We start from the raw sequence: 43,923 nt of genomic DNA on the forward strand, positions 1-43,923 counted from the left end.
TACAATATATTTATGACCATCCTTTAATACGGGTACTTGATTCTGACCTGTTAAACGAAACAATTCTACTTGTCCAATTCCTGGTGTCACCTCAATTTTGCGATACTCCAACCCTTTATAATCAAGGCATAGACGCACTTTTTCAGAATATTGAGATAATTCCCACTGATATAATTCCAGCATATTGTATACTTGGTCACTCACCTTATTTATTGACTTGACAATTCTATCTTTAGGTACAGTAATTTTTCGAGTTATTAAATTATTATATTGGTAAATTCATGAAAAATAAAGTAAAAATTTGTCCAAATTTTTGTCTTTATTAATAGCTAACAAAAATATTTTTACCAGCACATTAAAAAATAAAATTCCGAAAACAATAATTTAGTTTCATATGGATTAACCTAGTGCAAGAAGGCAAAAGGGGGAGAAAACTGGAGGAAGGAGGAAATAATAGAGTTCGACATAAAATAATATCCCATTGCTTTTAGAGTACGGGAGCGATCTTGCTCTCTGTGAAATTGGATAATTTATTTTTTGGAGTTTTCTAAAGCTGGTTTTTAGTTGTTTTCGCCATGCTACACTAGTAAGCTATCACGCTTTTAAGTTGCACATATTGATTTTTGGGACAAATGTCGCAAAACCTCTCCCCCTCAACCCAAAAGTGCAATTTGTCAGCCTAACATCTGACACTGCGGCCTAAATACAGCGACCATACTCACATGAGGAAGCAAGCTACAAAATTTCTAAACAGCCCTCCTCATCAGCCTTTTAAATTTTAAAATTTAAATTCTGCCAACACGTAGCATCTCCTAGAGAAGCAGTACTAGCTTATCATCACGACCTAGTCTGAATTTGGACTAAAAATCTGATTTACAGTTCTGGTTAGATTTTGGTTTAACAAAATGTTATAAGTTTTTATGTAGCTCGTTAACAAAGAAGACAAACACAATTTATGAATGCAAATTACAGCAAATTATTGACCAAATTGGCGGGTATCGTCGGCATAACTGGCTTTAGTCTCCTGATTACTTTACCATCTGAAGCCAAAGAAGTCCTAAATCCTCAGCCGAATATTTTCAACGAAGCTCCCTATAATCGGAGTCAAAGAATTCCAGAAAATTATCAACCCCTATCCACCGAAAAGGGCAATACTAAGGGCAAAATCCAGGTGAAGCAGAAAGGTGGAAGTGGAGTACTCAATCCTAAACCAAGCATTTTCAATGAGCCGAGGTATAGAGGTCGTAATACATCTGGACAAACTCAACCCGTGAAACCGGAGACAGAAGTTCCCACCACTCCAGGAACTCAAACACCTGAAACTACTACAACTCCAACAACCCAACCACCTGCCAGTACAACACAAACCAAAAACATTGTAGAAATAGCAGAATCAAATGGCTCTTTTACAACCTTAATCAAGGCTTTAAACGCTGCTGGACTGACAGAAGTATTGAAAGGAAATGGTCCTTTCACTGTTTTTGCTCCCACTGATGCAGCTTTTGCAGATTTACCACAAGACGCTGTGAAGGATTTGTTAAAGCCAGAAAACAAAGAAGTATTAGTGAAAGTTTTAACTTATCACGTGGTGCCAGGTAAAGTACTTTCTACCGATTTGAAAAGTGGTGAAGTCAAAAGCTTACAAGGTGATCCAATTAATGTGAAAGTTGATAAGGTTACAGGTGTAACAGTCAATGATGCTCAGGTAACTCAGGCAGATATTCAAGGAAGCAATGGTGTTATTCATGTAATTGATACTGTGATTTTGCCACCTAGTCTGTAGGATTAATCCCTTGCAGATAAATTTTGCAAGGAGTTTGTAAAAGGTTTTTCTGTCAAACGAAGATAGAGACGTTTCCTGAAACGTCTCTACAATGTGAGTTATTTGAATGCAAATCGCTGTAAATTAGCGAGATTTAGTAGTCTTGCCGTTACCAGATTGTGCTGCTTGAAGTAACTGCGGTATCAACTGGTCAATTTTTTGTGCTGTCTGCTCTTCTTGGTGCAAGTTTTGCTGTAGCAACTGCACTACTTCTTGTTGTCCCATCCGTTCAGCAACTGTAATCAAGCCACGATAGCAAGCAATCTCGAAATGCTCAACTTTGGACTGAACTCCTGCTAGACCTAAGTCCAGAATTGTGGGATTATTAGCAGCTAGTAGCATGAATTTTTGACCATCACTAATCACACCAGCCGCAGCTTCACAAGTAACTCGTTGTGGTTGCTGTTTCAAAGTGCTGAAAACCTGCTCTAGATTTCGGATTTGCTGCTCGGTTTCACGAATATGGGTCTCAATTAGAGACTTACACTGGTTGTTTTGACAACATTGCCACATCATCTGCTGTGCTTCTAAGAAGCGATTTTCAGCATCGTACATCGCACCAACTTCGTAGATAAACTTATCTTGCAAGCTTGTGATTTGTTTGACACCTGGACGTTCGCTAAGTTGAACCATTGTGATTCTCCTGAAGGTTTGACGCTGTACTCTACAGTCGTACCTTTAACCCTACGTTTAGCCTTGATTCTTCTCTTCACACCTGAGGCACAGTTAGGGGTGGGATCTGAGAGATAACTGGAATACATTAGACTTACACCTGGGGCATAGGTAGTTAATTAAGTTAAAGTAAAGATAAATTAAGAAAGTGCAGTAAATTAAATGAATACTCCCAGCTTAGAGATAATTTCTACTCAGTTAGAAAGTCCAAATTTACGCGATCGCATGGTAGCTCTTGCCAGCTTACGCCATATCTCCCCAGAGGATGCTGTACCTTTAATTAAAAAGGTCTTAGATGATGAATCTCTGCAACTGCGCTCAATGGCAGTATTTGCTCTAGGTATCAAGCAAACCCCAGAATGTTATCCTATCTTGGTGAGAATTTTAGAAACTGACCCCGATTATGGTATCCGCGCAGATGCTGCTGGGGCTTTAGGCTATTTAGGTGATAACCGAGCCTTAGAAGCTTTATCACGGGCCTTTTATGAAGATACTGATTGGCTAGTTAGATTTAGTGCGGCTGTAGCTCTCGGTAATATTAAAGACCCCCGCGCCCGTGAAATTTTGACTAAAGCACTCGATAGCGAAGAAGTAGTCATCCAACAAGCGGCTATTTCCGCTTTGGGAGAAATTAAATCTATTGAGTCTGTGGCTGAGATTCTCCGTTTTGCTCAAGCAGAGGATTGGTTAGTGCGGCAGCGACTTGCAGAAGCTTTGGGTAATTTGCCCAGTCCCAAGAGTATCTCAGCTTTGAAATATTTAGAAAAAGACAGTCATCCCCACGTTGCGGAAGCTGCCACAATTTCTCTCAAAAGACTGGAAGAAATAGGCAACCAAGTTTAAGTTAAAGGACTCCTGCTAGTTTTTAATAATAAAAGTAGGATTTAGAAAATTTTGATTCATGAATATTGAAGAGTTTTTTGAATTAAGTGCTGGTAAATGGTTTTCTCATCGCACAAGTCACCATTTGGCTTTTAAGCAATCGGAAGACGGTAAATCAGATATCGTGATTGAGATGCTGGAAGCAGATCATCCAGAGGTAATTAAACTATGTCAACAGTATGAAATTGAACCTAGTGCGGCTTCCTGTGGTGCGCGAGTTACCTGGAACGGCACAATGGAATGGGACGAGGAAAAACACCAAGGTTCTACCGTTTTAGCCACAGTACCTAGTGCGGATAATCCAGATGAAGGTAAGTTACTGCGGGAAATGGGTTACGCAGAGAAAGCCCCCGTCGCTGGCAGCTATAAAATGGGCAATGATGGCGCTCTTACTCTCATTACTGAGTATGAAACCATGTGGTCTGAAGAACGGTTGTGGTTTGCTAGTCCCAATTTGCGGATGCGGGTCAGTGTCTTGAAGCGTTTTGGCGGTTTTAGCATGGCTTCCTTCACTTCGGAAATTCGCGTGGGTAGCACTGCTGTATCCACAAAGGCTACTGAAGCGGCTAATGCAGTTACAGCCACCGCAAGCTAAAACTTTATACTACAACAGCAAAGCCCGCACCGTCGGGCTTGCTTTTTATTTTTTATTTAGGACTTACGCAAGATGTGACTGAAAACCTTATTCCTGTGTAGCGGTAATTCATGAATTACCGCTACTTTGGTTCTGTTTTGCGTAAGTCCTATTATTTTTGAATTTTGAATTTTGGATTTTGGATTTCCCTCAAGCCCAGCTTCTAAATTTGCAATACACGAGCCAAGAATTCAGGTAATGGCAGCACAATCAACAATAATAAAGCTATTGCCACTAATCCCAAAACATCACGTTTATTATCAAGTTCTGTGACATCATTCAGTGCAGGTTCATCAATCAACGGCACGAATAATAAAATAATTGCCCACAATAAAAATTCTTCTCGGATAAACGAAAGTAGTAATAACAATAAACGAGCAATTTGACCAATAGCAACTGCGGTGCGTTGTCCAAACATTGCATGGACAATATGTCCACCATCAAGTTGTCCCACGGGCATCAAGTTTAATGCCGTCACAATCAGTCCTAAAAACCCAGCTACTGCAACTGGATGCAAATCAATAGCTGATTTTACTGTTAACTCACTTCCTAATGCTAACTTTGCCAGCAATGCTAATAAAATTGAATATTTGGGATTAAGAGAATCAGGATTCAAAAGTCCGGGTTTTTCGCTGAGAGGAACTATTTCCGAATGAGCTAACCCCCATAGGAGTAGAGGCAAGGTCACAACAAAACCCGCAATCGGCCCAGCTATACTGACATCAAATAAAGCTTTGCGGTTGGGAATCGGACTACGCATCTGAATAAATGCCCCAAAAGTTCCCAGGAAAAATGGTACAGGAATAAAGTAAGGCAGTGTCGAGCGAATTTTGTAGAATCGAGCCGTGAAATAGTGACCAAGTTCGTGAATACCTAAAATAGTCATTAACCCTAATGCATAGGGTAAGCCTTTGAGAAAGATAGTTGGGTCAGATTCTACTTGTGTTAATTCAACACCAGCAATTTTCGCACCCATCAAAGTAGTAGTTATTAAAGTAGCTGCTAAGAGTATGAGTGCTACGACTGGTTGAGTTAAATTTTCTCGCTTGCTGTTGTTACTTTGTTTAGCAGCTTGACTATTGGGAACGAGTACAAAAAAAGGTTTATCGTTTATACCTTCTTGAAATATTACCAAGAAGCGATCGCCAAATACTGATTCAATATTTGTTTTAATCTGCTGATAAGCATTAATTGGTGTAGTTCGCAACTGACCCCGACAAATCACTGCTTGAGGTCGATACTCGATGTTTTGGATATAGTATACAGACCAAGAAAAACAATTTCGCAGTTGAGTTTCTTCTGCTGGCTCAATAGGACGTACTGGTGTTGGCACTGGGTTAGAATGATTAGCTGATGGTAATACCGCGTCAGAAGGTTGAGTCTGTGTATCTCCTGGTACTCGCCGACCCCACTGAAATAACAGCCAGTATAACAGCAGCGATACAACTGAAGGCCAGATAATCAGCGTTGCTGGAGGCGGTTGTTTAGCACCATAGATCAGCGTCCAAGCAGTCAACACAAAAGATGGTGTCATTAACACCAGCCACAACAACCACACAGGGGTTCGGGTGATTTGAGCCACGCTGCGCTGAATTATTAGATAAGTAGCTAGTCCTAGTAACAGGAGAAACCAAAATGCCATGTTATCTTCACCAGTTTTGACAGAATGCCTACCTGTAGTCTTTGTCAAAGATCATGACTACAAAAAAGACTGAAATTCCTAATTTTTCAACTACAGTTAACAGCGTTGGGTAAATACACTGTAACCTGATTGTTCATCACTCCTCAGTTTTGGTTTGTTTATTTATGTCTTTCTTACCTCAACAGCCAAGTCCTAGGACTAAGCCACCAATAACTGTACTTTCTGACGAAGTGCCTAGAGAAGAAAACTTACCGACAAACTTCGCACTCAAAACCATTTTTGCATTTCCACCTAATAGGGATACATTAGGGGGAACTTCTTACTTGATTTTCAGGAATGAAGGTAATATCCTGATAGACTGCCCCGCTTTAGACAAGACAAATCAGGATTTTATGAGCTTATGTGGGGGTGTGCGTTGGTTGTTTATCACTCATCGCGGTGCTATTGGCAAAGCGGCAGAAATTCAGCAAATCTTTAACTGTGAAATTCTTATTCAAGAACAAGAAGCTTATTTATTACCTGGCTCAATTGTCACCACCTTTGGTCAAGAATTCACTCTTGATAACACAGCACAAGCAATTTGGACACCAGGCCATTCTCCCGGCTCATCATGTCTATACTATCGTGAATTTGGGGGCGTGCTATTTTCTGGACGGCATTTACTTCCTAACCAAAAAGGTGAACTGGTTCCACTCCGCACACCAAAGACTTTTCACTGGCCAAGACAACTTAAAAGTCTTCAAGCCTTGCGCGATCGCTTTACACCTGAAACTTTACAGTACATTTGCCCCGGCGCTAATCTAGGCTTTCTCCGAGGCAAACGTTTTCTAGACCAAGCTTATCAACGATTGGTAATGGATAATTGAAGGCAGAAGGCAGAAGGCAGGGGGCAGGGACAAGAGGACACGGAGACACGGAGACACGGGGACGCGGAGATATGGGAAAAGAAGACACGGGGATAGGGGGAAAGAGTTGACTATCAGAAGACAATCTCTCTTTCTCACCGCGTCTCCCCATCACCCCATCACCCCATCACCCCATCACCCCATCACCCCATCACCCCATCACCGCGTCTCCGTGTCAAGCCTTCCCAACTACTACCAAATTTTTAGTCAACACTTCCACAGCAGCTTGATATTGACTATCGGCTTCTGTGCCAATTTGCTGACGGGTAATTGGTTCTTGGGTAATTACTTTGTCTGGTTTAATACCCAACTTATTAATGTCTCGGTGGTTAGGAGTTTCGTATTTAGCAATTGTCACCGCCAAACCCGAACCATCAGACAATTCAAATAAGGACTGAATTAGTCCCTTGCCAAAGGTAGTTTCACCTATTAACTGAGCGCGACCATTATCTTGCAACGCACCTGCTAGAATCTCACTAGCGCTGGCAGTTCCTTGATTGACTAAAATCACCAAAGGATCTTCTGTCAGGGCTGTACCAGCAGCTTCAAAATTCCCCTGAATACCTTGTCGGTTGACAGTGTAAACGATTGTGCCTGAGTTTAACCATTGCCTAGCGACTTCAATTCCAGCTTGTAATAGTCCCCCTGGATTATTTCGCAAATCGAGAATGTAGGCAGCAGCGCCTTTTTTTTCTAAACTAGAAATAGCGTGCGCCAATTCCATAGAGGCATTAGCATTAAATTGAGTTAGGCGTAGGTAGCCAATGGGTTGCCCTTGGGGGGACAAACGCAATTCAGCTACCACAGGATTAAGTTCAATGCGATCGCGCATTAAGATAAATTCCTTTTCTGCCTCTCCCTCTCGTGCAATCAAGAGAGTTACAATACTACCGATTGGTCCACGCATCCGCGCCGCTGCTTCGTCAAGAGTGAGATTCTCTGTAGATAATCCTTCAATTTTCAAAATGCGATCGCGTGGTCTGAGTCCCGCTTTCTGGGCTGGAGAACCTTCAATAGGTGTAATTACTTCCAAGCTACCAGTCTGGGAATTGAGGGCAATTTGTAAACCTACACCTGTTAGTTCTCCAGAAGTATTAACTTGCAAACTGCGGTACTGCTCTGGATCTAGAAACCGAGTAAAAGGATCATCAAGGCTCTTAAGCATATTTTGAATTGCCCCATAAGCTGCTTCAGGGTTATTCAGCGGCTTTTTTAGAGCTTTTTGCCGCACATCAGCCCAGTTTTGATGATTAAACGTCTCATCCAGATAAGAGCGATTGACAATTCGCCAAACCTCAGAAACTAATTTCTGCTCCTGCGTCAAAGCTGATGCTGGTTGGATGAATGAGCCAAAACCCAAGCAAAAAGCCAAAACTAAACAAAATCCCAGCCGCAAAACCTGTTTATTCATGAACCCCATCTTCAATTCCACCTCAACCCAAATTCCCTAGAACTGACTAAATACCCGATTGTTTATGAAATCTATCTCTCGACTATGTTACTTTTTTTATAGAAGACGTGCATTGCTCTCATCAAGTTGTTATGTCAACTGATTTGGGTCAAACCCTCTTCATTAACGATAAAATCTACCTTGTAGCCAACGTTTTTGGCGTTAGCTTGCAAAGGGGAAGCAATATATTCCATATTTACAGAGTGTTAAGTTTCTGAAAAAATTTAATCACTCTGAAGAAAACTCATCTTTGTGAAAATCCCAAAATTGCTATTGGGAGATTTATCAACCGCAACCGATTGTTAGGAATTTGAGATTGTATGGCCAATGTTTATGACTGGTTTGAGGAGCGCTTAGAACTCGAAGCGATCGCAGAAGACGTAACCAGCAAATACGTCCCTCCTCACGTCAATATCTTCTACTGTCTAGGTGGAATTACCCTAGTTTGCTTCCTGATCCAGTTTGCTACTGGATTTGCGATGACATTCTACTATAAGCCGACAGTCACTGAAGCTTACTCCTCAGTAGAGTACATCATGAATGAAGTCAACTTCGGTTGGCTAATTCGCTCCATTCACCGCTGGTCAGCCAGCATGATGGTGCTAATGATGATTCTGCACACCTTCCGGGTTTACCTCACAGGTGGTTTCAAAAAGCCCCGCGAACTAACCTGGATCAGTGGTGTCATCCTAGCTGTAATCACCGTTTCCTTCGGTGTGACAGGCTACTCCCTACCTTGGGATCAAGTTGGTTACTGGGCTGTGAAAATTGTTAGTGGTGTACCAGAAGCAATTCCCGTAGTTGGCGTTCTCATCTCCGACCTACTGCGCGGTGGTTCCAGTGTTGGTCAAGCAACACTAACTCGCTACTACAGCGCTCACACCTTCGTTCTACCTTGGTTAATTGCAGTCTTCATGCTGTTCCACTTCTTGATGATCCGCAAACAAGGTATTTCCGGTCCTTTGTAATTTAAAGTCATTAGCGAAAAGGCATGATTCAGTTTCCAGATCAGTGTTGTTTGTTTTAAACTTAGGAAACAGAAAAAACATAAGTTCTAAACAAACACTACTATCTGAACCTGTAAACGGTGAAAGTTGTAAACACTGGGCTAAAAAATATGCCTTTCCACCAGATGTACTTAGAGCCGATTACCTAAACATCTGATGGCTTTCACCAATGCTCTAACTCAACTTCAGCAGGAGAGTACTTTTAAAAATGTCAACGCAAAAAAAACCCGATCTGAGCGATCCTAAGTTAAGAGCCAAACTTGCCCAAGGCATGGGACACAACTACTATGGTGAACCCGCTTGGCCAAATGATTTGCTGTATGTATTTCCCATCGTAATTATGGGTTCATTTGCTTGTATTGTGGCTCTAGCGGTGCTAGATCCGGCAATGACAGGTGAACCAGCTAATCCTTTTGCTACCCCCTTGGAAATTTTGCCAGAGTGGTATCTATACCCAGTCTTCCAGATTTTGCGCTCACTACCTAACAAGCTGTTAGGAGTATTAGCAATGGCCTCCGTACCCTTGGGGCTAATTCTCGTTCCCTTTATTGAGAACGTTAATAAGTTCCAAAACCCCTTCCGTCGTCCAGTAGCCACAACAGTATTTCTGTTTGGTACTCTCGTCACCGTGTGGTTAGGTATTGGTGCTGCGTTACCATTAGACAAATCTCTGACTTTGGGACTGTTCTAAATTAGTTGCCACAAAGCGCTGTTACGCCTGTGAGTTTCAAGAGCATATTATACTAAAGTTATGAGTGAGTCTAAAAACTGGCTGACCTTTAAGTCATCAACGGCGCTTTAGCTGCTCATAGTTCTAGCTTGGATATGCTTTTGAAAACAAACAGGCGTAAATTTTAATAGTTTAAGCTGGATCTGAGATTTTCAGTTGTGGATGGAAAATAAAAACTATTCCTCAATCCAAAATCGCCCAAAAACAAACAACACCATTTTTCACTTATCTACATTCAAGTCAAGGTCAATGCTTACCACAGTGCAGCAAGACCATCTGACGGTGAAGAGCGATCTTAAGCTCCTAAACCACGTACAACAATGGTTTGAAAAATTTTCTCTCCAATATTTATCTGAATTTGGCTGGTCAGAAAGCCAACTTTATCGCCTCAACTTAGCATTAGCAGAAGGCTTTACCAACGCAGTTCGTCACGCTCATCGAGCATTACCACCAGAAACAGACATAGAAATTCAATTGAGTCTGTGGAATGACCGTTTAGAGATCAGAATTTGGGATCATGGTAAACCTTTTAATCCTGATGCTATAGTCGAGCCAGAGCCAGGTACTCTACAAGTAGGAGGGTATGGATGGTTTCTGCTTCGACGCTTGGCAGATCATGTTGTCTACGAACGTGCTGCTGATAGCAGAAACTGCCTGCTGATTGTCAAATATTGTCTGGAAGGGCAATATTAACAGGAACAAATTGTCAGCGCTGGGATTAATTGCTGTTTAAGCTAAGTCAAAAAGCAAGATTTCCCCTCTGAGATTGGTACTAATTTCTAGTTGCTCTTCTCCAGTAATTTGTACTCCGTCCCCTGCTCTAAGTTCTTTACCATTTAAAATTACTTCACCTGTTGCGATTTGTAACCAGGCATAACGATGAGGCTGGACGCGATAATTAATAATGTCTCCTTGTTCTAAAATAGATGCGTATAAATCAATATCTTGGTGAATAGTCACCGCATCATCACGTCCATCTTTAGCAGCAATTAAACGTAGTTTTCCCCGTTTTTCTTCTACAGAAAAAGTTTTTTGTTCATACCGTGGGGTTAATCCTAGGGTATCTGGTAACATCCAGATTTGCAGTAAGTGCAGTTCTTCAGTTTGTGAGAAATTAAATTCACTGTGCATAATACCAGTCCCAGCACTCATAATTTGTGCGTCACCGGGACGAATTACCGAACCTGTACCCAAACTATCTTTATGTTCAACTGCACCTGACAAAACATAGGTGAGAATTTCCATATCTCGATGTCCGTGAGTAGGAAATCCAGCCCCAGCAGCAATCCTGTCATCATTGATGACTCGCAGAGAACGAAATCCCATGCGGTTTGCATCATAAAAATGACTGAAAGAAAATGTATGATAACTATCTAACCAGTCAATCTGACTATGACCACGTGCATTTCCATCATGAATAATGTAGTTAATTGTATTTTGAGACATGATTTCACCTCACTGTAAAGATGTATTTAATTGCAGAAATAATCAGCTTTTTTGTTAGTTAGTAATCAACCTTGATGTTGATAAACAAACTGGTAAATCGGCTTTAAACTATTACTATAATAAACCATACCCCTTGATAATAAAAAGTACGCACTTGTAAGTGCTGTACTTACCAAAAAGATACTATTAGGTTATCCCCTCTCCATCTCTGTGGCAAAATTGATCAGAGTCCTCAAAAACTGATTATTCCCAGCATGACCGCAACTATTCCCAATTTACCTAGTCTCTACGAACCCTTCTCCACAGAAGCCAAATGGCAAAAATTCTGGGAAGACAACCAAGTTTACAAAGCTGACCTCAACCACAAGGGCAAACCCTACTGTATCGTCATTCCTCCCCCCAACGTGACCGGCAGTTTGCATATGGGTCACGCCTTTGAAAGTGCGTTGATTGATAGCCTGGTGCGCTACCATCGCATGAAAGGACGCAATACCCTCTGGCTACCCGGAACCGACCACGCCAGCATTGCTGTACAAACTATTCTCGAAAAGCAACTCAAGGCTGAAGGTAAAACTCGCTATGATTTGGGACGCGAAAAATTCCTAGAACGGGCTTGGCAATGGAAAGCGGAATCTGGGGGTACAATTGTTAATCAACTGCGCCGTTTGGGTGTTTCGGTAGACTGGACGCGGGAACGCTTCACTTTAGATGCAGGTTTATCGAAAGCTGTTTTAGAAGCATTTATCCGCCTTTATGATGAGGGACTGATTTATCGGGGGAACTATTTGGTTAATTGGTGTCCCGCTTCTCAATCTGCGGTATCTGATTTGGAAGTGGAACCAAAAGAGGTAAATGGTAATCTTTGGCACTTCCGCTATCCGCTGAGTGACGGTTCTGGTTTTGTAGAAGTGGCGACAACTCGACCAGAAACGATGCTAGGTGATACAGCAGTTGCGGTTAACCCCAATGACGAAAGGTATAAACATTTAATTGGTAAAACCCTGATTTTGCCAATTATGAACCGAGAAATCCCCATTATTGGTGATGAATTGGTTGACCCGGCTTTCGGTACTGGTTGCGTGAAAGTAACTCCAGCCCATGACCCCAATGATTTTGAAATGGGTAAACGTCATAATTTGCCGTTTATCAATATTATGAATAAAGACGGCACTCTGAACGAAAATGCTGGGGAGTTTCAAGGACAAGACCGCTTTGTGGCTAGGAAAAATGTGGTTTCTCGCCTTGAAGCAGATGGGGTTTTGGTGAAGATAGAAGATTATAAACATACAGTACCTTATAGCGATCGCGGAAAAGTCCCCGTTGAACCTCTCCTTTCTACCCAGTGGTTTGTCAAAATTCGCCCCCTCGCTGACAAAACTCTCGAATTCCTCGACCAGCAAAATTCCCCAGAAATTGTCCCCCAACGTTGGGCTAAGGTTTATCGTGATTGGTTGTTGAATTTGCGCGACTGGTGTGTTTCTCGTCAACTGTGGTGGGGTCATCAAATCCCTGCTTGGTACGCTGTCAGCGAAACCGACGGACAAATCACAGACTCAACACCCCATTTCGTAGCGCGAACGGAAACAGAAGCTTGGGAAAAAGCCAAATCACAATTTGGGGAAAATGTCAAATTAGAACAAGACCCCGATGTTTTAGATACTTGGTTTTCTTCTGGACTTTGGCCATTTTCAACTTTAGGCTGGCCAGAACAAACCCCTGATTTAGCAACTTACTACCCCAACGCCACCTTAGTTACAGGTTTTGATATCATCTTTTTCTGGGTGGCGAGAATGACAATGATGGCGGGACATTTCACTGGACAAATGCCGTTTAAAACTGTTTACATTCACGGCTTAGTCAGGGATGAAAATAATAAGAAAATGTCGAAATCAGCAAATAATGGTATTGACCCGTTATTGCTAATTGACAAATATGGAACTGATGCCCTTCGTTATACCTTAATTAAAGAAGTAGCAGGTGCTGGTCAAGATATTCGTCTAGAATATGACCGCAAAAAAGATGAATCAACATCTGTAGAAGCATCTCGTAACTTTGCCAATAAGTTATGGAATGCTGCTCGATTTGTAATGATGAATTTGGATGGGCAAACTCCGGCACAATTGGGTAAACCTGAGCCGACAGAACTCAGTGATAAATGGATTATTTCCCGTTATCATCAAGTAGTTAGACAAACCACGAATTACATCGACAATTACGGTTTAGGAGAAGCAGCTAAGGGACTTTATGAGTTTATTTGGGGTGACTTCTGTGATTGGTATATTGAATTAGTAAAATCCCGATTACAGAAAGATGCAGATCCCACATCTCGCAAAGTTGCTCAACAAATTCTCGCTGATGTATTGGCAGGAATTCTAAAACTACTTCATCCCTTTATGCCTCATATTACTGAGGAAATTTGGCAAACTCTCACTCAACAACCAGCAGAAAATCCCCAAATTCTAGCCTTACAGCCCTATCCTGAAGCGGATGAAAAATTAATTGACCAAACATTGGAAGAACAGTTTGAATTGTTAATTAATACTATTCGCACAATTCGCAATTTACGGGCTGAAGCTGATATCAAACCAGGGGTAAAAATCACAGCTAATTTGCAAAGTGAAAGCGAAAAGGAACGTTTTATCCTCAATGCAGGACAGTCTTATATTCAAGATTTAGCCAAGGTAGAAACTTTAACTATTACTGACAAGACTCTGATTGATGAACCCAAAAAACCCTCAATTTCAACTAAATCAGCTTTCAAGGGTTTAAAAGCTATTGGCTTAATTATTGTCGGACTTGTTTTTTTAAGAGTGGGTATTATTGTCGGGAATGCAACTTTGCGTCTTCCTCTTTTTGGGACTTTCTTTGAAACCGTTGGTCTTGGTTATGCTGGTTGGTTTGTTGTTCGCAATATACTGACTGCGGAAGGTAGACAAAAGTTATTTACCAGTTCGTCTGAGCCAACTGATAGCCAAAATATATCACAGTCAGAAGCTACCCAAACCGAGGAATCAGACAATTCTATTGCTGGTGTTGTCGGTACTGTCCAAGTGGTAATTCCCTTAAAAGGTGTTGTCGATATTGAAGCTCTCCGTGCCAAACTAGAGAAGAGTATCAGCAAAGCCGAAGCTGAAGCTGCATCTTTAAGTTATAGACTGAGTAATCCTAAGTTTGTGGATAAAGCTCCCGCAGATGTAGTTCAAGGTGTACGGGATGCTTTAGCAGAGGCTGAGAAACAAGCTGAAATTTTGCGCGTTCGCTTGCGTACTTTATAACAAGTGATTGGTGATAGGAATAAACTTACCAATCACCAATTACGAATTACCAATTACCAATTACCTAATAGCGACAATGCTATACCTAGCCCAAGTACGTAAAAACGAATTTTTAGACCAGTATCAATTACACTTATTAGCAAGTCAGGAAACTGAATATTGTTGGTCAATGATTTCCGAAGAGGCGTTTATTCTCCTGGGAAAAGAAAACACATTGAGTGAAAAAATGCTGGTGTTAGTAGAGCTTTCCCCTACAGGTGAAGTTGAAAGAATTGAAGATGCTACCAGTTGGATACTGAATGTAGTGCAAACCTACCTCACAACTGGTATTACTCCAGAGTTTTTACAACAGGAAGCAGATAAAGCGGAAAATTGGCGACAATCTCTAACATTGCAAAACCAGGATTTAGCACGTCGTTCCTTGGAATTAGAAGCTCGTCGTGAACAAATTCAAGCTTTAGAAGAAAGTATTAACCGGGAAAAAACAGATCAACAAGGTAATTCGTAATATTTCCTTTCCTCTGGCATATGAGTAGACAAAAGTGTGATATTTTGAAATTGAGTTGGTAGCGATCGCTACCAACTCAATTTATCCTTTAGCTTTTTCTAGTAAGTCTTATGTACGCAAATAAATATGGAAAAACAATAAAACTTTTTTTGATGGATTCAGATCCGGATGGAAGGATAGTCTGCGAACTATCTAATTGGACAGGAAAAGCTTACAGAATTCCCAGAGGCAAAGTCAAAGATTGCTCTGACAGAGAAGACCTTAGAAGCACCGCAGTTTACTTATTATTTGGAAAACCTGAGACATCTACTGATAAAGCTAAAGTTTATATTGGTGAGGCTGAAAATGCTTATTCTAGACTTGTTACCCATGTATCAGAAAAAGAATTTTGGAATGAAGCAGTCGTATTCATTAGTAAAGATGAAAACCTTAATAAAGCACATATAAAATACCTAGAGTCAAGATTGTTTGAAATCGCAAATACGGCATCTAGATATGATATAGAAAACAGCAATACTCCAACAAAAAGTTCTATTTCAGAGTCTGATCAAGCAGAAATGGAAGAATTTATTGAGTATATCAAAATTCTCATAAATACGATGGGTTTTAAAGTTTTTGAGTCGATTATAAAGCAAGAGCCATTCAGTGATAATGATGATGAAAAACTATACATAAAGGCAGCTAGAGGTGCTAACGCAGAAGGTAAAAGAACATCAGATGGATTTGTTGTTTTTCGCAACTCTGAGATTGCGGCTGATACTGTTAAACATTATAGTGAAAGAGGACTTGATAAACTGAGGAATGAACTTATCGAGAATAAAATTATCGTTAAATCAGATGACAAACTTGTTTTTCAATCGGATTATTTGTTTAATAGCCCATCAGCAGCAGCAAAGGTAATAATGGGGCGTAGTGCAAACGGACTGTTGGAATGGAAAGACTTTTTCGGTAAAGCGTTAGGCGACATTGAGAAGCAAGAAATATCAACCGCTAATAAACAAATCCAGCCCAAAGGTTAGTGTGATCGCCGCTTTTGTAAGGTGCGTTAGCGATCGCAGCACTAATACAGCTATATTTAGAACTATGACCCCTTCTTTCAAATCCTAACGAATAGCCTCAAGTACTGAATAGATATGCAAATCACTCTTAGTTCACAGCAGAGCCAAATTCTTGAATCCCTCTCGCAGCAGGGTGGGTATGCTTCTCTAGAAGATGCAATTGACACAGCTCTTATTCTACTTGCTGACGAGATCATACAACAAGATTCAGACGAAACTCCAGAATACCTAGCTTGGGTCGAACAAACACGACTAAAGATCGAAGAAGGTGTACAGGCATCAGAGCGAGGTGATGTTTTAGATGCAGATGTGGTACTAGCTCGATTACGCAATAAGGTGGAAGCAGCCAAAGCCGCCTTAGCATGAAGTATTTACGGATTACGGCGACCGCCAGCCGAGACTTGGAAGCAATTTCTGATTATTTTCTGGAGATAAGCGTGGATGCTGGCGATCGCTTCGTACAAACATTCAACCAAAAGTGCCAACACCTTGCACGTTTTCCATATATCGGTAAGTCCTACGCTCGACTAAGACCTGGTTTACGAGGACTTTTGATGATGGATTACATCGTCTTTTATCAAGTTCTTGAGGATAATGTCGAAATTCTGCGTGTTGTCAGTGGATATCGTGATTTGCAGAGTGTTTTTCCTAATAACTGAGTGTTATCATGTCCACTCTAGAGTATGCGTGTAAGAATGAGAAAAAACTAATTTTTTTATTCATAATTTTGAATACTGAATTGGTGTTCTAGGAGATGGGAGAAACTTTGATGAATCCCTAACCCCCAATCTCCATTACCAATTACCTATTTTATTCTGATGCTAATAATTGGCGAATTAACCTTGTGACAGCTTTTTCTGTAAAGCGATTAGCAATTTGTTGACCTAAATGATGCACTCTTGGGTTAACAATTATCTGAGCTACCTGAGGAGCAAGTTGAGCAGGATCAAATCCCTTTGTTTGTCGAAGAATACCAAAAATGCGTCTGATATTATCTAAGGTTTGTTGTTGTTCTAATGTAGCACCGGGCATTTCATTAACTGCTGTCAAACCTACCCTTTCTCTGAGTACATAAGTAAAATTATGCATGGCATTTTTGCTGAGAGCATCAATTCCGTTGACAAACTCATCGACCAACCTGTCACGAATAAATGCACCTCGTTCCGAAGACAGAAACTCGACTCCTTGATTTAATACTAAGTTTAAATCGTATTCTTGATTTTTCCTGGCATTTGTTAACAAGTTTTCTAGGCGATTCCAACGGAATTTTCCATCTTTAAATAGTAACTCTTGCAATGATGTTCTTAATTCATCTGCTGGATCTGTTAACAGGCGTTTAGAAACGTAAGGATAAGCTTCACTGAGAACTTTGAAATCAGGATCGATATAAATAGCAATACCTTCCAAAGTCACTAAAGAACGAATAATTAAAGCATAGTAGGGAGGTACGCGGAAAGGATACTCATACATTAAAGCTGATAAATCATCGGTGATGCTTTTAATGTTGAGTTCGGCTACAGTTGCACCTTGGGCGTTAGCAAATACTCTGGAAAACGCCGGGATAATTGGTGTTAAGTCTGTTTCTGGGGTGAGAAATTCTAATTTAACGTAGTCTTGTGCTAATGAGTCAAAGTCACGGTTAACGACGTGGACTATCGCTTCAATTAAACCATAGCGCTGTGGTGGCTTAATTTCACTCATCATCCCAAAGTCAAGATAAGCCAATTTACCATCAAAGGTGGCTAACAAATTGCCAGGGTGGGGGTCAGCATGGAAAAACCCATGTTCTAATAATTGACGCAGGGAACACTGTACACCTACTTCAATGAGATAACGGGCGTTTATGCCTAGTTCCTGAAGTTCTTGTGCTTGGGTTAATTTAATGCCATTAATCCACTCCATCGTCAACACACGACGATTGGTGTATTCCCAGTAAATTTTCGGTACATATATGTCTTGCATATGACCGTATAATTTAAAAAAGCGTTCAGCATTTTTGCCTTCGTGGATATAATCCATTTCTTCAAAAATGCGATCGCCCAATTCATCCAAAATCCCGACTAAATCACTCCGTACCCGTTTGACTTTTCTCTGCACCAAACCAGCCAAAAAGCGCAAAATATACAAGTCAATAGTGATACTTTCTCGCAAATCTGGACGCTGGACTTTAATCGCCACTTCTTCCCCAGTTTTTAGCTTACCTTTATAAACTTGTCCCAAGGAAGCTGCCGCAATTGGCTCGATGGAAATTTCCGCGTAAATATTCTCTGGGGTTGCTCCTAGCTCTTCTTCGATAAACTGGTAAGCTATTTCGTTAGCAAAAGGTGGTAATTGATCTTGTAGTTTAGTTAATTCTTCCAGATACACCGGAGGAACTAAATCCGGCCTAGTAGACAAAGCCTGTCCAATTTTGATGTAAGCAGGCCCCAATTTTGTCAGCAAAGTTCGTAATTCAATGGCTCGTCGGCTATCATTTTTGACGACAATTCCCCGTTTCTTATCCCACCATATTCCCAAAACAAAGGACAAGATTGGTTGTAAAACTGCCAAAATCCGCCGAAAAACCTGCCAAGGTTTGTCTTTGTAATAGGATCGGATCTCTTCAGGATCATAAAGCAGCATCTCTGGTTCAGCTTTAGCTGTAGCTAGGATTGTCTGTTCTGGCGATGCTGAAAATTGTGGCGAATTGTTAACCAAGGTTTGTGTAACATTTTCTGGTACTACTTCAATCACGGACAATTCGCCTGCGTGACTGTCCTCCGGACTTGATGGGTAACTAGGGGGAAGTGTCTTAACTATCATGAAGAAAGCCACCGAGTTTATGAACGTTGTTAAGTATTGTAACAATATATTGCCATTTCCGCATATCCCCAACAGGTAGAAACCGGAATCGGAAATTGGGATTATTTTTTGATCAGAAGACGTTAAAACTCTTATATTGCAAGTATTATAGCCTTTTTTCTCTTCAGTCTATTTATACTAAATTGAAAAATGATTGTGACAGATGGATAGCCCGAAACCATTACCTGTCTGTGTTTCACAATCTAAAATCGTACAAACGGGAGCGGTTTGCGCTTCTGCAACATAAGAAAGAAACACAACTATTACCTCTTTCCTCCTTTCTGTCACCTGTTAAGAGTCACCTGCTATACCTCCTGTAACTTGCAATCTGCTGTAATATCCCAAATTCAAAATAAGTACTTAAGCAAACAAAAAACAGGACTTACTGTAAGTGTAAATCCTGACAAGTTTCGATATCGATTTCAGAAATGATTTTTGCTCAAATAAATCATTCCGTAAAACAGGCAAGATGCCTGTCACATAACCTTTTTGATTTATAAGTTTATGGCTTCTTCACAGGTGTAACTGTTGCTTCTACCTTAACGGTTTTCACACCTTTGACTTCCTTAACCAAAGTTTCAGCTTTTTTGAGTTCTTCCTTAGAAGTAGCTGCACCTTTGAGGATAATTTCACCTTCTTTATTCTCTACTTCCAACTTATTGCTAGGTAAAGCTGCTTTTAACTTTTTGCTAACTTCGGTTTCCAAGTCGCTGGTAGCGTTGGTAGCCCCAGGAGTAATTTTTGTGCCAGGAGTAATTTTTGTAGTTGTGTTTCCTGGTGTGGTTGTAGCTTCTGGTGTAGGTTGAGCAGTTTTATCTGTGGTTTGTGTAGTTTCAGATGCAGGTTTTGCTGGTACTGAAGGGGATTCATTGGTTGTACCAGGAACTTCTGAACCAGTTTTAGGAGCTTCTTGGCAACCAAAAACGCCCGCTACTAAAATGCCACTAACGAGAAAAGGAATTAGTTTTTTCATGTTTATCTCCCAATTGAGTACTTGAAGCGATTTACTGATTGTGTGATGCCCAGGAGCGAATCTTAAAACAGAAATTAAACACAAGAAAAAATTAGTGCTTAAGCAAGCACAGGATTTGCAGAAAATTGAAACTAGGACAACTTCTGTCGGCTCAAATCCATTAGCCTATACTGACAAGTGCCAATTCAATTTTCTGGATGGTTACAGACTTGTGGGGACTGGTATTTGCCTAAAGACTCTCTATTGACATGAGTTAGAGTCTTAGCCGCTTTTTAAGGGTAGATCATGCTGTCCCACATAGGTCACTTGATGTTATCAGATTTGGAGCAGTTTGAAGCATCTTCCATGACAATTTTATAAATTGTGGGGTGATAGGGGAAGAGGTAATTGGCTGACTTCATGCTCCCCTCTGCTTGATAATTATCAATCCAGGGGAAATTTCGCCTTAATTGTTCGGTTCTACGACTGTCATTAGTACAGAAATCACTATAACCTCGTAAGTATGTAGTGCAATGTCTGCTTTAGCTGCTGTCAGACGCTATTGAATCAACGAAGGGGTGAAAACCTGTGTACGAATGGATCTTGCCAAGTTTGAGGGAAGTTTTAGCCCAGAGCCAATCAAGTATGGCTGATTGTTCATCTGCCAAAGCCGAGCAGCAATGGCGCATCAGTTTGGCAGCTACAGAACATCTACTACACAATTCTTTAGCAACAACTTCGCCTGACATCACTCAAGGTTTAGTTTTAACTGCACCAGCACCCTTATTTAGTCAACCAAAACTGACTCAAAGTTTACAAACAGTAACTTTTACAGCAAAACCTTTTAATCCATTGGCTTTGATGCCCTTTCACATCTCACCAGCAATGGCGGGGAGTGTAGTAGCACCAGAAGTGATGTCTTCTCTCCCAAACGCTACGCGAGTGAGGGGCTGCGGTTACGAACCTGATGAAATCAATCCTGATGAATCTATCTTACCTTTATTACCTGCTGATCCTCTAGGATCAGAGCGATTTTGCTTGGTATTCACAGAAAAATTTAGATTAGTTCTGGTTTTGTCAGAACACAAAAGCGGTAAAAAAGAATTTTTATTTTCCTTTGAACCAGAGGTAGTGCAGCAGGCTTGGCGATCGCTCGGCGCTAGGGTAATCTTGACTAATCCAGAGTTATTCGCTGAGTTAGACGTTTTAGTCGAAAAGTACGCCCCAGTTGCACCAAACTATCAGACTATAATTCAATTTAGCCAGTTGCTGCTTCAGGAATTAGAGGAGCCAGAAGCGGATAAAGTTACACATACTCCTCCTATTTCCCCACCTCAGCATATTCCTGTTTCCCCGTCAGCAAAACCATCTTCTCGCCCAGATGTAGAATTACTACAAGCCTTTGCTCACGAAGTCCGCACCCCACTGACAACAATTCGCACTTTGACTCGGTTGCTACTCAAGCGAAAGGATTTACCTAATACTGTAATTAATCGCTTAGGAGTTATTGATCATGAATGTACTGAGCAAATTGATCGTATGGAGTTGTTGTTTAAAGCAGCTGAATTAGAAACTTGTGCGGCAGCTAAATCTGCGAATACACAACTAACGCCCATGTCTCTAGATCAAGTATTGCAGCAAAGTATCCCTCGTTGGCAACAAGCAGCAACTCGACGAAATTTAACTTTAGATGTGGCTTTACCTCAGCAGTTGCCAACGGTGGTAAGTAATCCTGCTATGCTAGACCGGGTACTGACTGGCTTAATGGAAAATTTTACCCGTAGTTTACCTCCCGGTAGTTCTATTCAAGTTCAGGTTAGTCCCGCAGGTGATCAACTCAAGTTACAATTATCTCCTCAATTGGATTGTCACGATTCAAGCAGAACTGCAACACTACCAATTCGTAAATCTTTAGGTCAGTTATTAATGTTCCAACCGGAAACAGGAACAATTAGTTTAAATATTGCGGCAACTAAGCATCTGTTTCAAGCGATTGGTGGTAAGTTGATTGTGCGTCAGAGTCCTCAATATGGGGAAGTGCTGACGATTTTCTTACCTTTAGAAGTTAGTAAGAACGAAAAAGTAAAAATTAAATAATTTGGCTTTGCCAATAAAATATTCTATAGGAATCATAAATGATATTTGAAAAAATTTAAGTAGTGTAGGGTGAGCAATGCCTACGTATATTTCAAAAATCAAATATTAATTCTATATACATCATCAATTTCTACAAGTTTTTGCCGAGATGATAAACCTGACTTGATTCTGATATAGGATTTAGGTACATCAAACTTTTCTGCTAATAGCTTAATTAACTCTTCATTGGCTTGACCATCAACTGGTGGTGATTTTAAATTAACAATTAAACTACCATCTTCTGCCTCTACAATTTTCTGCTGTTGGGAATTTGGTTTAACTTTCACTTTTTTTTGCATAATACAAATTATAGCGATCCTACTAAATAAGAAGTTCCTAATTTATGCATTGCCAAAAGCGCCGTCCCATAAGCTGCTTCTGTGTTTGTAGAGGCAGTAACAGGAACTTTTAAATATCTACCTCTAATACCCATCCAAGCAGAATTCGCTGCTCCACCACCAGCAGTATAAACGCGAGTTAATTGGTCAGCACCTAGCTGTTGTAATAATTCATAACCTTGCGTTTCTATCCGCGCCATACTTTCTAACAAGCCATGTAAAAACTCTCCAGGATTGTCTGGACGTGGTTCTAGTCTTGGAAGTAGTTGGGGATCATTAATGGGAAAGCGATCGCCTTCCTTCAACAAGGGATAATAATCTAATTTACTCGGTTTTGATACATCAATATTCCGACTTAAGCTGACTAATTCCTCATCAGTGAAAAAATTCTTTAACACTGCACCACCAGTATTAGAAGCACCCCCAGTCAGCCACAAATCACCTAAACGATGGCTATAAATTCCATATCGCGCATCTTCTACACGGGTACGGCTCAAAAGTTTGAGTACCAAAGTGGAACCTAAAGAAGTTACTGCTTCCCCCGGCAATTTTGCCCCACTAGCCAGAAAAGCCGCAATGCTATCAGTTGTCCCTGCACACACCAAACAATCACGCCGTAAACCTAATTTAGAGGCAATTTCTGGACGTAATTCGCCAATGGGAGTACCAGGTGCTAAAACCTGCGGTAACTGAATCGGAATTTGCAATTTTTCCAGCCATTGTGGATATTGCAACTTTTCCACGTCATAACCCAGCTTTAAAGCGTTGTGATAATCGCTGATGCCTAATTGTCCATGCAGTAGAAAAGCCAACCAATCGGCTTGATGTAGTAAATATCTAGCTTGGTGAAAAGAAGGTAATTGCTGCATCCACAAAAGTTTGGCAAGACTGGAAGTTGCACTCAATACGGTATGGTTGGGTGGTGCAATGTTGATCAAATCCTTTAACACCATTGATCCTCGTGCATCGTTGTACAACAATGGCGCATCTACAGGCTCACCAGTGGCATCTGTGAGCAAGATTGTGGAAGAAGTACCGTTGATTGCGATCGCCCCAATTTGTCGCCCCAATTCCCCTGGGATTGCTGCTAACAGCGTCCATAACGCGTTTTCCCAACAAGTTACCCAGTCAGCATCAGTCGCCATTTCCCAGGGATGACGCATCTGGGACAAAATCCTAGCTTCATCATCAATCACAACTCCCCGTGCGCCAGAAGTACCAAAGTCAATACCCAAGTATAAAACCATAAATTTACCTGTTTACCAGTTCATGAAGTAGAAGCAGGGCGCAGTAGATAATTATTTCTCCGCGTCCCCGCGTCTTCCTCTCCCCGCGTCTTCCTCTCCCCGTCTCCCCATCTCCCCATCTCCGTGTCTCCGCGTCTCCCCATCATGGTTTTTGTTGCATCTTGTAACAAGATATTCCCCAATCTTGGCAAAACAGTGAAAAGTAGTAAACGAAGGTTATTCATCTAGTTTGACGTTAGGAGGGTTTCCACCATGCCTATATCTGATACTCAAGTGTACATCGCTCTAGCTGTGGCTCTAATTCCAGGCATTCTCGCTTGGCGTTTAGCTACTGAACTTTACAAATAAAGCCCAGATGTGACACGTTCACAAGACTAATCACCTTGGCAGTAGAGGGTACATTTTCCAAAAGCTTGGGGCTTTAAGCTGTGAGCTAAGTTGGCGAAATGTACCTGTATACGCCAGGTAATTTTTGTTTAATCATGTAACACTGGTAGAAATTTACAAAAAATGGAGTAATATGGCAGCTAAATCAAGCCGCAATTAGCGCCAGTTTGCTTTTGACGGTGCTTCCCTTCAACCAGCGAGGCTACTTTTAGCATCATGAACGCGTTTCAACCATCCAGACCGGAGCTACAGCCAGTAGAACCACGTCGAGCTTTACCTCGACCAAAAAAACATCTTCGCCAACGTTCTTATCAGGTGATGGCGCTGGAAACCACAGCCAAGATAACTGTTAACTTGGTCATTGCTACAGCAGCAGTATCTGCCTTGGTACAACTTTTGCCTTATCATTGGTTACAGCAAGACAAGTTGCGAGAAATTCGCACAGAAGTCAAGCTGGTAGAAGGACGTGTTAATACTTTACGAGCAGAATTTAGCCGTAACTTTGATCCCCAGCAAGCTAAGAGTATTAGGCAAGAACAATCATACCGATTTGATCCCAGTCAGCGACAAATAGTGCTGATTAATCCAGATCGAAAAGATGCTGAACAATCAGATTCCACACCTTAAAGTAATTTGAGGTGGTTTATGATTCTGGCTCAGAATAAAACACACAAAAAATTATTAACATTAACTGTTAATAGTTAATTATTGAAGAGCTATTAGTTATCATCTATTAGGAAATCAGCGCAACAGGTCTGCTATCTACCAATTCAAACTTAAAAAATCATTTTTTAGTAATTTTTAAACCTGTGTTAAAAAGCTACCAATCAGTTGATGTAAGGATTCAGCAACTCGTTTAACCAGCTTTCCAGTTGTAACCGTAGGCGGTAAGCAGAAATATCTTGACTGGTATCGAGTGCGGTTAGATGTGTAAGAGAGCGGTAATAATCAGCGATCGCACAATTCCAGTCACCCCAAAGATGATAAGTTCTACCGCGTTCAGCCCAAATATGACCTTGTAGCTGACCAAACAGCAGTACAGTCTCAAAATTATCAATTGCCTCCGCGTACTGCCCCAAATCACGCAAAGTAATGCCTCGGTTAATCCAAGCGCGAACATGACGAGGATTCAAATCTAGGGCTTGATCGTAGTCAGCTAGTGCCGCTACTAACTCCCCTCCGGCAGCATAGTAATTAGCTCGGTTATTATAAGCACTAGCTAACTTGGGATTCAGTTGCATTGCTGTGTTGTAGTCGTACAGGGCTTTTTGAGAATCACCACTTTGAAAATAAATCAGCCCTCGGTTGTTGTAATTAACTGCATTGTCGGGATGACTATCAATGAGTTGGCTTAACAAAGCGATCGCTTCAATATAATTTCCTTGTTGAGCTAACTTCAAAGCACAAGACCGTAAGTAAGTATCCTCTATATTTAATTTTTTGTTACTTTTGGCTTCAGTAATTTGCGTATATAAAGTTTTTTTACTCAGGGAATTGCAACGTTGATTTTGTTGACTACCAGAAGCTAGAAAGGAGTGATAATCCATATTTTCCCGCTTGAGCTACTTGCTCGGTGAAATAAAATTATAGTTTTTCGCCTATGAGTGGGTTTAGAACTGTGTCACTTTTTCAGTAGTCTTTTTTTTTGTTGAAAGGACTGAATTGAACCTAGTCTGAAAAAGTTCTGAGTGCTTTAGACACCTGGAAGGCAAATTCCCGCAAGTTGTGCTGAGTAAAAAATGCCAGTTCCTCGTCTTTAGCCCTTAATTCCTTTTTCCTCGGTTCTGGTTTACCCAGTTGATAATGGCTACTTAAATCTAGTTAGCCATAAACCCAATAATATATACTTCACCCCCAAGTCCAATTCCCGAAAGAATTACCATCAATCTCTAAGACTAGTCAATTGACACTCACCGCCCTATAAGTGCGGTGATTCTTGCTTCACGGGGATTCCAACGAATTTGCCCGCGCTAAAGCGCCGCTCCGCTAACAGCAAGCATCTTGACCGTATGCCCTACGGCTGCAAGTCCTCTTACAAGAACTACCTGCGCGGCTGCCACATCTCTATCTGTGGTATAGCCGCAATTTGAACAAGCATGAGTACGTTCCGATAACTCTTTTTTACCCGTCTCAACACCACAATTAGGGCAAATCTGGCTAGTTTTGCGACTGTCTACTTTTTGGAAATAGACACCACGCTTAAAACAGGTCTGCTCTAAAATGTTAAAGAATTGACCAAATCCAGCATCTAGACAGTGCTTGCCCAGTATCCCACGGGATAACCCGACTAAATTCAAGTCTTCAGCAAACACCATTCCGGTGTTGTTGCAGATTTGATGAGACAGTTTTCTGTGCCAATCCTTGCGACAGTTAGCAACGTACTCATGCAGTTTTGCTACCCTCTTTTGGGCTTTCTTCCAATTGTTCGAGCCTATACGTTTTCTGGAAACACTTTGTTGCAGCAATTTCAGCTTGCGTATGTCCCAAAGGGACACGCTTCGCGAACAGCATCTACAAAAAACCTCGGACGATTGACAGTTAAACCATTAGAAGTTGCAACAAAATTTGTTAGTCCTACATCAATCCCTATCCCTTCCCCATGAGGCATAGGATGAGGTACAGAATCTACTAATCAGTGTTACGATTTTTAGAACAAAGTCGCCCTCGAAGGGCGTTCGCGTAGCGTCTCGCTCCAGAGGCTCTAACCCCTTAATTTTCGGTAGAATGCCAAGAAGGTAGAAATTGGGTAATTAGTGATTCGTGGTTGGTGTTGGCGGTAGCCTACCGTATGACTCCTACATCGTCACGCAAGCTATAGCCATATGGTGATAGGGAATAGGTGGCAGAAGGCAGAAGGCAGGGGGCTTTTTTGCAGGGGGCAGGAGGAGGTAATTATTTCTCCCCATCTCCGCGTCCCCGCGTCTCCCCATCACCCCATCTTCCCATCCCCGCGTCCCCAACTCCCCAACTCCCCAGTACCTAAATTTAAATTTTGAGTAAATTTGACGATGACAACAGCAATTTCTTATTCCAATGCAAACGACCTCACAACCGATGATTACATTGTGATCGGCTTGGCAACTTGCTTTTATAAAGATGATGGAGAAGTGCATCAAATTGAAGTTATAGAGCCTATTCCCTCAGCCGCATTAGAAGCGATATTAAAAGGCATTCCTACGTCCTACAAGCTTGCCTATGCAACAACTTTAGGATCTATATTGGACGGTGATACACTGGTTATGCCGAATGGAATGCCAGAGTCAGCACAGTTCGGAGATGAATTTGTGCTAAGGGCATTTTCCGCTGCCCGTACCTACAAGCGTCGTCAATCAGCCCAATTATTCATCCCCGTTGGTGCCACCAAAACCGATTTTAATTATTCTACGGAACGGAAACGAGTACTAAATGCTGCCAGAGTTGTCAGCAAAGAAGACAACGTTAAACAACATTCCCACACTCACAAAGTACTTTGATTTTAGGTAATTATGTTGAAACTTTACGGTGGCGCTTTTAGTCGTGCATCAATCATCAAGTGGTATTTAGAGGAACTGGAAATTCCTTATGAATTTGTGATGCTAGATATGAAAGCTGGTGAACATCTACAGCCTGAATACTTAGCAATTAATCCCGTAGGTAAAGTCCCTGCAATTGTTGATGGCGATTTTAAACTGTGGGAATCTGGGGCAATTTTGTTGTATCTTGCTGAAAAATATGGAAAAACTGCATTTTCACTAGAGGAACGCGCCATATTTTCCCAGTGGGTATTATTTGCCAATTCCACCTTGGCTACAGGTATTTTTATCGAAGCCAATCGAGAAAAGGAAATGCCCCGCTTATTGACTCCTCTAAATGAAATTTTCGGGCAGCAACCTTTTGTGCTGGGTAATGAATTCACTGTTGCTGATGTGGCTGTGGGATCTATACTCGGTTATATTCCCATCATGCTGAAGCTAGACTTGAGCGCTTACCCAGCCGTTTTGAACTATATTAAACAAGTTTCTGAACGTCCGGCGTTTCAAAAAAGTATCGGTGCAGGACGCGGTTAGAGGCTGGGGGCAAGTTAGTACAAAGAGATGAGTAACGAGTAGGAACGAGAGTCAACCACTCGGTACTCGGTACTCGGTACTCAGTAATCCCTAACGATAGTTTGTAAATTGCAAAGCCACAGGAAAGTCTTCTTGTTTCAGACGCTGGATCACTGTTTGCAAATCGTCTTTGGCTTTGGCAGTTACTCGCACCGCATCACCTTGAATTGACGCTTGTACCTTTTTGAATTCGTCACGAATCAATTTAGAGATTTGTTTGGCAATTTCTTGGCTGATGCCTTTTTTGAGGGTGATTTCTTGACGGACGCGGTTACCACTGGCAGATTCAACTTTGCCAAAATCAAATATTTTTTGAGAGAGGTTGCGTTTGGCGGCTTTTTCGCGCAGTATGCCATGTACAGCCTCTAAAGTCATATCACTGTCGGTACTAATGGTAATTTTGTCTTCACCTAGCTCAACAGTAGTTTGAGTATCTTTGAGATCGTAACGGCTTTTGATGTCTCGCACCACTTGATCAATAGCATTGACTAATTCTTGGCGGTCAAAGTCGCTCACAATGTCAAAAGAAAAAGTAGAAGCCATAAATGTTAAATGTGAGATGTTGAATTTGGTAATGGGTATTGGGTATTGGGTATTGTATTTTGGATTGAGGATTTTGGATTATGTTTAATTAACTCCAATCTAAAATCTAAAATCTAAAATTTTTCCCAATCACCTATTCCCCAATCACCTCTGTTGCATGATACTCAAGTAGAAGAGGGTCGCAGAGCTAAAAGAGCCAACACCAAACATGAGCGAGCCTCCTTCGGAGGAGCTTCGCTAACGCAAAAGGGGTATATTCACAATATAAAAAGTAGAGTATAGCAACCGAGCGGGGATAAATGCGATCGCTGCCGTTGCTGCCATAGAAGAATTCACCCCTGTGACATAGGCCATTAGTGCAGCAGCAGCAAAAATCATAAACGCCTCAAAGGAGTTTTGGTGCGCCCAAGTGGCTCTTTGGGCATAAGGTGGCAATTTATCAAACATGGCGCGAGGAGCTGAAATATCATACCCAATTCTCGCCCTTGCATAAGCTACTAACAAAAAAGGGACATAGATGAGAACAGCGGCAGCCGTAATAGAGTACAAAAAAATAGCAGGGGTGGGCAGTTGCAATAGAGACATCAACTGAATAAATAGTGTTAGTAGTTTCTGTTTGGTGAGCGTGAAGGGATACTGAGTAATTTAGAAAAATCATTACCCAGTAACCTTTGGTAATTTCCCATCTCTATCATTAGCTATGTGGAGACTACGTTGCACTTTAGTCAAAGTAGAACAGTGTCACCACTTTTCTTTGTTCTTCTGCCTCTCCACAAGTTTGCAGTAGGGTACGACTGTCGTGAAAAGCAAAACAAATCAGTTGCTGACAACGGGAGACAATTTCTTTATTGCATAGGTAACTTGCCTCAGCCAAAGACAGATTGTCATTACTGGGATTTTCTACCAAATGCATTACCTGCTCTAGTTGTTGGCGAGATTCATGGGGCTGGCGTTCCAAACTTTGGGGTAGAATTACCGTCAATAAGTTTGGGTCAGCCCTTGTTGCTCCGCGAATGGCAGCTGAATTACTGCCTGTAGCACCAGAGGTGATGATGCGATTGCCCGATAAAACTAGGGCATATGTCATCATTTCAATGAGATTTTGATGAGTAATTGGCACATGACGAGAACCCAACAAGGCAATTCGCTTAGAACCCGTTTGCTGGATTGTCGCCAGTTCTTGCGCTAACGTATCAAGGTTGATGAGGTTTGTTGACTGGCTCAAAGATAGACATAATCAGATTAAACGACCCAGATATTCTACCAAAGAGCGTGTAGGTGCGAAGCCAACTAGAGTTACAGATTGCTACGTTTTCCAGATTATTTTGCTAGTAACTAACTCTTTTTCGATAGCTGCGTGTCAAATCAGGTAAAAATACGCAGCCGCCTCAGAGATCATACCAATTTGAAACCTGATGGCGAGAGAGGGAATACCCAAAACCTTATTTAGTAAGGCTTTGACGATTCCAAATCGCAAATCCACAATCCCAAATGGTATGAGTTGATTGCTCATGATGAGATGAAAGGTAGGACTTACGCTGTAGATTCACTAGTAATTTTAGTAACTTAATCAGACTATGACAAAGCCGCTGCTGGGTTTAATCCTAGTTGAGACAACAAACGGTCAATGTCAAAATGTTCGGACATTAATTGACGAATGCACTCTACTTTCAGAGGTTCATGAACACGAACTTGACCAAAAGTGCGGTCAACAATTTCCACTGTGGTGAGAGTGTCGAGGTCAACAGACAAAATCGGGATTTCTAATTCTTCAGCGCGATTGAGAATAAAAGCAGGAGGTGGTAATTTTCCGGTGAGGATGAGGCATTGAGTAGAAGTTTCTAAAGCAGCTTGCTGGATTTCCACGCGATCGCCTCCGGTGACTACGGCCTTATTCCGGCGTTTGCGGAAATATTTGACTGCCGAATTCACATTCATCGCCCCAATTGCCAGAGTTTCCACCAATAAATCTAAGCGATCGCTACGACAGAGAACTTCCGCATTTAACTGTTTTACCAGTTCGCCGACGCTGACGCTGCCAAGCAAGTCGCTTTTCGGCAACATTGCTAATACAGGAATCCCCTGCTGTTCCAAAAATGGGCGTAAAACATTATTGCCCACTTCTAATTGTTCGGCAGGAACTTCATTGATGACAATACCAATCAAGCGGTCGCCTATGAGCTGCTTGGCAGACAACAGAGTTTCAACAGAAAGCAGAGATTTATAACGATGTACCAACAGCACATCAGCATCCAAGACTGCCGCTACTTGCAGCAAAGATAAGCCAAACAAATAGCCTTCTGACAAATCACCAGCACCCTCTAACAGCACCAAATCACCACGGGGTATTTGTAAATATTGCTGCACTAGAGACTGCTGATAATTAGTTGTGTCTTCGCCACGTAAGCGTTTTTGGACACTGACTTCATTCAAAGCTAACAAAGTCTGAGCAACACGGTTTTCCGGCAGTTGGAGGCTTTGAGTAATAAACTGAACATCTTCTTCGATTATGGTTCCAGCAGAAGCATTCAAACAAGTACCTAGGGGTTTGCCGTAGGCTATATCTAGTCCTTTTTGCTTTAACTGATGAGACAAACCTAGAACTGTTGCGGATTTACCACTGTAAGTCTCTACTGATCCAATCAGCAAATATTTAGCAGATGTTGGCACGCCATGCACTCCTAATTTTAAACGTCTGTTGAACCCAGCTAGGTGTTTTCTAATTTTAGTTGCTTCTGATGGTAGGCCGGCGTTATGACTAAATTAGTTTGAGATATTTGTTGAGATTTTAGGGCAGGGAGGGGGGAGTCCTCACAAGGGTAGGTATTTTACATTGTCGTGAGGGCTAGACTTGGTGGACAAGGAAGGACAGTGGACAAGGGAGGAAAACCGTACAAAATCATATTCTCTTGGTAACAAGAATAGTCCGTCAAAAGACCATTGTGCGTATAAAATCTTCCTTGTCTACCTTCCCTCCTTGTCTTCCAAGTCCTGCCTTCACAGATAATATTAAAAACCTACCCTTGTGAGAGGGGGGAGTCAGGGAGCAATGCCAAAAATTTTGCTTTTCTTCTGCTTCTTCTCCTGAGATCCATTCACCCTGCCTCCCCTACCTCTTGTCTCCTGCCATTTATTCTTCTACACGCAGCAGCTTGCGGTAAAAAGTTTGGGAAAAATCACTAATGCGGTGGCGCTTATAGTTTTCCATCAGTTCAATTAAAAAATTAATAAACTCAAAACTTGCCATCATGACTTCATAACTTAATTCAGCATTGCCATCAAACTGGATTCGGCAGCGGGTTAAGTCTGAGGGCAGGGTAGCAACATTCCAGGTAGCTACAAAGGGAACATTATCACTCCCTTCTATTTTGCGGTGTCCCTCCAAGACACCTTTTTGATAAAGACTGATGGCATAGGGCAAGAAAGTGCGCTTGCTACCCTGAATATAAGGTAAATAAACACTAGCTTGTTGCTGAGTCACAGGCTGGAGTTGGTCAATAGACGACATTTTTAAATATTCCTCAAATTAGCTGATAACTGGAGATGTATTCCTTTTCATCATTAGTATTCCCACAAAAATGAGTATTCACACACACTCAGGGTAAATACAAGTAGGTAGGCGTGAATATTTGTCGTTGGGATCAGGCAGAAGGAAAGAGAGTGCCAGAAAGAGACGGGGGGACACGGAGAAAGAGGGACACGGGGACACGGGGATAATCTCTCCGCGTCACCGCGTCTCCCCATCTGGAGCGTCTTCTTCGGTCACCAAGAAACGCAGAAGGAGCAGAATGTCTCCCAAGCTTCGCGTCATCTTTTCAAAATTTGGGAAATACATCCCTTGATGTATATTAAGGACAAATACTGGTTTTTGAATCAAGTAACTATGCCAGCGAATTCCTGGCCCGAAGAGGACTCTTACAACTTAAGCTCTGATCCCCTTAATCCTCTGTTGTCTGACCTATCGGCAGAAGAGGAGTCAGTGGTACAGACAGATGCTGTGTATTTACCATCATCTCAGTTTCCTGGACGTAGACCCAAAGCCGCTCTAGTGTTGACTATCGTCTGGAGTGGCACGATCGCTCTGCATTTAGTTTCCTGGGGTTCCATATTTATACTAGGACTGACAACGGTCTTAGGTATTCATGCCTTGGGTATTATCTTTGCTAAACCCCGCCACCACGCTAAAGAAATACAAGGAGATTTACCTTCTGTATCTGTGTTGGTAGCAGCAAAAAATGAGGAAGCTGTTATTGCTAGATTAGTAAAAAATCTATGTAGTCTAGAATACTCCAATGGAGAATATGAAGTCTGGATTATTGATGATAATAGTACTGACAGCACACCGCAGTTACTAGCAGAACTAACGCAGGAATACAAACAACTTAAGGTTCTCAGGCGTTCTCCCCAAGCCGGTGGCGGTAAGTCGGGAGCCTTGAATCAGGTGCTACCGATGACAAGAGGAGACATCATTGCCGTATTTGATGCAGATGCTCAAGTCAATCCAGATTTACTGCTACAAGTAGTTCCTTTATTTCAAAAAGAACAGGTGGGGGCGGTGCAGGTGCGAAAAGCGATCGCCAACGCTAAAGAAAATTTTTGGACTAAAGGACAAATGGCAGAAATGGCAGTTGATATCTGGTTCCAACAACAACGGACTGCCATTGGTGGACTAGGTGAACTGCGGGGTAATGGTCAATTTGTCCGTCGTCAAGCTTTGGCAAGCTGCGGTGGCTGGAATGAAGAAACCATCACCGATGATTTGGATTTGACCATTCGCCTGAATCTAGATAACTGGGATATTGAATGCTTGTTCTATCCCCCAGTGCAAGAAGAGGGTGTGACAACTGCTCACGCTCTTTGGCATCAGCGCAACCGTTGGGCAGAAGGCGGTTATCAGCGCTATTTAGATTACTGGAATCTGATCCTCAAAAACCGCATGGGTACGCGGAAAACCTGGGATTTGCTGATTTTTTTGCTGATCATGTATATCTTGCCCACAGCAGCAGTACCAGATTTATTAATGGCGATCGTTCGTCATCGTCCACCCATGTTCAGTTCTGTTACTGGCTTGTCTGTAACAATGTCTGTAATAGGAATGTTTGCCGGCTTAAAGCAGATACGTCAAGATCAGGAATTGAATATCTCTACTTATTTTCTGTTTCTACTGCAAACCCTGCGCGGCAGTATTTATATGCTGCACTGGCTAGTAGTAATGAGTAGTACTACGGCTCGGATGTCAGTCCGTCCAAAACGCCTAAAATGGGTAAAAACTGTGCATACAGGCGTTGAAAAACAATGATTTGACAATCCAATACACTCCTAATCCCCCTTTGTAAGGGGGATATTTTTTTCTCGTTATATCAAACCCGGATCATCACTTATAGCAGGTGACTCTTAACAGTCTGAAAAGTCTTTTGGTGTCTAGGTTTTATAATCAGTTGGTGTCCTAACCGCCCTGTCTGTTGCTATTTTATTAAAAACTCTCCGTGTCCCCGCGTCCCCGTTTCGTCCCCAAGGATAAGTCTTAAACCGGACTTGATATTACCGACTTGTAACTGAACCTGGGTTATGGATATCTTTTACTACCTGCACCCACAACACCAATTTTATGGCGATAGGAGAGTTCTGCACCAAACCAGCCAGTAATGCTAGTTAATGTCCCCACAATCAGGGAAAGGATTAGTCCTCCTGGTAATATACTCCCCTCTGCATCGCCCCAGCGGAGGATAAAGTTGATGGCTGTGAACACGAGGATAGAAATGTTAAGAATCAAGTGCGCCCAACCTGCGGTGCGTTTGCGAACTCGTTCAATTTGCAGAAAATCGCTCATCCCAATTACTGAAGCGATTATCCCAGTCACTAATCCCAGTCCAATTAACCATAGCGAAGCCCTAGCCCAGAAAAAATCACGAGTTAACCAATAGCCAAAGTCACTGCCTAGGGCGGTGGCTAAGAAGGCAATGGGAAAGATTACACTTAGGGGGTGTAAGGGATGTCCTGCGATCGCTACTGTGCTGGGTACGCCGCTATCTCGATATTCACTATCATCGCTTTCAATAATTGGTGGAACATTAGGGAACGGTGTGGAAGTTGTTTCTGTAGTTTCCATGATTTAGCATCCTCATTATTCAGCAGTAGAAATTTTCTCGACATCGGCTTCAGCCAAAAATCGAACATCGAACATCAAAAATGGGATTAATTTCCTGTTTGACTATCTTTGAGTCAATCTAGAAGATTCAACTAAAAAAATTATCTATCTAGTGATTGAGGCGAGATGATAAATTTATATATCTGGCCTAAGAAGGATAATAAAATTAAGCATCATTTTTGATTTTCCACCCCAGGTTTACAAAGCTATCACTCAATAGAAAGATGAAAGCTTCCTAATATCTATGTCAACCTATTAACGGTAATCAATACTGTTTTTTTTGAGGAGAACCCAAAATGGTAGCTACTTTAGATGATACCAAGCGTAATGCTATTGCGGTAAAATTGGCAGATATGAAGTTACTTCAACAGTTGCTCATTCAAAATGAGGAACTATTTTTGAGAGAATCGGCTGATCGGGAAGTGACCGATAATATCCGCAAAATGCTGGATGATGATCGCAAAAATCAAGGAATTTTAGAAACTGTAGTTATTCAGTACGGCATCCAAAAAGAAGCGGATACAACAGTACAAGAAATGGTGAACACGGTTCGCCAGCTAATGCAGGGTAATGAATTGAGCTTTTTTGAAAAAGTATTTCAGCATGAATTGCTGAAACATCAACAAGTAATGAACGGCTTGACAATTCACAAAGCTGCACAAAGAGTTGGTGCTGATGTGATGGCAGCAATTGGTTCTTTAAATACTATTAACTTTGAGAACCGCGCTCACCAAGAACAACTTAAAGGAATTCTCGAAATTTTGGGTGTGCGGGAACTGACTGGACAAGATGCAGATCAAGGAATTTGGGGGCGTGTACAGGATGCAATTGCTGCAATTAGCGGTGCTGTAGGTAGTGCTGTTACCCAAAATTCTGACAAACAGGATATGAACATCCAAGATGTTCTGCGTATGGATCACAATAAAGTAAATATCTTGTTTGCAGAATTGTTACAAAGCAATGATGCACAAAAAATTCAAGAATACTTTGGGCAACTTTATAAGGATATCAGCGTTCATGCTGCTGCCGAAGAGGAAGTTGTCTATCCCAGAGTCAGGGCTTTTTATGGTGATGCTGATACCCAAGAATTATATGATGAACAAGCAAGCTGGCGAATTATCTTGGATCAACTCAAAGCTATTGGTCCCACTGCACCTGAATTTAAGGACAGAATCAGAGGTTTGATGGACGATGTCATGGATCATGTGCGCCAAGAAGAAAGCACAATGTTTGCAGCAATTCGTAACAATTTAAGTTCTCAACAGAGTGAGGAATTAGCTACACAATTCAAAGCTGCTAAGAGCAGAATTCAACAAGAAATAGGCGGTAATAAGGCTGGTGCAAGAGTTTAAAATAATTCTTCTCAGAAATATACGCACGTTTTTTAACTAGCTAAACATTAGATTGCATTACTTTGATGTAGTGCAATTTTTTTATTGATATGGAGCAATTTTAACAGCAAATTTCAGGTTGCAGGAAGTACAAAATTTAAGAACAAAGCCTTGTGCTAAGAGACTTTTAAAGAGAGTTAAGAGTTCCCTATTCCCTGTTTCCTGATGTATATAAAACACACAGATAAAATGCCAATTATTGTAGAGATTATTTATGAAAAATCTCTACAATGTGTTCCGCTGCTGATTGTTATACCTTTCTTAAAATGAAGTTGCATAGAATAAGAGAGCAGTGGCGGATGAATAACCGGGTTTAAGACCCCCACCAAATCGTAGATTTGGTGGTGCAACAATTCAGTTGTGGGTATCCAATCCCCGACAGATTGATTCTGACTCCTGACTTCTTCTTCAACCAATTCCTAACATCCGACTAACTTGTACTGACTGTAATGGTTTGCGTTCTATATTCTGAAAACATTCAACTTTTTTTAGGTAGATAGAGGCGTTTTTGAAATTACTAAGATTCAGTAAAACCATATCTTCATATACTGATTCTTGGGGAATTCTAATATCTAAAACTAATTCTTCTAGTTTATTTTGCTCGATCATAAATTTCAGATATTTTAAAAAGACTTCTCGCTTTTTAGAACGCACAGTTAACAAGTACCAATTATTACTAATAGGTAGTGGTGATGATGATTCTACAGATTCTATTGGTGGCATGGTATAGCTGAAGTTTATGGTGAAATGAAAAGGTTGAAGTTGTTTTTGAGATTGCTTTGATAAATAGTAGCTAAGAATGACTCTTTTTACATACTATTAATCAAAACAGTATTGCAATAATTTTTTCTGGCTTTACCTCAGAGGGCGTTAGAGTAAAGCAATAATACAACCTCTCAAACATCACATATTTCTAAATAATTTGTCAACGTATAAAATTAATTAATTTTTGTTTAAAAAATTGATGAAATAATGTTACATATGAATTAATATTAATTATTTACTTAAAAAAATTCCATATCAAGTGAGAATTCATGGTATGGAATAGTTTATTGTTAGTTAAACTTGCTCAAGACAGTGAGTGTCCAGATTTTTAGCCAAGATTGTAATACCAACAAGCGTATTACAATCTTGGCTGATTAGTACTCAATATTTGTGAAATTCCGGTTGCATCTCTGACAGGACAAGGCATTTATTTTAGTTGCCAATACTTGTAAGCTGTCTACGTCACTCCTTACCTTGCAGGCTTCTTAGTTCACCACCTCTGCTTTTCTACTCATTTACTACTCAAATCATAATATTTTATCCTCATTTACCAGGGACTGAGATAAAAAATACTACTCAATTTCTCCTCATTCTTTGACGCAGTTATCTTGCAAAGGCTATAGTTATGGTAGAAATCACTATAACTACAATGCCAAAATCCACATTAACGGAAGTATTCGGGGAAAACGCTACGCAAACCGCGACTAGTGTCACGATTCAAAAGGCTGATTTTGCTACGCTAACGGCATCTGCCTCAAATTCTGGTTCGTCACTACTGTCAGCGCTGCTCATTAAAAATAAAGCCACTCTAACTCAAGCCGCATTTGATGCTGATGTGGATAAATCTATTTATTTAAGTGAAGGTTTCACTAGTTTCATACCAAGAGGAACTGACAACACTCAATACCGAGTGGATCAGATAGTAGTCAATCTTGCCAAGATTGACGAGGACGTGACATTAGACCCAGACAACTACTAATATGGCAATTCAAGAAATTGTTTTAAAGTCCAACATAGCGGTGAATTTACTTCCTGTTAACTATGGTAATAAAGTAACTATCTCACCAGATTTAACTCCTTACGTTAAGGAGGGGTATACAATCATCTCCGAAAGGAGAGAATTAAGAAACTTAGCTGCAATAAATTATATTCAATCCTTGGAGCAGGTAGATTACCCTGAAATTCCTGTTACTGCCAGTGAAAGTGAAGCTGCGGTGCAATTATTAAATCTACAATGGCTCTCTCCAAGAATGCATCTTAACACTTGGATTGATAATAATCTTGTGGAAGTTCTATCGTTGCTAACGCCTAAACCTTACCCTTACAGCAACATAGCTTTAAAAGATTTCAATTTTGACTCTCTAACTAATATATCTGTTAGTATTGCCGATGTGGGATACGGTTATCTTGTCGATAATGATTCAGTAGTTATAGTCGGTGAATTTAACAGATACATTTACTTGGAAAAAACGGAAAACTTAACATTTTCTTTCAATAATATAGCCGCTTCTTTACAAGCTATCGCCACCTCTATTAGTGAGCTAGAGATTAATATTACAGCACCTCCTGATGATACTGGTGGAGGAGGTGACGATAACGGCGGGGGCAATGATGTTGATGATGGCGATGACGATAACAACAATGGAGATAACGATTTTATGCCTTTAGCAGTAAAAACGGAAGATTACACAGTAGTAGCTAACGGGGAGAGATTACTTTGTAACCCGTTAACAAGTGACATTACCATAACATTACCTGCTAACCCACAAACAGGGTGGGAAGTAGAGCTTATTCACATGAACTATACAGCTTTTTTGGTACAAATCGACTTTAACGGTCAACCGTTTTCAGGTGCTAACTCTGTAGCTTTAACACCTGATAACAGAGGAGGAAAGCTGCTTTACAACTTTAATTATTGGGAGTTTTATCCTAACCCTCAAGGTATTGGAGGAACTGACTTTAACTCTGCTTTCTACACAACTTAAAGAACAAGAAATAAGGTAGTTGTAGTTAACTACCTTAACTTTTTATAAGTAGAACTTTAAAAACAATGATTTTTGCTAAACCACAAAAGGGGCTAGTCCCTATAGGCAATAACTTTTACGCTACACCTAATAAACCTCAAAAGCCAAATTATTCGGAGCCGTTTCAGCAAATCATCGACCTCGGACTGGATGGAATAGAAGCAAATCCACAGATAGGGATAGGCTATGAACTTGTTTACGATGGGTGCAATATTGGGTTGCAAGCTACTGGTTTCTTGGGTTGGGTAAAGCTACCATCGTCCCAATTCCTTTGGCATAACCCATCGTTAGAATGTAACCCACCACCACCACCACAGCCAGAGCCGTTAGATGATGAACCTTATCCGTTCCCTCCTCCCCCTCCTAACCCAACGGTTAAGTATTTAGTAATTTCAATGATAGGTTCTATAACAAGAAGTTTAGAAGGTATTGCTATATCCGGTTACTTAGGTGAGTATCCTGACGGATTTAACTTTAACGCCAACCTAATTTGGACAAAAAAGATAACAAGATTGGAAGAAGTACCACCCGATGAAATATTAATTGGACAAGAGTTAATTGTCTTCCCTAACTACAGAGATGTTTACGCAACTCACGTTGTCGAATGGGAAGAAAATTATTTTTCCTTTTCAAGTTTCGTAACTTACGGAGGCACAATATATCCTAACAAAAAGCCAACAACAATAAGTTTCTCAAAAAAAGTCAGAACTTATCTTAACGACAGCGTTCTTAACTTACGTAAAGATGAGGAATTATCTTATAATGAATCGATAATTCCAGGTGAGAATTATTTAGGAGAGCCGCTAAATGTTACAGGTTACGACACTATAGGGATTGACTCTATTCAAGTATTTACTATAAGTAGGAGAAGTTACAACGAGTTAATATCTACGCCTAACATTAATAAAGTTTATAAAAATTCAGGTAACACATTAGATGATATAGACGGCGTTAACTACTTTATCGGTGAATCAAGCCAGCAAGTTAACAAACCAAGGTTATACATCAAAAAATTACCTGACGGTAAAATAGTTCCACCCCCACCACCCCCACCAAAACTAAAACCGGAGAAAAAAAAGATGTGTGATTGCAAGAAAGAGTTGGCTTTACTTAAGTTACTTTTGCAAAAAGAAAAAGAAAACAAACAAGATATAACCGCTATAGAGAATTACATCAATCAATTAGATGTGAATGGCAAAGAAATTGCTAATTCAATCTCAAGATTAAATATAGTGGCTAATGTAATTGGCTTTTTCGTCAGCAGATTACTCAAATTATTCCTTAGAGGATAAAACACGTGGCTGTACCTGGAAAGCCTTCATTCGGCGACATTCCCAACAGATTTAATCAAGGAATTGATAACTTACAAAAGCGATTTGGATGGCAGCCGGAATATGACAAAGGCAACCCCAACGCAATGATTCAAAGGCAAATTGATGAAATAAAAAGGCAGATTATTGATATTAATAAAAAAAATGAAGCTCAAAATAGAAGAATTCAAATATTAGAATTTAAATTTGACGGTGAGAAAGCGGCTAATGCTGCTGAACATAAGGCTTTATGGGGTGCGATTGGGTTTGTTCAGAAGCTGGTAACAAGCCTAAGTATTGGATTACCAGCACTGGTTAAATCGATTATTTTATCTATCATTGGTAGCATTCTTCTCTCCAAACTAATAGACCTTGGAATGGAAGCATTCCTTAAAAACGGAAAATTTGATTTATCAGGCATTCTTGCACTTATTCAACGTGCAAAAGATGATGCACGAGCAGCAGCTACTATTGCGGTAAAAGCCGAAGGTAAAGCAAACCAAGCCCTGACTAGGGCTGAAGCTGCACTAGAAAATATTAAATTTCTAGAGAAATCCGCATTAAATGCCATGAAGCGGTTGGAAGCGTTCACAAAAAGTGAAATCAAGTTTCTAACCAATGCTACAAAGAATGCTTTATTAAGGCTGCAAGATAGAATCATAGGGCTTGAGAAAGTAGTTGCTAACATTCAGAAGCAATTAAATCAATTGATTGCATCATTGAATGCTCAAATAAAAAGCATCAATGCGGCAATTAAAAAAGTAAATGCGGACTTGCTAAAGTCAATTCAAAAAATTAATACTGACTTGCTCAAGGCTATTCAAAGCATAAAAACTGACTTGAGTAAGTCAATTCAAAAAATTAATGCTGACTTACTTAAAACCATCCAAAACTTAAAAACTGATTTTGCAGGTGAACTTAATAAAATAAAATCTGGAGTAAATCAAGAGCTTCAAAAGCTAAAACCTTTTACAGATAAAATCCCAGAGATACTTGCTAAAATTGCTACTTTTTCTATTGAAGTTGCTGCTATTTGGCTGGCAATTAATGCAATTAAAGCTGTCATAGCAGGGCTAAAATTAGGGATAGGTAAATCGGTGACGATCATTAACAATTTCACAACCAATAATTACAATAATGTAACTAATGTTGTAAACCCACCCACAGACCTGGGTTTATTAAAGAAAATTGATGCCACTACAACAGCCAATTTGGCACTGACTGCAAATGTAAAAGCTGCTGTTAACGTAGTATCTCTCAAGGTAATTGCCGGGTTTAAGTGGCTTCAATTAGACAGGTTGTTAAACGTCTTGACTTTTGCAGCAACGATACATAACGCCTTTCAATTAAGCTCAAATATCGGTGTTACGTTGATGCAAGTAATACAGAATGTGCTTGATACTATTGGATTAAAGGATGACTCAGGGGCAACGCCAGCATCGTAGAAAATGTTAGTCAACAGCCTTTAAATGTCAAGGCCGCTAAGGAAGATTTGGAGCAATCAGCCGCAAATTTGGCAGATAGTTTGGAGCAGAAAGAAGGCGCGCCACAAGGTAAGGAAATTCCAGAGGCTAAAAAAGTAAAAGAAGCCGAAGATGCGGGGAAAGCGGCTTCTGGTGGCAAGGACATCGATGATCCTATAGATAAAACGGAGGATGATTCGTAATGGCATTACCGGATAATTTTAAGCCGTGGGAACATTTGCAGGATATGTTGCGCCGTGACCACAACAAATTAATAGCCAGATATTTTAAAGATTTGGGACCGAATTGGGAACCAGAGATCGGGACTACTAGAGGTGCAATTAGAACAGCGGTAACAATTCAAGATAGAGACACATCTACTATCACTTTGATTCGGCTTTTTTATTTTTACGTGGTATTGGGATATGCATTCAAAAGGCTTGCACCAGTTTTTGGAGTCCCATCTAGAGAATTTCAAGAAGCATATGAAATTCACCCACAAATATTCCTTTTCTTTTCACAGGATATGCAAAGTGTGCCGGATGGTTTGACTCCAGTTGAGGCTGAGATTTCATTCAGAATCAAGGGTGAAACTAAGGCTACCATGACACCTTTAAAAGCCAGCTTATGGGCTACTAAGATTGCGGCTGAATTTACTGAAGCTAAAAAGGGAATAACTTTCATCAAAGGAAAGGAAATCATCACCTACACCGCCCCAGAGGATGGGCTAAAATGCCTCCAGATTTTTTCGATGACGGAGAAGGAAGGCGAGGATATCATTAAAAAAATTCTCAAGGTATTAGATTTACCATTTGACTCCAAGCGATTAGGTAAATCTGATAAATATAAGAAAGCTTCGATAACAAAACCCATCGGCACAGAGACGGTCAACGGAAAGACCGTTCCCAAGAAACGGTGGAGGCCTACCGCGAAGGTCAGGTTCAGGCATTCATATATGTACCTAGATAACAGGGAATACCCAATCCCTCTAGTTGATACGACAGGGCAATTCCCAGATGCCAAGGTCAAGACTTGGTTGTAGCCGACCTCCTCAGATTGAAGCTAGAACGAAAACCGGGAACCATAATATGGTTCCTATGAGTTTGAAGATAGTATGGAGTGCCATAATTCCTTTCAAAGATGAAAGGTGAAATATGGTTAAGAAAAAGTCAAAGTACCGAATAGATATCGGGACTACCAAGTGCATTTACTTGAAGGCATTGCCGAATGTACTCCAAGGTGTCACATCCGATATCGGCTGGGTTCTTGATAATGATGGCGTACCCCCCGCAGGACGGACCATTGTGGCAGAGAATCGATCCGACGCAATAGACAAAGGGATGGTGCCATTCCGGGTTACGTACAACAAAAATAAGCGAAATCAAACGGCTACCCTCTTAGTAGCTCCCGACAAAGCTGATACAGTTGCGGACGAATTGATAGGGAAAAGTTACGGAGGCGGGAAAATTTCTAAAGTGAGAGCGCCTCGCCGCAGTACCTTCACAGTTTAATCCTTGAAAAAAAATTAGCTACAAAAGGAAACAAAGAGTATGGAATACGTGGTGGTCAAGGTAGAAGCAAACGTGGTGACTGGCTATTGGGATGGATCGGTTTTTCAAGCCAACATAGACCTCTCCGACGTGCAGGGAACCATAGAAGATGCGCGCTTTTTACAAGGCTCTGTGCAAACGCAAGACTTGACTTTTGACGTTCAGTATCGTGAAGCCAACGTTACTATCGTTCTTGTTTAATTAATTGGGTGAAAATTATGTGGGCGAAAATTGGCGAGAGAAAATTTACGGATTTATTCGTTAGTCCCAAACCTACAATAATTTTTATCCACAATTGGACAAATAGAAGAATAGCTGTATCTTGCGAAGTTCCGGGACGTGAATGGGAGCAAGTCGCGTGGCTTATCCCATTCATGAATACCCCCGCAGGGCGATTTGACGGAACGTGGTACAGGCTGTTTGAGGGGTCAAAGATGTTTACTTTGCCAAAAGAAGAGTTGATTGGATGTTCTTTGGAAATACGTCCAAGACCCCCCATAAAAACTATAACTATTAAGGTCTACGAATCTTTCTTAAACGACGAATTTTCAATAATCAATAATGAAGAATCATTGCTTTCGGTTAAGGAAGAATTGCAAAAATCCATTAACGCCGTCCATCAAAAGGTAATTAAACTAAACAAAATAATTAAAAATAAGCAATGAATGCAGAAAGAGTAGGAATGATAGTTACATTAATAACCATCATTACT

General features: G+C 40.9%; 45 protein-coding genes and 1 pseudogene (1 of these 46 cut by a window edge). 27 read left to right on the forward strand and 19 right to left on the reverse strand.

What is annotated here, in order from left to right; genetic code table 11:
• On the reverse strand, positions 1–183 hold the beginning of the coding sequence (locus tag H6G59_RS21555; RefSeq protein WP_190718317.1) for a glutathione S-transferase. 612 nt of this gene lie to the left of the window's left edge; the window shows 183 of its 795 coding nt (coding positions 1–183); its start codon is at positions 181–183; the stop codon falls past the left edge of the window.
• Between the two features lie 772 nt (positions 184–955).
• Between H6G59_RS21555 and H6G59_RS21560 the strand changes: the two genes are divergently transcribed.
• Positions 956–1,783, forward strand: a complete 828-nt coding sequence (locus H6G59_RS21560) for a fasciclin domain-containing protein (RefSeq protein WP_190718211.1) — start codon at positions 956–958, stop codon at positions 1,781–1,783.
• Positions 1,784–1,906: 123 nt separating this feature from the next.
• Here the strand turns inward: H6G59_RS21560 and H6G59_RS21565 are convergent, their stop codons facing one another.
• Positions 1,907–2,455: a YciE/YciF ferroxidase family protein gene (locus tag H6G59_RS21565; protein ID WP_190718214.1), complete on the reverse strand. Its 549-nt coding sequence runs from the start codon at positions 2,453–2,455 to the stop codon at positions 1,907–1,909.
• 201 nt (positions 2,456–2,656) lie between these two features.
• On the opposite strand from H6G59_RS21565, the gene H6G59_RS21570 reads away from it, so the two are divergent.
• Complete coding sequence (locus tag H6G59_RS21570; protein WP_190718217.1) at positions 2,657–3,337, forward strand: HEAT repeat domain-containing protein; 681 nt, start codon at positions 2,657–2,659, stop codon at positions 3,335–3,337.
• A gap of 58 nt (positions 3,338–3,395) precedes the next feature.
• A complete protein-coding gene (locus H6G59_RS21575) occupies positions 3,396–3,971 on the forward strand; it encodes a phycobiliprotein lyase (RefSeq protein WP_190718220.1) in 576 nt (191 codons plus the stop codon).
• A 202-nt stretch (positions 3,972–4,173) separates the two neighbouring features.
• Here H6G59_RS21575 and H6G59_RS21580 read toward each other — a convergent pair whose 3' ends face one another.
• Positions 4,174–5,652: a site-2 protease family protein gene (locus tag H6G59_RS21580; RefSeq protein WP_190718320.1), complete on the reverse strand. Its 1,479-nt coding sequence runs from the start codon at positions 5,650–5,652 to the stop codon at positions 4,174–4,176.
• A gap of 164 nt (positions 5,653–5,816) precedes the next feature.
• Between H6G59_RS21580 and H6G59_RS21585 the strand changes: the two genes are divergently transcribed.
• Positions 5,817–6,518 carry an MBL fold metallo-hydrolase gene (locus H6G59_RS21585; RefSeq protein ID WP_190718223.1) on the forward strand — a complete coding sequence of 234 codons (702 nt, stop codon included), beginning with the start codon at positions 5,817–5,819 and terminating at the stop codon, positions 6,516–6,518.
• Positions 6,519–6,732: 214 nt separating this feature from the next.
• On the opposite strand, the gene ctpA is transcribed toward H6G59_RS21585, so the two are convergent.
• Entirely contained in the window at positions 6,733–7,977 is a 1,245-nt protein-coding gene (ctpA, locus tag H6G59_RS21590) for a carboxyl-terminal processing protease CtpA (protein ID WP_190718226.1), read from the reverse strand.
• 350 nt (positions 7,978–8,327) lie between these two features.
• On the opposite strand from ctpA, the gene petB reads away from it, so the two are divergent.
• The 3 genes from petB to H6G59_RS21605 all read left to right on the forward strand — a co-directional run bounded on the left by petB (position 8,328) and on the right by H6G59_RS21605 (position 10,437).
• Complete coding sequence (gene petB / locus H6G59_RS21595) at positions 8,328–8,975, forward strand: cytochrome b6 (RefSeq protein ID WP_190718230.1); 648 nt, start codon at positions 8,328–8,330, stop codon at positions 8,973–8,975.
• A gap of 247 nt (positions 8,976–9,222) precedes the next feature.
• Positions 9,223–9,705 (forward strand): cytochrome b6-f complex subunit IV, encoded by a 483-nt coding sequence (petD, locus tag H6G59_RS21600; protein ID WP_190718233.1) that lies wholly within the window; start codon positions 9,223–9,225, stop codon positions 9,703–9,705.
• 288 nt (positions 9,706–9,993) lie between these two features.
• Positions 9,994–10,437 carry an ATP-binding protein gene (locus H6G59_RS21605; protein WP_127054930.1) on the forward strand — a complete coding sequence of 148 codons (444 nt, stop codon included), beginning with the start codon at positions 9,994–9,996 and terminating at the stop codon, positions 10,435–10,437.
• A 36-nt stretch (positions 10,438–10,473) separates the two neighbouring features.
• On the opposite strand, the gene H6G59_RS21610 is transcribed toward H6G59_RS21605, so the two are convergent.
• Positions 10,474–11,190, reverse strand: a complete 717-nt coding sequence (locus H6G59_RS21610; protein ID WP_190718236.1) for a pirin family protein — start codon at positions 11,188–11,190, stop codon at positions 10,474–10,476.
• A gap of 254 nt (positions 11,191–11,444) precedes the next feature.
• Between H6G59_RS21610 and H6G59_RS21615 the strand changes: the two genes are divergently transcribed.
• The 5 genes from H6G59_RS21615 (at position 11,445) to H6G59_RS21635 (ending at position 16,690) form a co-directional block, all read left to right on the forward strand.
• The gene (locus tag H6G59_RS21615) at positions 11,445–14,465 is read left to right on the forward strand and encodes a valine--tRNA ligase (RefSeq protein WP_190718239.1); all 3,021 of its coding nucleotides are present in this window, start codon (positions 11,445–11,447) and stop codon (positions 14,463–14,465) included.
• 76 nt (positions 14,466–14,541) lie between these two features.
• Entirely contained in the window at positions 14,542–14,973 is a 432-nt protein-coding gene (locus H6G59_RS21620; RefSeq protein WP_190718241.1) for a hypothetical protein, read from the forward strand.
• Between the two features lie 110 nt (positions 14,974–15,083).
• The gene (locus H6G59_RS21625; protein WP_190718244.1) at positions 15,084–15,992 is read left to right on the forward strand and encodes a GIY-YIG nuclease family protein; all 909 of its coding nucleotides are present in this window, start codon (positions 15,084–15,086) and stop codon (positions 15,990–15,992) included.
• A 114-nt stretch (positions 15,993–16,106) separates the two neighbouring features.
• On the forward strand, positions 16,107–16,397 hold the full coding sequence (locus H6G59_RS21630; protein WP_127054925.1) for a type II toxin-antitoxin system ParD family antitoxin: 291 nt from the start codon (positions 16,107–16,109) through the stop codon (positions 16,395–16,397).
• Complete coding sequence (locus H6G59_RS21635) at positions 16,394–16,690, forward strand: type II toxin-antitoxin system RelE/ParE family toxin (RefSeq protein ID WP_127054924.1); 297 nt, start codon at positions 16,394–16,396, stop codon at positions 16,688–16,690. The genes H6G59_RS21630 and H6G59_RS21635 overlap by 4 nt, the downstream gene beginning before the upstream one ends.
• Positions 16,691–16,841: 151 nt before the next feature.
• Here the strand turns inward: H6G59_RS21635 and H6G59_RS21640 are convergent, their stop codons facing one another.
• Positions 16,842–18,833, reverse strand: a complete 1,992-nt coding sequence (locus H6G59_RS21640) for an ABC1 kinase family protein (protein WP_190718248.1) — start codon at positions 18,831–18,833, stop codon at positions 16,842–16,844.
• A gap of 541 nt (positions 18,834–19,374) precedes the next feature.
• A complete protein-coding gene (locus H6G59_RS21645; protein WP_190718251.1) occupies positions 19,375–19,845 on the reverse strand; it encodes a BON domain-containing protein in 471 nt (156 codons plus the stop codon).
• Between the two features lie 567 nt (positions 19,846–20,412).
• On the opposite strand from H6G59_RS21645, the gene H6G59_RS21650 reads away from it, so the two are divergent.
• Positions 20,413–21,921 (forward strand): histidine kinase, encoded by a 1,509-nt coding sequence (locus H6G59_RS21650; RefSeq protein ID WP_190718254.1) that lies wholly within the window; start codon positions 20,413–20,415, stop codon positions 21,919–21,921.
• 98 nt (positions 21,922–22,019) lie between these two features.
• Here the strand turns inward: H6G59_RS21650 and H6G59_RS21655 are convergent, their stop codons facing one another.
• The 3 genes from H6G59_RS21655 to H6G59_RS21665 are packed head-to-tail and all read right to left on the reverse strand — an operon-like array spanning position 22,020 to position 23,769.
• Positions 22,020–22,259 carry a DUF167 domain-containing protein gene (locus tag H6G59_RS21655; RefSeq protein ID WP_190718257.1) on the reverse strand — a complete coding sequence of 80 codons (240 nt, stop codon included), beginning with the start codon at positions 22,257–22,259 and terminating at the stop codon, positions 22,020–22,022.
• 8 nt (positions 22,260–22,267) lie between these two features.
• On the reverse strand, positions 22,268–23,545 hold the full coding sequence (locus H6G59_RS21660; RefSeq protein ID WP_190718260.1) for an FGGY-family carbohydrate kinase: 1,278 nt from the start codon (positions 23,543–23,545) through the stop codon (positions 22,268–22,270).
• 20 nt (positions 23,546–23,565) lie between these two features.
• Positions 23,566–23,769 carry a hypothetical protein gene (locus H6G59_RS21665; protein ID WP_190718262.1) on the reverse strand — a complete coding sequence of 68 codons (204 nt, stop codon included), beginning with the start codon at positions 23,767–23,769 and terminating at the stop codon, positions 23,566–23,568.
• A gap of 28 nt (positions 23,770–23,797) precedes the next feature.
• On the opposite strand from H6G59_RS21665, the gene psaM reads away from it, so the two are divergent.
• On the forward strand, positions 23,798–23,893 hold the full coding sequence (psaM, locus tag H6G59_RS21670) for a photosystem I reaction center subunit XII (protein WP_006196319.1): 96 nt from the start codon (positions 23,798–23,800) through the stop codon (positions 23,891–23,893).
• Between the two features lie 255 nt (positions 23,894–24,148).
• The gene (locus H6G59_RS21675) at positions 24,149–24,559 is read left to right on the forward strand and encodes a slr1601 family putative cell division protein (RefSeq protein WP_190718265.1); all 411 of its coding nucleotides are present in this window, start codon (positions 24,149–24,151) and stop codon (positions 24,557–24,559) included.
• Between the two features lie 200 nt (positions 24,560–24,759).
• Here H6G59_RS21675 and H6G59_RS21680 read toward each other — a convergent pair whose 3' ends face one another.
• Both H6G59_RS21680 and H6G59_RS21685 read right to left on the reverse strand, forming a co-directional pair.
• Entirely contained in the window at positions 24,760–25,479 is a 720-nt protein-coding gene (locus H6G59_RS21680) for a tetratricopeptide repeat protein (RefSeq protein WP_190718267.1), read from the reverse strand.
• Positions 25,480–25,902: 423 nt separating this feature from the next.
• Positions 25,903–26,427, reverse strand: a complete 525-nt coding sequence (locus tag H6G59_RS21685; RefSeq protein ID WP_339327992.1) for an RNA-guided endonuclease InsQ/TnpB family protein — start codon at positions 26,425–26,427, stop codon at positions 25,903–25,905.
• A gap of 513 nt (positions 26,428–26,940) precedes the next feature.
• Between H6G59_RS21685 and H6G59_RS21690 the strand changes: the two genes are divergently transcribed.
• Positions 26,941–27,405, forward strand: coding sequence for a hypothetical protein (locus tag H6G59_RS21690; protein WP_190718270.1), 465 nt, complete (start codon positions 26,941–26,943; stop codon positions 27,403–27,405).
• A 12-nt stretch (positions 27,406–27,417) separates the two neighbouring features.
• Positions 27,418–27,978: a glutathione S-transferase family protein gene (locus tag H6G59_RS21695; protein ID WP_127056278.1), complete on the forward strand. Its 561-nt coding sequence runs from the start codon at positions 27,418–27,420 to the stop codon at positions 27,976–27,978.
• A 90-nt stretch (positions 27,979–28,068) separates the two neighbouring features.
• Here the strand turns inward: H6G59_RS21695 and H6G59_RS21700 are convergent, their stop codons facing one another.
• From H6G59_RS21700 to ebsA, 5 genes and pseudogenes are all read right to left on the reverse strand, one after another.
• Positions 28,069–28,560 carry a YajQ family cyclic di-GMP-binding protein gene (locus H6G59_RS21700; protein WP_127056277.1) on the reverse strand — a complete coding sequence of 164 codons (492 nt, stop codon included), beginning with the start codon at positions 28,558–28,560 and terminating at the stop codon, positions 28,069–28,071.
• Between the two features lie 144 nt (positions 28,561–28,704).
• Positions 28,705–29,145: pseudogene (locus H6G59_RS21705) on the reverse strand (MAPEG family protein).
• A 136-nt stretch (positions 29,146–29,281) separates the two neighbouring features.
• The gene (locus H6G59_RS21710; RefSeq protein WP_127056275.1) at positions 29,282–29,785 is read right to left on the reverse strand and encodes a DNA recombination-mediator protein A; all 504 of its coding nucleotides are present in this window, start codon (positions 29,783–29,785) and stop codon (positions 29,282–29,284) included.
• 350 nt (positions 29,786–30,135) lie between these two features.
• Positions 30,136–31,230, reverse strand: a complete 1,095-nt coding sequence (locus tag H6G59_RS21715; protein ID WP_190718273.1) for a DRTGG domain-containing protein — start codon at positions 31,228–31,230, stop codon at positions 30,136–30,138.
• A 460-nt stretch (positions 31,231–31,690) separates the two neighbouring features.
• Positions 31,691–32,068, reverse strand: coding sequence for a type IV pilus biogenesis protein EbsA (gene ebsA / locus H6G59_RS21720; protein ID WP_127056273.1), 378 nt, complete (start codon positions 32,066–32,068; stop codon positions 31,691–31,693).
• Positions 32,069–32,443: 375 nt separating this feature from the next.
• Between ebsA and H6G59_RS21725 the strand changes: the two genes are divergently transcribed.
• Positions 32,444–33,859, forward strand: coding sequence for a glycosyltransferase family 2 protein (locus H6G59_RS21725; RefSeq protein WP_190718276.1), 1,416 nt, complete (start codon positions 32,444–32,446; stop codon positions 33,857–33,859).
• Positions 33,860–34,126: 267 nt separating this feature from the next.
• On the opposite strand, the gene H6G59_RS21730 is transcribed toward H6G59_RS21725, so the two are convergent.
• A complete protein-coding gene (locus H6G59_RS21730) occupies positions 34,127–34,669 on the reverse strand; it encodes a DUF2231 domain-containing protein (protein WP_190718279.1) in 543 nt (180 codons plus the stop codon).
• Positions 34,670–35,004: 335 nt separating this feature from the next.
• Between H6G59_RS21730 and H6G59_RS21735 the strand changes: the two genes are divergently transcribed.
• Positions 35,005–36,060 carry a hemerythrin domain-containing protein gene (locus H6G59_RS21735; protein ID WP_190718282.1) on the forward strand — a complete coding sequence of 352 codons (1,056 nt, stop codon included), beginning with the start codon at positions 35,005–35,007 and terminating at the stop codon, positions 36,058–36,060.
• Positions 36,061–36,507: 447 nt separating this feature from the next.
• Here the strand turns inward: H6G59_RS21735 and H6G59_RS21740 are convergent, their stop codons facing one another.
• Complete coding sequence (locus H6G59_RS21740; protein ID WP_190718286.1) at positions 36,508–36,822, reverse strand: chromosome segregation ATPase; 315 nt, start codon at positions 36,820–36,822, stop codon at positions 36,508–36,510.
• Positions 36,823–37,489: 667 nt separating this feature from the next.
• Between H6G59_RS21740 and H6G59_RS21745 the strand changes: the two genes are divergently transcribed.
• From H6G59_RS21745 to H6G59_RS21780, 8 genes are all read left to right on the forward strand, one after another.
• Positions 37,490–37,843: a hypothetical protein gene (locus H6G59_RS21745; RefSeq protein ID WP_242038945.1), complete on the forward strand. Its 354-nt coding sequence runs from the start codon at positions 37,490–37,492 to the stop codon at positions 37,841–37,843.
• A 1-nt stretch (position 37,844) separates the two neighbouring features.
• Complete coding sequence (locus H6G59_RS21750; protein WP_190718290.1) at positions 37,845–38,849, forward strand: hypothetical protein; 1,005 nt, start codon at positions 37,845–37,847, stop codon at positions 38,847–38,849.
• Between the two features lie 65 nt (positions 38,850–38,914).
• Entirely contained in the window at positions 38,915–40,180 is a 1,266-nt protein-coding gene (locus H6G59_RS21755; protein ID WP_190718293.1) for a hypothetical protein, read from the forward strand.
• Positions 40,181–40,185: 5 nt separating this feature from the next.
• Positions 40,186–41,643 carry a hypothetical protein gene (locus H6G59_RS21760; protein WP_190718296.1) on the forward strand — a complete coding sequence of 486 codons (1,458 nt, stop codon included), beginning with the start codon at positions 40,186–40,188 and terminating at the stop codon, positions 41,641–41,643.
• A 47-nt stretch (positions 41,644–41,690) separates the two neighbouring features.
• Positions 41,691–41,864 (forward strand): hypothetical protein, encoded by a 174-nt coding sequence (locus H6G59_RS21765; protein ID WP_190718299.1) that lies wholly within the window; start codon positions 41,691–41,693, stop codon positions 41,862–41,864.
• Positions 41,864–42,703, forward strand: coding sequence for a hypothetical protein (locus tag H6G59_RS21770; protein ID WP_190718302.1), 840 nt, complete (start codon positions 41,864–41,866; stop codon positions 42,701–42,703). The genes H6G59_RS21765 and H6G59_RS21770 overlap by 1 nt, the downstream gene beginning before the upstream one ends.
• 508 nt (positions 42,704–43,211) lie before the next feature.
• Positions 43,212–43,412: a hypothetical protein gene (locus H6G59_RS21775; protein WP_190718305.1), complete on the forward strand. Its 201-nt coding sequence runs from the start codon at positions 43,212–43,214 to the stop codon at positions 43,410–43,412.
• 17 nt (positions 43,413–43,429) lie between these two features.
• On the forward strand, positions 43,430–43,876 hold the full coding sequence (locus H6G59_RS21780; protein WP_190718308.1) for a hypothetical protein: 447 nt from the start codon (positions 43,430–43,432) through the stop codon (positions 43,874–43,876).
• The last annotated feature ends 47 nt before the right edge of the window (positions 43,877–43,923 follow it).

Source organism: Anabaena lutea FACHB-196 (assembly GCF_014698305.1).
GTDB classification, from domain to species: Bacteria; Cyanobacteriota; Cyanobacteriia; order Cyanobacteriales; family Nostocaceae; genus Anabaena; species Anabaena lutea.

Coding starts and splice junctions, on each gene's coding strand:
- H6G59_RS21660 (WP_190718260.1), bottom strand. CDS start 23,545: ATGGTTTTATACTTGGGTATTGACTTTGGTACTTCTGGCGCACGGGGA.
- petD (WP_190718233.1), top strand. CDS start 9,223: ATGTCAACGCAAAAAAAACCCGATCTGAGCGATCCTAAGTTAAGAGCC.
- H6G59_RS21675 (WP_190718265.1), top strand. CDS start 24,149: ATGAACGCGTTTCAACCATCCAGACCGGAGCTACAGCCAGTAGAACCA.
- H6G59_RS21605 (WP_127054930.1), top strand. CDS start 9,994: ATGCTTACCACAGTGCAGCAAGACCATCTGACGGTGAAGAGCGATCTT.
- H6G59_RS21620 (WP_190718241.1), top strand. CDS start 14,542: ATGCTATACCTAGCCCAAGTACGTAAAAACGAATTTTTAGACCAGTAT.
- H6G59_RS21625 (WP_190718244.1), top strand. CDS start 15,084: ATGTACGCAAATAAATATGGAAAAACAATAAAACTTTTTTTGATGGAT.
- psaM (WP_006196319.1), top strand. CDS start 23,798: ATGCCTATATCTGATACTCAAGTGTACATCGCTCTAGCTGTGGCTCTA.
- H6G59_RS21700 (WP_127056277.1), bottom strand. CDS start 28,560: ATGGCTTCTACTTTTTCTTTTGACATTGTGAGCGACTTTGACCGCCAA.
- H6G59_RS21565 (WP_190718214.1), bottom strand. CDS start 2,455: ATGGTTCAACTTAGCGAACGTCCAGGTGTCAAACAAATCACAAGCTTG.
- ctpA (WP_190718226.1), bottom strand. CDS start 7,977: ATGGGGTTCATGAATAAACAGGTTTTGCGGCTGGGATTTTGTTTAGTT.
- H6G59_RS21690 (WP_190718270.1), top strand. CDS start 26,941: ATGACAACAGCAATTTCTTATTCCAATGCAAACGACCTCACAACCGAT.
- H6G59_RS21770 (WP_190718302.1), top strand. CDS start 41,864: ATGGCATTACCGGATAATTTTAAGCCGTGGGAACATTTGCAGGATATG.
- H6G59_RS21735 (WP_190718282.1), top strand. CDS start 35,005: ATGGTAGCTACTTTAGATGATACCAAGCGTAATGCTATTGCGGTAAAA.
- H6G59_RS21740 (WP_190718286.1), bottom strand. CDS start 36,822: ATGCCACCAATAGAATCTGTAGAATCATCATCACCACTACCTATTAGT.
- H6G59_RS21560 (WP_190718211.1), top strand. CDS start 956: ATGAATGCAAATTACAGCAAATTATTGACCAAATTGGCGGGTATCGTC.
- H6G59_RS21695 (WP_127056278.1), top strand. CDS start 27,418: ATGTTGAAACTTTACGGTGGCGCTTTTAGTCGTGCATCAATCATCAAG.
- H6G59_RS21585 (WP_190718223.1), top strand. CDS start 5,817: ATGTCTTTCTTACCTCAACAGCCAAGTCCTAGGACTAAGCCACCAATA.
- H6G59_RS21630 (WP_127054925.1), top strand. CDS start 16,107: ATGCAAATCACTCTTAGTTCACAGCAGAGCCAAATTCTTGAATCCCTC.
- ebsA (WP_127056273.1), bottom strand. CDS start 32,068: ATGTCGTCTATTGACCAACTCCAGCCTGTGACTCAGCAACAAGCTAGT.
- H6G59_RS21580 (WP_190718320.1), bottom strand. CDS start 5,652: ATGGCATTTTGGTTTCTCCTGTTACTAGGACTAGCTACTTATCTAATA.
- H6G59_RS21780 (WP_190718308.1), top strand. CDS start 43,430: ATGTGGGCGAAAATTGGCGAGAGAAAATTTACGGATTTATTCGTTAGT.
- H6G59_RS21575 (WP_190718220.1), top strand. CDS start 3,396: ATGAATATTGAAGAGTTTTTTGAATTAAGTGCTGGTAAATGGTTTTCT.
- H6G59_RS21655 (WP_190718257.1), bottom strand. CDS start 22,259: ATGCAAAAAAAAGTGAAAGTTAAACCAAATTCCCAACAGCAGAAAATT.
- H6G59_RS21745 (WP_242038945.1), top strand. CDS start 37,490: ATGGTAGAAATCACTATAACTACAATGCCAAAATCCACATTAACGGAA.
- H6G59_RS21570 (WP_190718217.1), top strand. CDS start 2,657: ATGAATACTCCCAGCTTAGAGATAATTTCTACTCAGTTAGAAAGTCCA.
- H6G59_RS21665 (WP_190718262.1), bottom strand. CDS start 23,769: ATGAATAACCTTCGTTTACTACTTTTCACTGTTTTGCCAAGATTGGGG.
- H6G59_RS21615 (WP_190718239.1), top strand. CDS start 11,445: ATGACCGCAACTATTCCCAATTTACCTAGTCTCTACGAACCCTTCTCC.
- H6G59_RS21730 (WP_190718279.1), bottom strand. CDS start 34,669: ATGGAAACTACAGAAACAACTTCCACACCGTTCCCTAATGTTCCACCA.
- H6G59_RS21610 (WP_190718236.1), bottom strand. CDS start 11,190: ATGTCTCAAAATACAATTAACTACATTATTCATGATGGAAATGCACGT.
- H6G59_RS21725 (WP_190718276.1), top strand. CDS start 32,444: ATGCCAGCGAATTCCTGGCCCGAAGAGGACTCTTACAACTTAAGCTCT.
- H6G59_RS21755 (WP_190718293.1), top strand. CDS start 38,915: ATGATTTTTGCTAAACCACAAAAGGGGCTAGTCCCTATAGGCAATAAC.
- H6G59_RS21680 (WP_190718267.1), bottom strand. CDS start 25,479: ATGGATTATCACTCCTTTCTAGCTTCTGGTAGTCAACAAAATCAACGT.
- H6G59_RS21640 (WP_190718248.1), bottom strand. CDS start 18,833: ATGATAGTTAAGACACTTCCCCCTAGTTACCCATCAAGTCCGGAGGAC.
- H6G59_RS21775 (WP_190718305.1), top strand. CDS start 43,212: ATGGAATACGTGGTGGTCAAGGTAGAAGCAAACGTGGTGACTGGCTAT.
- H6G59_RS21645 (WP_190718251.1), bottom strand. CDS start 19,845: ATGAAAAAACTAATTCCTTTTCTCGTTAGTGGCATTTTAGTAGCGGGC.
- H6G59_RS21750 (WP_190718290.1), top strand. CDS start 37,845: ATGGCAATTCAAGAAATTGTTTTAAAGTCCAACATAGCGGTGAATTTA.
- petB (WP_190718230.1), top strand. CDS start 8,328: ATGGCCAATGTTTATGACTGGTTTGAGGAGCGCTTAGAACTCGAAGCG.
- H6G59_RS21635 (WP_127054924.1), top strand. CDS start 16,394: ATGAAGTATTTACGGATTACGGCGACCGCCAGCCGAGACTTGGAAGCA.